This window comes from Streptomyces sp. NPDC003248, from assembly GCF_055563235.1.
Window position 1 is genome coordinate 111950 of sequence record NZ_JBVHDT010000008.1, and the last position, 56581, is coordinate 168530.

The 56581-nt window shown below is 72.2% G+C and carries 41 protein-coding genes and 2 pseudogenes (1 of these 43 only partly in view); 27 read left to right on the forward strand and 16 right to left on the reverse strand.

Going from position 1 to position 56581, the window contains the following annotated elements:
* From larB to uidA, 4 genes are all read right to left on the reverse strand, one after another.
* Positions 1–650: the 5' portion of a nickel pincer cofactor biosynthesis protein LarB gene (larB, locus tag ACZ3KJ_RS20495; protein WP_389516171.1), read on the reverse strand. 37 nt of this gene lie to the left of the window's left edge; the window shows 650 of its 687 coding nt (coding positions 1–650); its start codon is at positions 648–650; its stop codon lies off the left edge, out of view.
* Positions 643–1503, reverse strand: a complete 861-nt coding sequence (gene larE / locus ACZ3KJ_RS20500; RefSeq protein WP_467528785.1) for an ATP-dependent sacrificial sulfur transferase LarE — start codon at positions 1501–1503, stop codon at positions 643–645. The genes larB and larE overlap by 8 nt, the downstream gene beginning before the upstream one ends.
* A 228-nt stretch (positions 1504–1731) precedes the next feature.
* Positions 1732–3159: a glycoside-pentoside-hexuronide (GPH):cation symporter gene (locus ACZ3KJ_RS20505; RefSeq protein ID WP_467528786.1), complete on the reverse strand. Its 1428-nt coding sequence runs from the start codon at positions 3157–3159 to the stop codon at positions 1732–1734.
* A complete protein-coding gene (gene uidA / locus ACZ3KJ_RS20510; protein ID WP_467528787.1) occupies positions 3152–4936 on the reverse strand; it encodes a beta-glucuronidase in 1785 nt (594 codons plus the stop codon). The genes ACZ3KJ_RS20505 and uidA overlap by 8 nt, the downstream gene beginning before the upstream one ends.
* 264 nt (positions 4937–5200) lie before the next feature.
* Here uidA and ACZ3KJ_RS20515 point away from each other — a divergent pair, with 264 nt between their 5' ends.
* The 5 genes from ACZ3KJ_RS20515 (at position 5201) to ACZ3KJ_RS20535 (ending at position 11853) form a co-directional block, all read left to right on the forward strand.
* Entirely contained in the window at positions 5201–6382 is a 1182-nt protein-coding gene (locus ACZ3KJ_RS20515; protein ID WP_467528789.1) for a LacI family DNA-binding transcriptional regulator, read from the forward strand.
* A gap of 421 nt (positions 6383–6803) precedes the next feature.
* Positions 6804–8375: a S8 family serine peptidase gene (locus ACZ3KJ_RS20520; RefSeq protein ID WP_467528791.1), complete on the forward strand. Its 1572-nt coding sequence runs from the start codon at positions 6804–6806 to the stop codon at positions 8373–8375.
* Positions 8372–8692 carry a hypothetical protein gene (locus tag ACZ3KJ_RS20525; protein WP_467528793.1) on the forward strand — a complete coding sequence of 107 codons (321 nt, stop codon included), beginning with the start codon at positions 8372–8374 and terminating at the stop codon, positions 8690–8692. Before ACZ3KJ_RS20520 ends, ACZ3KJ_RS20525 begins: the two co-directional genes overlap by 4 nt.
* A gap of 2 nt (positions 8693–8694) precedes the next feature.
* Entirely contained in the window at positions 8695–9846 is a 1152-nt protein-coding gene (locus ACZ3KJ_RS20530) for a M14 family metallopeptidase (protein WP_467528795.1), read from the forward strand.
* A gap of 120 nt (positions 9847–9966) precedes the next feature.
* The gene (locus tag ACZ3KJ_RS20535) at positions 9967–11853 is read left to right on the forward strand and encodes a DNA/RNA non-specific endonuclease (protein ID WP_467528796.1); all 1887 of its coding nucleotides are present in this window, start codon (positions 9967–9969) and stop codon (positions 11851–11853) included.
* 74 nt (positions 11854–11927) lie between these two features.
* Here the strand turns inward: ACZ3KJ_RS20535 and ACZ3KJ_RS20540 are convergent, their stop codons facing one another.
* The 4 genes from ACZ3KJ_RS20540 to ACZ3KJ_RS20555 all read right to left on the reverse strand — a co-directional run bounded on the left by ACZ3KJ_RS20540 (position 11928) and on the right by ACZ3KJ_RS20555 (position 18197).
* Positions 11928–13877 (reverse strand): S41 family peptidase, encoded by a 1950-nt coding sequence (locus ACZ3KJ_RS20540; RefSeq protein WP_467528797.1) that lies wholly within the window; start codon positions 13875–13877, stop codon positions 11928–11930.
* Positions 13878–14031: 154 nt separating this feature from the next.
* Positions 14032–16293, reverse strand: a complete 2262-nt coding sequence (locus ACZ3KJ_RS20545; RefSeq protein ID WP_467528798.1) for a trypsin-like peptidase domain-containing protein — start codon at positions 16291–16293, stop codon at positions 14032–14034.
* Between the two features lie 113 nt (positions 16294–16406).
* Positions 16407–17066 carry a peptidoglycan-binding protein gene (locus ACZ3KJ_RS20550; RefSeq protein WP_467528799.1) on the reverse strand — a complete coding sequence of 220 codons (660 nt, stop codon included), beginning with the start codon at positions 17064–17066 and terminating at the stop codon, positions 16407–16409.
* Between the two features lie 261 nt (positions 17067–17327).
* Positions 17328–18197, reverse strand: a complete 870-nt coding sequence (locus ACZ3KJ_RS20555; protein WP_467528800.1) for a peptidoglycan-binding protein — start codon at positions 18195–18197, stop codon at positions 17328–17330.
* A gap of 614 nt (positions 18198–18811) precedes the next feature.
* Here ACZ3KJ_RS20555 and ACZ3KJ_RS20560 point away from each other — a divergent pair.
* From ACZ3KJ_RS20560 to ACZ3KJ_RS20605, 10 genes are all read left to right on the forward strand, one after another.
* Positions 18812–19858, forward strand: coding sequence for an aspartate-semialdehyde dehydrogenase (locus ACZ3KJ_RS20560; RefSeq protein ID WP_467528802.1), 1047 nt, complete (start codon positions 18812–18814; stop codon positions 19856–19858).
* A gap of 422 nt (positions 19859–20280) precedes the next feature.
* Positions 20281–21411 (forward strand): LuxR C-terminal-related transcriptional regulator, encoded by a 1131-nt coding sequence (locus ACZ3KJ_RS20565; protein ID WP_467528804.1) that lies wholly within the window; start codon positions 20281–20283, stop codon positions 21409–21411.
* A gap of 101 nt (positions 21412–21512) precedes the next feature.
* The gene (locus tag ACZ3KJ_RS20570) at positions 21513–22943 is read left to right on the forward strand and encodes an aspartate aminotransferase family protein (RefSeq protein ID WP_389516199.1); all 1431 of its coding nucleotides are present in this window, start codon (positions 21513–21515) and stop codon (positions 22941–22943) included.
* Positions 22944–23020: 77 nt separating this feature from the next.
* Positions 23021–24070, forward strand: a complete 1050-nt coding sequence (locus tag ACZ3KJ_RS20575; protein WP_467529081.1) for an NAD-dependent epimerase/dehydratase family protein — start codon at positions 23021–23023, stop codon at positions 24068–24070.
* Between the two features lies 1 nt (position 24071).
* Positions 24072–25268, forward strand: coding sequence for an endonuclease/exonuclease/phosphatase family protein (locus ACZ3KJ_RS20580; RefSeq protein ID WP_467528806.1), 1197 nt, complete (start codon positions 24072–24074; stop codon positions 25266–25268).
* A gap of 153 nt (positions 25269–25421) precedes the next feature.
* Complete coding sequence (locus ACZ3KJ_RS20585) at positions 25422–26558, forward strand: glycosyltransferase family 4 protein (protein ID WP_467528808.1); 1137 nt, start codon at positions 25422–25424, stop codon at positions 26556–26558.
* Between the two features lie 47 nt (positions 26559–26605).
* Positions 26606–27616, forward strand: a complete 1011-nt coding sequence (locus tag ACZ3KJ_RS20590) for a UbiA prenyltransferase family protein (RefSeq protein ID WP_467528810.1) — start codon at positions 26606–26608, stop codon at positions 27614–27616.
* Between the two features lie 9 nt (positions 27617–27625).
* Positions 27626–28681, forward strand: a complete 1056-nt coding sequence (locus tag ACZ3KJ_RS20595) for a glycosyltransferase family 2 protein (protein WP_467528812.1) — start codon at positions 27626–27628, stop codon at positions 28679–28681.
* Between the two features lie 169 nt (positions 28682–28850).
* Positions 28851–29801 carry a lysylphosphatidylglycerol synthase domain-containing protein gene (locus ACZ3KJ_RS20600; RefSeq protein WP_467528814.1) on the forward strand — a complete coding sequence of 317 codons (951 nt, stop codon included), beginning with the start codon at positions 28851–28853 and terminating at the stop codon, positions 29799–29801.
* A gap of 61 nt (positions 29802–29862) precedes the next feature.
* A complete protein-coding gene (locus tag ACZ3KJ_RS20605) occupies positions 29863–30867 on the forward strand; it encodes an aldo/keto reductase (RefSeq protein WP_467528816.1) in 1005 nt (334 codons plus the stop codon).
* Between the two features lie 43 nt (positions 30868–30910).
* On the opposite strand, the pseudogene ACZ3KJ_RS20610 reads toward ACZ3KJ_RS20605, so the two are convergent.
* Positions 30911–31586: pseudogene (locus ACZ3KJ_RS20610) on the reverse strand (LacI family DNA-binding transcriptional regulator); the annotation flags it as partial.
* Between the two features lie 7 nt (positions 31587–31593).
* Here ACZ3KJ_RS20610 and ACZ3KJ_RS20615 point away from each other — a divergent pair.
* The 4 genes from ACZ3KJ_RS20615 (at position 31594) to ACZ3KJ_RS20630 (ending at position 37038) form a co-directional block, all read left to right on the forward strand.
* Positions 31594–32076: a hypothetical protein gene (locus ACZ3KJ_RS20615; protein WP_467528818.1), complete on the forward strand. Its 483-nt coding sequence runs from the start codon at positions 31594–31596 to the stop codon at positions 32074–32076.
* 228 nt (positions 32077–32304) lie between these two features.
* The gene (locus tag ACZ3KJ_RS20620) at positions 32305–35076 is read left to right on the forward strand and encodes an ATP-binding protein (protein WP_467528820.1); all 2772 of its coding nucleotides are present in this window, start codon (positions 32305–32307) and stop codon (positions 35074–35076) included.
* Between the two features lie 132 nt (positions 35077–35208).
* On the forward strand, positions 35209–36033 hold the full coding sequence (locus tag ACZ3KJ_RS20625; RefSeq protein ID WP_467528822.1) for an alpha/beta hydrolase: 825 nt from the start codon (positions 35209–35211) through the stop codon (positions 36031–36033).
* A gap of 135 nt (positions 36034–36168) precedes the next feature.
* Complete coding sequence (locus ACZ3KJ_RS20630) at positions 36169–37038, forward strand: alpha/beta fold hydrolase (RefSeq protein WP_467528824.1); 870 nt, start codon at positions 36169–36171, stop codon at positions 37036–37038.
* A 194-nt stretch (positions 37039–37232) separates the two neighbouring features.
* Here ACZ3KJ_RS20630 and ACZ3KJ_RS20635 read toward each other — a convergent pair whose 3' ends face one another.
* The gene (locus tag ACZ3KJ_RS20635) at positions 37233–38048 is read right to left on the reverse strand and encodes a LacI family DNA-binding transcriptional regulator (protein ID WP_467529082.1); all 816 of its coding nucleotides are present in this window, start codon (positions 38046–38048) and stop codon (positions 37233–37235) included.
* Positions 38049–38171: 123 nt separating this feature from the next.
* Positions 38172–38333 (reverse strand): annotated as a pseudogene (locus ACZ3KJ_RS20640) (DeoR family transcriptional regulator); the annotation flags it as partial.
* A gap of 144 nt (positions 38334–38477) precedes the next feature.
* Between ACZ3KJ_RS20640 and ACZ3KJ_RS20645 the strand changes: the two are divergent.
* The 6 genes from ACZ3KJ_RS20645 to ACZ3KJ_RS20670 all read left to right on the forward strand — a co-directional run bounded on the left by ACZ3KJ_RS20645 (position 38478) and on the right by ACZ3KJ_RS20670 (position 46556).
* Entirely contained in the window at positions 38478–39782 is a 1305-nt protein-coding gene (locus tag ACZ3KJ_RS20645; RefSeq protein ID WP_467528826.1) for an ABC transporter substrate-binding protein, read from the forward strand.
* A gap of 73 nt (positions 39783–39855) precedes the next feature.
* Positions 39856–40749, forward strand: coding sequence for a carbohydrate ABC transporter permease (locus tag ACZ3KJ_RS20650; RefSeq protein WP_467528828.1), 894 nt, complete (start codon positions 39856–39858; stop codon positions 40747–40749).
* The gene (locus tag ACZ3KJ_RS20655) at positions 40746–41723 is read left to right on the forward strand and encodes a carbohydrate ABC transporter permease (protein WP_467528830.1); all 978 of its coding nucleotides are present in this window, start codon (positions 40746–40748) and stop codon (positions 41721–41723) included. The genes ACZ3KJ_RS20650 and ACZ3KJ_RS20655 overlap by 4 nt, the downstream gene beginning before the upstream one ends.
* A gap of 71 nt (positions 41724–41794) precedes the next feature.
* On the forward strand, positions 41795–42766 hold the full coding sequence (locus ACZ3KJ_RS20660) for a hydroxyacid dehydrogenase (protein WP_467529084.1): 972 nt from the start codon (positions 41795–41797) through the stop codon (positions 42764–42766).
* A 39-nt stretch (positions 42767–42805) separates the two neighbouring features.
* A complete protein-coding gene (locus ACZ3KJ_RS20665; protein WP_467528832.1) occupies positions 42806–43699 on the forward strand; it encodes a polysaccharide lyase in 894 nt (297 codons plus the stop codon).
* A 34-nt stretch (positions 43700–43733) separates the two neighbouring features.
* Positions 43734–46556: a heparinase II/III family protein gene (locus ACZ3KJ_RS20670; RefSeq protein WP_467528834.1), complete on the forward strand. Its 2823-nt coding sequence runs from the start codon at positions 43734–43736 to the stop codon at positions 46554–46556.
* A gap of 135 nt (positions 46557–46691) precedes the next feature.
* On the opposite strand, the gene ACZ3KJ_RS20675 is transcribed toward ACZ3KJ_RS20670, so the two are convergent.
* Positions 46692–47849: an FAD-dependent oxidoreductase gene (locus ACZ3KJ_RS20675; protein WP_467528836.1), complete on the reverse strand. Its 1158-nt coding sequence runs from the start codon at positions 47847–47849 to the stop codon at positions 46692–46694.
* Positions 47850–48153: 304 nt separating this feature from the next.
* Positions 48154–49128: a Clp protease N-terminal domain-containing protein gene (locus tag ACZ3KJ_RS20680; RefSeq protein ID WP_467528838.1), complete on the reverse strand. Its 975-nt coding sequence runs from the start codon at positions 49126–49128 to the stop codon at positions 48154–48156.
* Between the two features lie 70 nt (positions 49129–49198).
* Between ACZ3KJ_RS20680 and ACZ3KJ_RS20685 the strand changes: the two genes are divergently transcribed.
* Positions 49199–49558, forward strand: coding sequence for an excisionase (locus ACZ3KJ_RS20685; protein WP_467528840.1), 360 nt, complete (start codon positions 49199–49201; stop codon positions 49556–49558).
* Here the strand turns inward: ACZ3KJ_RS20685 and ACZ3KJ_RS20690 are convergent.
* The 3 genes from ACZ3KJ_RS20690 to ACZ3KJ_RS20700 form a co-directional block, all read right to left on the reverse strand.
* Positions 49494–52238: a family 78 glycoside hydrolase catalytic domain gene (locus tag ACZ3KJ_RS20690; protein ID WP_467528842.1), complete on the reverse strand. Its 2745-nt coding sequence runs from the start codon at positions 52236–52238 to the stop codon at positions 49494–49496. The genes ACZ3KJ_RS20685 and ACZ3KJ_RS20690 overlap by 65 nt on opposite strands.
* Before the next feature lie 94 nt (positions 52239–52332).
* The gene (locus ACZ3KJ_RS20695; RefSeq protein ID WP_467528844.1) at positions 52333–53433 is read right to left on the reverse strand and encodes an LLM class flavin-dependent oxidoreductase; all 1101 of its coding nucleotides are present in this window, start codon (positions 53431–53433) and stop codon (positions 52333–52335) included.
* Positions 53434–53509: 76 nt separating this feature from the next.
* Positions 53510–54676, reverse strand: a complete 1167-nt coding sequence (locus ACZ3KJ_RS20700) for a flavin reductase (protein ID WP_467528846.1) — start codon at positions 54674–54676, stop codon at positions 53510–53512.
* 270 nt (positions 54677–54946) lie between these two features.
* Here ACZ3KJ_RS20700 and ACZ3KJ_RS20705 point away from each other — a divergent pair, with 270 nt between their 5' ends.
* Positions 54947–56269, forward strand: a complete 1323-nt coding sequence (locus ACZ3KJ_RS20705) for an MFS transporter (RefSeq protein WP_467528848.1) — start codon at positions 54947–54949, stop codon at positions 56267–56269.
* Positions 56270–56581: the final 312 nt, after the last annotated feature.

The window sequence follows — 56581 nt, forward strand, 5'->3', positions numbered from 1 at the left end:
TGGCCCGCCCCGTAGCCGTTGTCGATGTTGACCACGGCCACTCCCGGAGAGCAGGAGTTGAGCATCGACAGCAGCGGCGCCAGTCCGCCCAGTGCCGCGCCGTACCCGACGGAGGTGGGCACCGCCACCACCGGGGCCGCGACCAGGCCCGCCACCACGCTGGGCAGCGCGCCGTCCATCCCGGCGGCCACGACCACGACCCGGGCGTCACGGAGCAGGTCGAGGTGGGCCAGGACGCGGTGCAGGCCGGCCACTCCCACGTCGACCACGAGCTCGCACGGCCTGCCCAGGTGGCGGGCGGTCAGCTCCGCCTCACGGGCCACCGGCAGATCGGAGGTACCGGCCGCCAGCACCACGACGCGTCCGCCGGACGGCGCCGGCGGCCGGGGAGGCCAGGCGAGCAGCCGCGCTTCCGGCTCGTGGTGGGCGTCCGGCAGCTCGGCCAGGACGGCGGCGGCGTGGTCCGCCTCCGCGCGGGTGAACAGGGTGGCCGCGCCGCGGGCCCGCACCGCCGCCGCGATGGCCCCCACCTGGTGGGGCGTCTTGCCCTCGCAGTACACCGCTTCCGGGTAGCCGCGCCGCAGGGCCCGGTCGTGGTCCAGCCGGGCGAAGGCCTCCAGCTCCGCCGGCGGCGTCCAGTCGTCAGCCATGGGACACCTCCACCAGCGGCAGGGTGAAGGCGCCGGACCGGATGCCCGCCAGGTCCACCGTCACCGTTCCGAAGCCCGCACCGCGCACCGCGGCGAGCAGTTCCTCGCGCAGCGGACCGGCGGTGGCCCGGGCGATCTCGTCGACCGGCAGCTCGATCCTGGCGGTCTCGCCGTGATGACGTACGCGGCAGTCGCTGAAGCCGAGCCGGCGCAGCGCGCGCTCGGCCCGCTCGATCTGGGCCAGCTTCCGCGGCGACACCTCCTGGTGGTGCGGGATGCGGGAGGCCAGGCAGGGCGCGGCGGGCTTGTCGGCGCACGGCAGCCGCAGGGCACGGGCGATCCGCCGGACGGCGGCCTTGTCCAGTCCCGCGTCGGCGAGCGGCCGCAGCACGTGGTGCAGGACGGCGGCGCGGCTGCCCGGCCGGTCGGGCCGGCGCACGTCGTCGGCGTTCTCGCCGTAGGCGACGGCGGTCAGCGCATGGGCCTCGGCGACCTCGTCGGAGATACGGGTGAACAGTTCGTTCTTGCAGTGGAAGCAGCGGTCGGGGCCGTTGGCCCGGTAGGCCGGCAGTTCTCCCTCGTGGGTGGCGACCTCCACCACGTCGGCGCCGATGTGGGCGGCGACCCGGTGGGCGGCGGAGCGCTCGTCGGCGGGCAGGCTGGGTGAGACGCCCAGCACGGCGACCACCCGGTCGGCGCCCAGCCTGCGCACCGCGAGCGCCAGCAGCACCGAGGAGTCCACTCCTCCGGAGAAGGCCACCCCCAGTCTGCCGTCGATCGGCAGCAGCGCGCCGACCCGGTCGGCGGCCCGGGCGTCGGCTCCCGTCAGGAGGGCGGTTTCCTCGACTGTCATGTGTGCTTCTTTCCTGTCCGTGGGGGGTTCGATATCCGTGGGGGATGTGCGGGACTGCCCGTGCCGGGGCGTCGTCCGCGGGCGGGACTGCCCGTGCCGGGACGTCGTCCGCGGGCGGGACCGCCCCGGCGGTGGCACCCCGGCACCGCGCACGGCGGTGGCGCCCCGGCACGGCGCACGGCAGTGGCGCCCCGGCGGGGCGCCACCGCTTTCGCGCCGTCGGCGGCGTCAGGCCGGTCCGGGCTCGTCCGTGCTCCGCGCGCGCCGTTCCTCGGCGGCCTTGCGCTCGGTCAGTTCCGCGACGATGTCGTGGAAACGGGCGTCGGTCAGCGGGTAGAACCGCATCGCCACGGCGGCCAGCAGCGCGCAGAGCGCGGGCAGCAGGCCGGCCGCCATGCGGATCGAGGTCACGGCTCCGTCGCTCTGCACCGTGGCCGACCCGACGTATCCGCCGAAGGCGAGGACGTACCCCAGGGCGGCACCGCCCAGCGCCTGGCCGATCTTCCGGGTGAAGGAGAAGACGGCGTACGTCGCGCCCTCCGTACGGATTCCGGTGCGCCACTGCCCGTACTCCACGGTGTCCGCCTCGAAGCCCATCGTGAGCGTGTTCAGTGTGTTCATGCCCAGGCTCATGACCACCCAGGCGAGCACGGGAACGGCCACCGGAGCCGCGGGGGCCAGCAGCACCCCGAGCCCGCCGCACACGGCCAGCCCGGCGCCCCAGCCGAACAGGAGCTTCTTGCCGAACCGGCGGACCAGCTTCGGTGCCAGGGGGACGATCAGGAAGAGCGTGGCCGCGCTGCTCAGGTTGAGCACCATGTAGAGGTCGGAGTCGCCGAGCACGTCGCGTGCGTAGTACGCCCCGATCCCCAGCGAGGCCACGTAGCCGGTCAGGAAGACCAGGGTGCCGGCCGACAGCAGCAGCAGCGGCCGGTTGGCCCGGAGCACGGTGAGGGTCTGCCGCAGTGTGACCCGCTCCAGGTCGCCCCGGACGGTCTCCCGGGCCGTGCAGAAGGTCAGCAGGTAGAACAGGATGCCGACGGGGACGAAGCTCCAGGTCAGCGTGGTGAACGTGGCCTGGAGGTCGCCCTTGTCCAGCTGCGGGGCGACGAGGGCGCCCAGGGCGATGATGATCGTCACCGCGCCCACTCCGCGGGCCGCCGACAGCCGGGTCCGCTGGTCGGGAAGCTGGGTCATCGCCGTGGCCAGCGCCCCGTAGGGAATGTTCACCAGGCTGTAGGCCAGGCCGATCAGCCCGTAGGAGACGTAGGCGTACAGCAGTTGCAGACCGGAGGAGACGTCGGGCACGTGGAACAGCGCCACGTTGAGCAGCAGCAGGGGGACGCAGCCGAACAGGATGAACGGGCGGAACTTGCCCCAGCGGGTGCGCACCCGGTCCACCAGGCGTCCGGCGATCAGGTCCGCGACCGCGTCCCAGGCCCGGATCACCAGGAACATCGTGCCCACCGCCGCCGGGCTCAGCCCGACCACGTCGGTGTAGTAGAGCAGCAGGAACATCGCGGAGAACTGGAAGGCGACGTTGTTGCCGGCGTCGCCGGCGCCGTACCCGAAGACCTGGAGCCGGCTGAGCCGGGCCGCCGGCGCCGTGGCCTTCGCGCCGGCCGGCGCTGTCGTACGGGCTGCCATCTCAGACATCGTTCCTCCAGCGGCGGCGGACGGAGAACGCGGCGCTCTTCGGGCGCCGGTCGCGGGTGAACAGGCCCTTCTTGTTGCCGTCGACCCGGCTGACGGCGGGGCGGGTGGCGAAGTCGGCGAAGTTCCAGATGTGTTCGCCGACCACGGCGTCGACCCGGTCGAACACCCGGTGGTACATGTCGAGGAACCGCTCCTGGTACTCCTCGGACCACGGCAGGTCGACCACGCTGTGCAGGCCGGACAGCGTGTCGACGCCGTACTCGGTGACGATGACCGGCTTGCCGTGCAGACGGTCCCAGTCCCTCAGCTCGGCCTCCAGGGCCGCCTCGGCGGCCTCCAGGTCGCCGGTGTGGACGTACCAGCCGTAGTACCGGTTGATCATGACGACGTCGGCCAGCTCCGAGAGGAGGCACTGGCTCGCGGTGTCGTGCATGACGTTGGCGAAGCCCACCGGACGGGTCGGGTCCAGCTTGCGCGCCTCCGCGAACAGGGGGGCGAAGTAGTCCCGGGCTGCGGGTACGGCCGACTCCGGCTCGTTGGCGATGCTCCACAGCACCACGCTCGGGTGGTTGCGGTCCCGTGTGATCAGTTCGCGGACGGCCTGGAGGTGGGTGCGCCGGGTGTCCTGCCCGATGGTCTCCTCCGTGTAGGTGGTTCCCGCCGGACCCGCGCCCGCCATGGCGGCCAGCTTGAGGTTCATGCCGACGGCCGCCGTCTCGTCGATGACCACGACGCCGTGCCGGTCGGCGTAGTCCAGGACCTCCTCGGCGTAGGGGTAGTGGGCGGTGCGGAAGGAGTTGGCGCCGATCCACTCCATCAGCTCGAAGTCGTGGACCATGAGCGCGTCGTCGTGGCCCTTGCCGCGCACCGGCGCGTCCTCGTGCTTGCCGAAGCCCTTGAAGTAGAACGGCTCACCGTTGATCAGGAACTCGGTGCCGCGTACCTCGACCGTCCGTACGCCGACCGGCAGGAGGTAGCTGTCGGCCACCCGCCCGTCGTCGTCGAGCAGCTGGGCTTCGCACTCGTAGAGGTACCCGTCGCCCGGCGCCCAGGGGTGGACGTCGGGCACCCGCAGCAGGCCCTCGGCGCCCTCCGCGGAGGCGACTTCGGCGCCGTCCGCGTCGCGGAGCACGACCCGCGCCCGGGCGGGCTCGTCGGCCCGGTACTCCACGGTGTAGCGCACCGTGCCCGTGGTGCCCTCCAGCCCGGTCTCGACCACGATGTCGCTGATCCGCGCCAGGGGTGTGGTGTAGAGCCAGACGGAACGGTGCAGGCCGGAGTAGTTGAAGAAGTCGTGGAAGTAGTGCTGGCGGCGTCCCCGCGGCGTCTGCTCCACCCGACCGGGCGGCACGGACGCCCAGGTGAGCTCGTTGTTGACGACCACGGTCACCCGCGCCTGGGCGCCGGCCACCACATGCTCGGTGATGTCCGCCTCGAACGGCGTGTAGCCGCCCTCGTGCTCGGCGACCGGCGAGTCGTTCACCCACACGGCGGCGCGGTGGGTGGCGGCGTCGAACCGCAGGACGATCCGCTGCCCCGACCAGCCGGCCGGGACGCGCACCGTCGTCTGGTACCAGGCGTCACCGACGTGGTCGCGCACGGTGAGGTCCGGCACGATGTCGTTGTAGCTGGCGGGCACCGGCATCTCACGGGCCTCGGACAGCCCGGAACGCCACCAGCCCGCGCCGCGCCCGACGCCTTCCGGATCGAGGCGGAAGGCCCACAGACCGTTGAGAGACCTGCGTTCTCGCGTGGAGGTGTCCCGGGGACGAAGCATGCGGGCTCCTTGGGTACGCGGCGACGATGCCGACGTTTCGAGGTGGATACCGGGACATTAAGCTGGTGCGAAATCTCCCTGGCAAGCGGTTGCCACCTGTTGTCGCCAGGCGGAGCATCGACCCAGCGGAGGCGGAGGGGCATGGCACGCACGGCACGGGACCCGGAGGAGTCAGGGACGCGAGAGCCTGGGGTGTCGGGTCCGCGAGAGCCTGGGGTGTCGGGGACAGGGGGCCCGGAGGAGCCAGGGACGCGAGACCCGGAGGTGTCGGCGAAGGACGACGCCAAGGTGTCCGTAAAAGGTGACGGCGAGGAGTCCGCGAAAGGTGACGGCAAGGAGTCCGCGAAAGGTGACGGCAAGGAGTCCGCGAAAGGTGACGGCAAGGAGTCCGCGAAAGGTGACGGCAAGGAGTCCGCGAAGGGTGACGGCGAGGGCCGGGCCTGGACGCGCCCGCCGACGATCTACGACGTCGCCCGGGCCGCGGGGGTCGCGGCCTCCACGGTCTCCCGGGCCTTCTCCCGCCCCGGCCGGGTCAACGCCGAGACGGCGGACCGGATCCGCGCCGTCGCGGCCGAGATGGGCTACCGCACCAACTATCTCGCCCGGGCGCTGCCCACCGGCCGCACCTCGATGCTGGCACTGGTGACCTCCGACGTCACCAACCCCTTCCACGCCGAGATCATCCGCGGCGCCGAAGTCGCGGCCGCCGAGGCGGACTACACGATCCTGCTCATCGACGCCCAGGAGGACGACCGGATCGAGCGCAAGAACATCGAGCGAGCCCTGCCCAGCGTCGAGGGCATCGTGCTGGCCAGCACCCGGATGTCGGACTCGGCGATCCGGATGATCGCCAAACAGCGGCCCACGGTCGTCCTCAACCGGGACATCACCGACGTGTCGAGCATCGTCACCGACAATCTGCACGGCGCGCGGCTGGCGGTGGACCACCTGGCCGGGCTCGGGCACCGGACGGTGGTGTACGCCGCGGGCCCGGAGTCCTCATGGGTGGACGGGATGCGCTGGCGCGGTCTGCGGGAGGCGGCGGGCGCAGGGCTGCGGATGCACCGCGTGGGGCCCGTTCCGCCGACGATCGCCGGGGGCGGGCAGGCGGCCGCGGACGTCGTCCGCAGTGCGGCCACCGCGGTCGTCGCCTACAACGACCAGGTCGCCATCGGCCTGATGCGACGGCTCCAGGCATCCGGTGTGCGCATCCCGGAGGACATCAGCGTCGTCGGCTTCGACGACATCTTCGTCGCGGATCTGGTGCAGCCGGGGCTGACCACGGTGGCGGCCCCGCTGCGCGCCGAGGGCCACATCGCGGTGCGTACGGTGCTCTCCCTGGCGAACGGTCCGGCCTGCCGCACCGATCAGCCCAGGACGCTGCCCGTCAAACTGGTCACCCGCGGCTCGACGGCCCAGCGCCGTGCGACACGGCGGAGCAATTGATGTCCGTGTGCGGCACCTGCCGAATGCGGCCGGGGAACGATGAATTCGAGAATTGTCACGGCTTGAGAAGTGGACCCCGTCATCACCCGCGCCTCTCAGCACCGGGCGACCGCCCTGTGGGACGGCGGCCGGCTCGCAGCCCGTGCGCACACGCGGCATTTCCGGAACGGCTCGGTATTTCTTTCACCGGACACCATGTCACCGGACACCGTTGAAAGCACAACCGAGCGGCCCCCATCGCGGAGGACTTGCCGGCCGGTGGGGGGCGCGCGGCTGACGTGTTGTCACCGGTGACCTGCGCGGGAGCGGGAACGGAGTTGCCGCGCGATGAGGACGCGAGGAAACTGGGAAAGGGAGGGAAATTTTCCCCAGGCGGCGGGCCCTGGGCCGTGACGGCACCGGCCATGGACTCCGCGCCGGCATGGAAGAGGCAAGTGCAATGTCGCGGCAGTACTACCAACGTGGCCGTCTCGTCGAAGCCGAAGAAATCGATGACGTGGTCGCGGTCAAGATGGGACCCGACACCTCCGCCGAATCCGCCTCCGCGTTGGAGTCGGAACTGGGCGGCAGCGCCCGTGGTGAGATACGCGAGGCCGGCGTCGACGACGAGACGACCGAGGCCTTCGCCCGCGCGAGCTGGGTGTTCGTCAGGCCGAACCAGCAGACCCTGGAGGCGTTCACCGCCGGCGGGGAGATTCCCGGGGCCGAGGCGACCGGCAAGGTCATCCGGCGGCCCAACGGCAGGATCGGCATCGCGACCGACGCGTTGACCGTCCGGCTCGACCCGGCCCTCTCGCAGGAGGACGCCGAGCGTGAACTGGCGGCGGCCGGCCTGGCCGTCGTCGACAAGCTCGGCTTCGCGACGAACCTGTACGAGGTGCGCGCCCCGGCGTCGCAGGACGCCCTCGCGGCCTCGGTCGAGCTGCACGGCAACGACCTGTTCCTCTTCGCCGAACCGTCGTTCGTCGAGCACGTCCCCGCCCGGTTCAGGCCCGCCGGCGCCCGGTACCCCCAGCAGTGGCAGTGGAGGAACACCGGTGCCGACGGCGGCACTCCGGACGCCGACGTCCACATCGAGCCGGCCTGGGACCGCACCTTCGGAACCGGTGTCCGGGTCGCCGTCATCGACAACGGCTTCGACGCGGACCACCCGGACCTGGCCGCCGGGGTGGATCCCCTGTCGGGCTTCTTCACCGGCGGTGCGGGCGGATCGGTCTTCGTCCAGGGCACCTCGGGGATGCCCGACAGCGATCACGGCACGTTCTGCGCCGGGATGATCGGCGCCCGGCACGGCAACGGGGCGGGCGGTACGGGGGCGGCCCCCGAGTGCAGCCTGATGCTGCTGGCCTGCCTGCCGGACCAGGTCGGTACGCAGACGACGCTCGCCCGCGCCGTGGCGTACGCGGCCGTCCCCTCGACCGAGGTGCCCGAGGCAGGCGCCGACGGCGGGGCGGACATCCTGGCGTGCAGCCTCGGACCGAACGGCGCCGACTGGGACCTGACCGGCGCGATGGACCTCGCTCTGGAGTTCGCCGCGACGAACGGACGGCAGGGCAAGGGGCTGGCGATCTTCTGGGCGGCGAGCAACGGCAGGAACGTCGACGTCGCCAAGGACGAAGTGGTCTCCCACCCGGATGTGATCGCCGTGGTGCGGTCGACCAACAAGGACCGGGAGGACAACGCGGCACGCGGCCCGGACGTCGAACTGATCGCCCCCGGCGTCAACGTCCTCAGCACCACGTCCGGGGGCGGCTACGGAACCAGCACCGGCACCAGCTTCGCCGCCCCCTGCGCGGCCGGGTGCGCGGCACTGGCCCTGTCCATGAGCCCCCACCTCACGCGCGACCGGCTGCGCGAGGTGATGCACGAGTCGGCCGACAAGATCGGGGGGCCGGAGGTCCAGTACGACGCGGCCGGCCACAACGACGACTACGGCTTCGGCCGGGTGAACGCCTCCCAGGCCGTCGCGCTCGCCGACGGGATGCGGCCATGAGCGAGGAACCCGCGGTCTTCCGCTGCCATGTCGTCGCCGAGAACGCAGAAGCGCTCAGGGAGTTCGTCCGCGAGACGCAGCCCGATGTCGGCTGCCGTGCCGTCGCGCGCGGCGGCCGGGCGGGCGTCGGACTGGACCTCTACTTCCGCCAGGACCAGCTCGACCGGGCCAGAGGGGCCCGATCGGCACCGCTGGTGGACATCACCGCGGTCGAGAACGTCACGGAGAACTGGCGTGCCCGGAAGGAAGAGATCGGCGACGGTGACCGCTTCGCCGACCGGGACGCCGTCCCGCACGGTCTCGGCCGGAAGGAGTGACCGTGTATCTCAACGTGGCCGAGATCGAATCGGCGATCACCAGTCTGGGAAGCGCGTACCCCGGTGCGGCGGAGGTCGTCACCGCACCCCACACCACGCACGAGGGACGGACGACGCGGCTGCTGCGGGTCGGGACGCGGCGAAGCGACGAGGCGCCCGGCATCCTGCTGCTGGGCGGGGTGCACGCCCGGGAATGGGTGCCGCCGGACGCGCTGGTCTCGCTGGCCGCGGACCTGCTGGAGGCACACGACTCGGGCACCGGACTCGGCTACGGGTCGTCGTCGTTCACGGCGGCCCAGGTCGCGCAAGTGGTGGAGAACCTCGATCTGTTCTTCTTCCCCTGTGTCAACCCCGACGGCCGGGCCTTCAGCCAGAGCACGTCCCCGATGTGGCGGAAGAACCGCCGGCCGGCGCCCGCCGGGTCCACGGGTCCGTCGTGCGTGGGGGTGGACCTCAACCGGAACTTCGACTTCCTCTGGGATCACACGGCGAAGTTCGCTCCCGACGCGGACGTCCACACCTCCGACAGCCCCTGCGATCCGCAGGTCTACCGGGGTCCCTCCGCCGCGTCGGAGCCGGAGACCCGGAACGTGGTCTGGGCGCTCGACCACCACCCGCGGATCCGGTGGATGGTCGACGTCCACAGCGCGGTCCCGGTGATCCTGCACAACTGGGGCTCCGACCAGAACCAGTCCACCACCCCGACCGACAACTTCCGCAACCCCGCTCTCGACGCGGTGCGAGGGCGCCCGGACGACGGCATCGGCGAGTTCATCCCCGAACGGGACCTGAGCATCGCGGTCGAGCTGGCCGGCCGGATGAACGACGCGGCACGAGCGGTACGCGACGTCGACTACGGCGTGGAGGCGGCGTACGGGCTGTACCCGACCTCGGGGACGAGCGACGACTACGCGTACTGCCGGCACCTCGTCGACTCGGCCGCCACGAAGGTGTTCGGCTACACGATCGAGTGCGGAGAAACGTTCCAGCCGGTGTTGAGCGAGGCCGAACAGGTCATCCGCGAAGTCTCGGCGGCGCTGCTGGCACTCGCGCTCGCCGCACCCGACGTCACGGACGGCCGGGTGGAGCGCTCGCAGGACGGCAGGACCGCTCCCGGGCGCATGGCAGGCACCGCTCTCGCACACGACATGTGAACGGCCCGGCCACCGAGCCGTCCCTGGGCGGCGGCTGTCGAGGCAGCCGCCGCCGGGCGCGGCCCGGACCCTCAGCGTGCCCCCCGTACGCCGCCTCCTGGGCGAAAGGACAACCCTGTCATGGCCACCGACTCCAAGAAGAAGACCACGCCGGCGAAGACCACCGCGCCGGCCCGGAACACGGCGCTCTCCGAGGACGACTTGATCGCCTCGCTGCGGCGCTACATCCGCACCCGTGGACCCGAACTGCTGGAGGATCCGAACATCACCTCCGTGGGCATCGGCCACAAGGTCACCGAAGGAAGGCGCGGCCGGCAGGTCGCGCTCCAGTTCACGGTGGGCAGCAAGGTCGAGCCGGAGGCGCTGGAGGGCCTGGACACCGCACCGATCCCCGAGACGGTCACGGTGGACGGTGTCGAGGTGCCCACCGACGTCATCGAGCGCAGCTACCGGCCGCAGTTCCGCACCGTCGCGGAGGTGGAGAGTCCGGCGCGCAAGACGCGCCTGGACCCGATCGCGCCCGGGGTGAGCGTCGGGGCGGTGACGGTCTCGGCGGGCACGATCGGCTGCATCGTGTTCGACCGGGCCGACGGCACCCCCTACGTGCTCAGCAACTGGCATGTGCTGCAAGGCCCCCGCGGCGAGCTGGGCGTGGAGGTCGTCCAGCCCGGCCGGCACGACGACAACCGCGTCCGCCGCAACCGCCTGGGCGTGCTGGTGAGGTCCCACCTGGGTGTGGCGGGCGACTGCGCGATCGCCGGCATCGAGGACCGCGCCTTCGTCCAGGAGATCCTGGAGCTGGGCGTGGCGCCCACCGAGCTCGGCGAGCCCGAGCTCGACGACAGGGTCGTCAAGAGTGCGCGGACCACCGGCGTCACCCACGGCATCGTCCGCCGCATCGACACCATCGCCAAGCTCGACTACGGCGGGCAGGTCGGCGTCAAGACCATCGGATGCTTCGAGATAGGCCCCGACCCCGACCGCCTGCCCGACGACGGGGAGATCAGCAGCGGCGGCGACTCCGGCGGGGTGTGGCTGTTCGAGGAGGACGGCAGCCCGGGCGCGGTCATGGCCGGGCTGCACTTCGGCGGTGAGGCCTCGGGCGAGGCGGACGAGCACGCACTGGCCTGCCTGCCGGCCTCGGTGTTCGAGAAACTCGAGATCAGCCTGACACCGCCGGCCCCGGAGGACGTCCGGACCCTCGCCGGGTACGACCCCGGCTTCCTCGGCGAGCCGATCGACGTGCCGGAGCTGGACCCGGACCTCGCCCGGGACGCGGTCCGCCTCGACGGTTCCGAGGTCATCCCCTACACGCACTTCTCGCTCGCCCTGAGCGAGAAGCGGCGGTTCCCCTTCTGGGTGGGCTGGAACATCGACGGTGGCACCCTGAAGAAGCTCAACCGCACCGGCATCCCGTTCGTCAAGGACGCGCGGCTGCCCGCCACGGCGCAGGTGGGCAACGAGCTGTACGAGAACAACCGGCTCGACCGCGGGCACGTCGCCCGCCGCGCCGATCTGCTGTGGGGCAGCCTGCCGGAGGCCGGTAAGGCCAACAAGGACTCCTTCTTCTACACCAACATCACCCCCCAGATGGACGACTTCAACCAGAGCGCCAAGAACGGGGTGTGGGGCCGGCTGGAGGACGCCGTCTTCGAGGACACGGACGTCGACGACCTGAAGGTCAGCGTGTTCGGCGGGCCGGTCTTCCAGGACGACGACCGGACCTTCCGCGGGGTACGGCTCCCCCGCGAGTTCTGGAAGGTCATCGTCTTCACCGAGCACGGCGAGCTGAAGGCCAGGGGTTTCCTCCTCACCCAGAACCTCGACCGGCTGGAGTCGCTCGAACTGGACGAGTTCCGCGTCTTCCAGGTCACCCTCGGCGAGCTCGAGAACCGCACCCGGCTCAGCTTCCCGGCCGTCCTGCACAAGGGCGACTCGTTGCACGTCCCGGAATCCGTCGCCGACCGGACCCCCTTGGAGAGCCTGGCCGACATCCGGTGGGACTGACCGGCCACTGGACGCGGGAGCACTCCTGCCCACCGGCCCGGGCCGGTGGGCAGGAGTGCTGTTCGGTCGTGTGGTCAGTGGAGCTGTTCGGTCGTGCTGGCGACCAACTGGCCGGCCTCGAAGCCGTCGACGCGGGCTGCCCGGGCGGCCGCCGCGCCGGGCACCGTCACGTCGGCCTGGCCGTCGCTGAGATCGACCGACGCGCCCGGCCGCTGGTCGACGTAGACGTCCACGCGGTCGACGTTCGTCGCCTTCACCTTGATCCTCAAGGAGCCGTCGACGGACACGGCGTCCGTGACGGACACGGCGTGCGGCTTGCGCTCCTGGAGCAGCCGGCCCGCCTGGTCGAAGAGATCGGCGTTGTCCTCCAGGAGGTCCCGGCGGGTCATCCGGTGCAGCTCGTCGGGAACGACGCCCAGGTCCTCCACCGGAGTTCCGGACAGGGCGCCGACCCGGAGGGTGCGGCGGACGGACACGCGCATGCCGGCTCCCTTCGGCAGCGGTACGTACGGTGTCGCCCGGTCCTCGGCGAGGAGGGCGGAGAGCAGCTCATGCGTCCAGACGTTGGCACCGCCGGCGCCGGTGTTCTCGTCGGTGCCGAGCACGGGGCCGATCCGGTGGTCCTGGAAACCGGCGGCGAAGATGTCGGTGGCCGAGTAGCAGCGGGCGTTGGTGATGAGGACCACCGGCCCGAAGTACTGCTGCCCGATGGCGTTGGCACCGTCCTCGGGGGTGATCGGGAAGGCGCTGGAGAAGGCGGCGCCGATCTCGACGGCCTGCTCCATGGAGGGGACCCAGGCGCCCAGGTCGATGCCGGAGGAGGCGTCCTGGTGCCGGCGGCAGATGCGCAGGTTGAGCGGGGTGTTGATGAACTGCACCGGCTCGGGGGCGATCCGGCGGGGGGTGAGGACCTGGAGGGCGAACTCGGCGGCGTGGATGTGGCCGCCGCCGTTGTCCCGGACATCCACGATGAGCCCGTTCTGCGGCAGCTGTCCGATGAGGCGGACGAACTCCCGGACGAAGGCGACCGGGTCGGTCACGTTGAAGGTGAAGACACGGATGTGGCCGAACCGCCCGGAGGACGTCTCCACGGTCCGGGCCGTGAACACCTTGGGCATCGACGTGGCGATCTCGCCCGGGCGCAGCCCGGGCGCCTGCTCGTCGGCCTGGACGGCCCGTTCCTGGGCGACGACCCGGGGGGCGAACAGCAGCACCTTCGCGCGGCCGGTTTCGTCCGCGTCGAGGTCCAGCCCCTGGGCCAGCGCGGCGGTGCTGATCGCGTCCGCGTCCACCATGGGGGGCAGGTTCTCCACGATCCGCCAGTTCTCGCGCAGCTCCCGCTGAGTGCCGCTCTCGTCGGTGTAGCTGACGGTCACCCATTCCTCGAAGGGAGGCAGGTGGATGCGCAGCGGCCGCACGGTCAGCGACTGGACGCCCCGGCTGCGCCGGGCGGGTGCGTTGCTGCCGGCGAACCGGGCCGCGTTCAGGTCGACGGCCGCGGAGACGGGGATGCCGCTCCAGTGCGTGATCTCGGCGCCGGGCCTGAAGCCGTCGGCCTCGAAGCCCTGGGCCACGTGGGTGACCATGAAGTGGGTGGTGCCCTGCGCGTCCGTGTACGGCTCGACGAGGAACGGCAGGAAGGCGATCTTGCCCGCGAAGGGGGCGGGGAGCAGGTAGTTGGTGTGCAGGTCCCTGACCGAGTGGAAGATCTCCGAGACCTCGGCGTGGAAGAGCCACTCCGCGGGCATGGTCTCCTGGGTCTGCCGCTCCAGGCGCCGGCGCAGCACGCGCAGGCGCTGGACCGGGTTCACGGCGTGCATCGCGGTCTTGAACGGCAGGTGGACGTAGTTCTGGTCCAGCAGGACGAGTGCCTGATCGACGATGAGACGGCGCTCCTCCAGCGTCAGGGTGCCCGCGTCGTCGAGGAAGCTGCGCAACGGTGTCGAGGTGGCCAGGTGGGCGCGGACCGGTTCCGCGGCCTGCTGGATGAACGCGGGGGTCGTGTCGTCAGCCGGGTCCGTCATGGTGTTCCTCGAAGGTGGGGGCCGGGGTCCCCACCTTCGGGCCGTCGGCGGCCCGGGCGAGGGCCGTACACGACGTTGTCGCCTGATCGGATGCCGGTGATTGCCCCGGTCGGGCGGGGGGTGCGGGCGTCGGCACGCTCGCACCCTGCGCCGTTCAGCCGGCGAGGCGGCTGCCGATCGAGCGGGCTACATCGGCGTGGGCGAGGTATTCCACGATGCTGTGGGCCCGGTCGCGGGCGTTGACCACGGCGAGGTCGGTCGGGCCGTCCGTCCAGTCGGGGGCGAGCGGGCATCCGATGGCCACCGGGTCGGTCGGGCACCACGCGTTGAGCCAGTCCGCCACGTTCTCCGGGGTTCTCGGCCCGCCGGCCAGCAGCCGGCGGTACACGCCGTCCATGCCGAGAGGGCTGCCCGCCGTGGTCAGGTGGACGACCGCCACGGCGGGAGAGAGCCGCGTGAGGAGGTCCATGCCGACGACCGTGCCCAGACTGTGGCTGACGAGGACCATCTCGCCCGCGTCCGGCACGGTCTCCAGCACACAGCTCAGGACCTCCTCGCGGATCTGCCGGTCGTCGAGGTACGCGGCCACGTCACGGAAGACGAGGGAGATGGCCCACGCGTCGAGATCGCTTCTGGCGGCCAGCCAGCCCAGCCGCCGCCACACGGCGCCGACCACGGGGTCCAGGCCCAGTGCTTCGGTGATCTCGGCGGTCTGCTGCGTCTCGAGCGGCACGTACCACTTGGCGGCCGCCTCGCCGAGGATCTCCTCGTACACCGCGCGGGTGGTGGGGGCCTCGGGTGCGACGGCCGTCGGCGCCTCGACGGCCGGGGGAACGGACTCGGTGGTCAGGGCAACGGACTCGTGCGGTGCGAGGGCCCGCACCAGCCGGTCGCCGTAGAACGGGAACCAGATGTCCGCCGGGTCGGCTGTCGGCAGTCCGGCACGGACGAGCCCCTGGTTGAGCCCGGCGGCCCATTCGCGGCGCAGGGTCTCGGGGTCCTTGCCCTGCTGGGCACGCCCGTGCAGGAAGACCAGATGCCGCCCGCCGCCGAACGCGCCGTCCCGAGCGCGAAGTCCCCTCGCGAGCGGGGCCACCGCCTCGACGGACGCCCGCCCGGGGGAAGCGGAAGGGCCGGCGGGACCGGCGGCGGCAGCGGGAGTGGCGGGGGCCGGCCCGACGGCCACACCCGGAGTGGCGGGAGCCGGACCGACAGCGGCACCCGGAGTGGCGGGAGCCAGCCCGACAGCGGCACCCGAAGTGGCGGGAGCCAGCCCGACAGCGGCACCCGAAGTGGCGGGAGCCAGCCCGACAGCGACACCCGAAGTGGACGGGGCCGGACCGGCGGCGGCAGCGGTGGTCCCGGCGGCCGCCAGGGGCCCGTCCAGCCCCGACTCCGGCCCCATGCCGGCCAGCAGCTCCCGCTGCCCGGCGGTGAGCGGCAGCGACGCGACGTGCTTCAGGATGGAGCTGATGCGCACCCCCTCGTTGGACACCCAGTCGGTGGCGTCGTCGCCGTCGCCGGGCTGCCGGACCCGGCCGTCGCGGCGCAGGATGCGGCCCTGTTCGTCGGTCCGGGGCACGCCGCTGTGGTGGAGGGCGATGACCTCCCACTGGTCGTTGAAGACCGGGGAGCCCGAGTTCCCGGGCTCGGTGTCCGTGCGGTAGTGCAGGAAGTCGTCCAGGCGCACTTGCAGGGCGTTGTCGCGTACGGCGATCTCCTTCAGGCGTCCCCTCGGGTGGCCGATGATGTTGACCGGCTCACCGATCACCAGCTTGCCCAGCTGGGCGCTGAGCCGGTGCCAGCCGAAGGTCTCGCCCGGCGGCCTCCGGCCGGGGCCGGGGGCGACCGGGACCAGGGCGAAGTCGAGGCGTTTGTCCGCCACGAAGAACCCGTTCGGGTCGAACTCCAGCCGTGTCGGGGGCTGCGGTGTGTTGTCGACGTCGACCTGGGCGTCGAACTCCGCGAAGCAGCGCCGGGCGGCGTCCGCGTCGGGGAGGACGTGATGGTTGGTCATCAGCAGGGTCGGCGACACCAGGAAGCCGGTGCCGATCGGCAGTTCGCGGCCGTTCTCCCGCGCCGAGATCCGGGCGACGCAGCGTGCGGCCCGGGCGCCGCGCGGCAGGAAGCTCCAGGCCTGGAGCTCCTTGGACACGCCGAGGATCCGCTCGAAGGCGGAGGACGCCGTCAGCGGTTCGGCGCGGACGGCCTCCATCACCATGGCGGTCGGCACGGCCTGCCGTTCGAGCAGGCGGGCCGCCCGCGCCGCCAGTGCCTCCGGTGAATCGGGGAAGCTGACCCCGGCGTCCTGCTGCCGCTCGACCTCGCGACGCTGCTCGCCGGCCTCGTCGTACCGGACCGCGGCCGCCGCCACCTGGTGTTCCCGCTCATCGCGGGTTCTGTCCACGACTTCCATGGCCTTCACCGTCTTCCATGCCCTTCACCGTCCTTCGAGGGCCCGGAAGGACACGGCGGAGCGCACCGGCCCGGGGCGAGGGGCGCCGTGCCCGTCCGGCAGGAAGGTCCCGGCTACCAGTTGGGGGGCACGTCGGATCCGAAGCCGCCCCCGGCCGGTCGCTTCTCGAAGTGGAGATGGGGTCCGGTGGACTTCCCGGTGGAGCCGACCTCTCCGATCTTCTGGCCGGCCCGGACCGAACCCCCGGTCACGGTCCGCTCGGAGAGGTGGCAGTACCAGAAGTCGAACGGGCCCGCGCGCAGCACGAGGAAGGTGCCGAAACTCGGGTCGTGCCCGGTGCGGGCTATGGAGCCGTTGAGCACCGCCACACAGGCCCTGCCCTGCGGAGCGGCGTAGTCCGCGCCGGTGTGATAGCCGAGGACCCAGTGACGCCCCTTCCTGCGGTGAGGGGTCGTGACCCCGTGTCCCGGCACGGGAGACGTGACGCGGGCCCCGGGAGTCGTCGGCGTCGTGGGCGTCGTGGGCGTCGGGACGCGGAGTCGGTCCCAGGAGGTCCTGCCCGGAATGCCGTTGGCCTCGGCTCCCTTGAACCCGAGCTTGCGCTGCCAGGCGGCGTACGACTCTTGATCGGCGTCGGTCCACGCGGGACCGGGACCCGTACGGTACTTCCCGCACTCCTCCGCGACCAGGCGTCTGCCCATCGCGGCGATCACGGGACTGTGTTGTCCCTCGTGGAAGAATGCCGCTCCTGGGAACGGTGCCAGCGCAGGCATGGCCCTGCCTCCTTTCAGGCACGGTGGTTCGCTGCCCCGCGATGCTCGCCACCGGATCGCTCGTCCGGCCGTCCGCGCATCGGTCACGCACGGTCCGGTCGGGAGTGGGCCTGCTGGTCGGCGCGGCAGCGCTGCTGTCCAGTGGCGCGCACCCGCCCCGCCCGTGCGTCGCTCACCTCACCATCGCCCTGCTTCCACCATGCGCCCGATGCAAGTCGGGCGCAAACCCGGCGGCTTCGGGATCCCCGCTCATGGCGAGGCTCAGACTTCGGGGACCTCCAGCCTGTCCCAGCTGAACCGGCCGGGAACGCCGTCGGCCGCGCTGCCCTCGAAGCCCAGCTTCTGCTGCCAGGCGGTGTAGGACCTGACATCGCCCGGTCCCCACACGTCGGTACCGGTGCCGGAGGTGTAGCGGTCGCAGTCCTCGGCGACGAGCCGGGTGTGCATGCCGGCGATGACGGGCGATGTGCGTCCCGGCCGGAAGAACGACGCACCGGGGAACGGTTCGAACCGGGGCGTCACCGGGGTCGGTCCGGGTGGTGGTGACACGAACACCGGCCAGGAACCGGGGTCGACGTGGTCGTTCTCCGGGACCTGGGCATGGGCGTACCACCCGCCCCGCGACGTCCACATGGCGGTCGGGCACGTATTGCTGGACAGGGACGCCGGACGGCCCATGGGCCAGACGTCCGGCACGCCCCAGGAGTTGATCCACGCGTTGAGGTCGCCCCAGCCCTCGCACGGAGTGTCGACCAGCCGTGGGAACACCTTGCCGCCGACGCGGCAGTGCGGGAAGAACAGGGCCTCGATCTGGATGACGACCGTGCCGGTCCGGTTGGTACGGACACCACCGGCCGCGTCGAACAAGGCCTTGCTCCGGGAAGTGGCGGGGAAGAACTGGGCGAACGCCCCGGTGAAAGGGTCCCAGAGGATGTGCGGAGCCCGGTCTCTGCCGCTGCCGGTGAAGAAGCTCTTGAGAGCGGCGAAGGGCACCAGATCGAGGGGCCGCTCGGCGGTGGCCGTCCTGTCCGCCGTGATGTGCGCGATCGCCCTGGCGGGGAACCGGGGGTCGCACGGTGCGTGGTCGCCGATGTCCGCCTCGATGGCTTGGGGCATCCATGGGTCGGGCATGGTGAACTCCTCCCTCCTCGCACCTCACATGACCGTGGGGTGCCGCGGGGACGGACACGGTGGGGCGAGCGCCGGGTGGACGGGAGGCCGCGCACATCGGGCCCTTCCCGCTTTCCACGATGCGCCGGAGGGGCACCTGCGGCAAACGGGAAAGACGCGGGAAGCGGTTCCCGCGCCGCGGCCCACCGGACCGGCGGCCCCCGCCCGGCCGACCGGAACCGGCCCGCGCGCCGCGCAGACGACGGACCTGCCCCGCCGCGCGCCGCGCACACGACGGTCCGGCCCCGCCGCGCGCCCCGCACACGACGGTCCGGCACGGCCCCGGAAACCCCGAGGTGCGCGTCTCCCGGCGCGCCGCCCGCGGGGGTGCGGGGCGCTCAGGTGTGCAGGGGTCGGCTCCGGTGTCCGCCTGTCGCCTGTCCGCTTACTGACATCACGGAGGGGATGTCAGCGGCCCGCGCCAGGGGCTTGGATGACAACTCCAGCCTCGGACCGGTCGATCCGGCCGGTGGGCCGCTGCGTGACGCCTCGGGCGGTCCCGGCGGACGAGGCCACTTCCGGGGTCCGGCAGAGCGGCCGGTCCGACCAGATCGGAGAACTCGATGGTGCACGTCATGGATTCCGCAGCTCCGCGCATCGTCCTGGTCGGTGCGACCGGCGTCCTCGGGACCGCCATCATCGAACTGATCGAGGAACTCGGGATACGCCACCGTGAGATCCGGCTCGTGGCCTCGGAGCGCTCCGCCGGTCGCGAGATCCCGGTCGACGGCCGGCTGGAGACGGTGCACAGCCTCGCCGACTTCGATTTCGCGGGCGCCGATCTCGTGCTGTTCTGCACCGCGGAGGCGGTCAGCCGCCGCTACGTCCCGGTCGCCAGGGAGCAGGGCGCGCTGGTCGTCGACAGCTCCGGCGCCTTCCGCACCGACCCCGACACCCTGTTGCTCGTCCCGCCGGTCAACGGCCATCTGCTCGACCGCCCCCCGTTCGGCGTCCTCGCCGGCCCGGGCGCCCTGACGGTGCCGCTCGTGCGGCTGCTGCACCGCGTCGAGCAGTACCGGGGCGTGCGTCAAGTGGTGATGAGCAGCTATCAGGCGGCCTCGGCGCGGGGCCGGCAGGGCATCGAGGAACTGCTCGAAGGCAGCGAACTCGCGCTCCGGGACCCCGACGCCGAGCTGCCCGCGGACCTGTTCCGCCCCGCACTCGCCTTCAACGTGGTGCCGGTCGCCGGGCGGATGCTGGAGAGCGGCGCCAGCGCCGAGGAGCACAGGATCGAGCAGGAGACGCGCCGCGTCCTCTCCCTGCCGCACCTGGACATCAGCGCGACCTGCGTCCAGGTGCCCGTGGTGAACGGCCACGCCGCCGCGGTGTTCGTGGAGGCGGCGCTCCCCGTGGAGCGCGCGGAGCTGGCCGCGCTGCTGGCCGGGCTGCCCCGGGTGGTGGTCCACGGAGACCGTCCGGGCGCCTTCCCCACGCCGTTGACGGCAGGCGACCCGGACCGCATCCACGTCGGGCGGATCAGGGTGGTCCCGCACAACCCGCGGGCCTTCTGGCTGTGGCTGATCGTGGACAACCTGCGTGCCGGAGCCGCGCTGAACCTTCTCCAGATCGCGGAGGCGGCGTCGGCGCGACGGCGGCCGGGTGCGGGTGCCCGTCTGCGCTGAGGCGGCGCGGGGCGGGGAGCGGGGGGAGCGGGTGGGCCTGGTGATCAGGCCCACCCGTCGCTTTCTCAGACCATGGTCACAGAACCGGGCCGCGCGAAAGACACTCCCCCACCAGATCCCATTTGTCGTCGGCGGCCGCGAAGTCGGCCTGCCCCGCGCCGCCGATGAGGGCGCCGGAGATCACCGAGTCCATGGAACCGGTAATTCCGGCGGAGCGGATGAGAGCTACGGAAAGGCGGGCCGGGACCCACCGGTTTTTCGCCATCATGACTCCGTCGATTCTGGATTCGACTCAATGTCACGCCCGTTTCCGGACCCGTCGAAGCTTGGTCGACAAATGGACTCGGGTCGAGACTCGATCACTGTCCTATGATGGCTTGGCCACAAGTGGATAGCGGCGGACGTCGACCGGAAGGTGTCCTGTGGAGAACCGACCCTTGTTAGACGAGCCGGCCCGGCCCCTGTTGAGCGAGCTGGCCGTCGACGCGTACCGGGCCGCGCTGCGCGTCGGCGTGTTCGACGACGAGGAGGTCGCCGCCGAGCTGGGGGTGTCTCCCGTGCGGGTCGTGGAGGCCCGCAAGGCCTTGCAGGATCTGCGCCTGCTCAGCCCGGACGATCACGACAGCCCCGTCGTGCCCCTCGACCCGGCGGTGGTGGAGGCCGAGCTGGTGACCCCGCTGGAGACGATGATCGCCAGCCAGCGGCGGCGGATAGCGGGAATACACCGGCAACTCCACTCGCTCGTCGGGCCTTATCGGACCGCTGAAAGATCACGCTCGGCGGATGTCCCGATCCGCGTTCTTGACAACGCCGACGACGTGCGCCGGGAGATTGATCTGGCGAGACGCCGGTGCACCACGGAACGGATGAGCCTCCAGCCGGGCGGCGGCCGCTCGGCGGACCTTCTCCAGCAAGATCTCGTCCAGACGACGGAATTGTTGAGGCGCGGTGTCCGGATCCGCACTCTCTATCAGCACACGGCCCGGTCGAGCCTCACCACGCGGACCTATGTCGGACATATCTCCGAAGAAGGTGCGGAAGTCCGCACCGCGGAGGAACTCTCCGAGCGCCTCATCATTTATGACCGGACAATTGCCTTTGTTCCCACGGAACGGAGGGGGGACGAACCGCCCGGCGCGGCCGTCGTCACCGACCCGACCCTGGTGGCCTATCTGTGCCGCTCCTTCGAGGCGGCCTGGCAGACCGGCAGCCCCTTCGGCAGCGGCACGGAGCCGACCGACGACCAGCAGGTGAACGCGGATCTGCGGGCCTCGATCCTGCGGCTGATGTCCCTGGGGCTGAAGGACGAGGTGATCGCGCGCCGCCTCGGCATGGCGACCCGGACCTGCCGCCGTCACATCTCGGCGCTCATGGACGAACTCGGCGCCATGAGCCGGTTCCAGGCCGGGGTGATCATCGGCCGCCGGCAGGCCGCGCCGGAAGCCCCGCCCCGAACCGGCCCGAGCACCGGAACGACCACCGGACCGGCCACCGGAACAGCCGCCGTACCGGCCGCCGCGGAGACGGCCCCGGAAAGCGCTGTCCAGAAGTAGCCGTGCCAGCACCTGCCACCGGGCATGCCTCGTGCCCGCCCTCTCTCCCGTGCGACCTTGGCGGACGGCTGACCGACATCGATGTCGCATGGGAGAGGGCAATGGCACATCTCATCAGCCTCGAAGAGGCCGAGAAGCTGGACGTCGAGGAAGTACACGAGCTCTACCGCACGTACATCAACAAGAGCCAGGTCCGGTTGATGACCTCCTTCGGCTTCGGCCAGGAGCTCGTCGACCACGCCGAGGGGGCCTACGTCCACACGCGGGACGGCCGCAGGATCCTGGACTTCACCGGCGGGATCGGCGTGCTCAACCACGGGCACAACCATCCACGGATCGTCGCGGCCCGCCAACGCTTCCAGGAGCAGCGGCGGATGGAGGTGCACAAGACCTACTTCTCGCCCTACCTGGCCGCCCTGGGCCACAACCTGGCGGCGGTGCTGCCCGGCGACCTGAACCGCTCGTTCCTCCCCAACTCCGGGGCCGAGGCGGTCGAGGGCGCGGTCAAGCTGGCGTACAAGTACCACGGCGGCCGGCGGCGGCAGATCCTGCGGGCGGACATCAGCTTCCACGGCAAGCTGCTCGGCTCCGGCGGACTCACCGGGGGCGCGCAGAACCACTTCGAGTTCCCGACGATCCCCGGAATCCGCACCTTCGCCTACGACGACCTCGACTCCGTCCGCCGGGTCCTCGCCGAGGCACGGGACGCGCGGGGGCACAGCGACGTGTACGCGCTGCTCATCGAACCGTTCAGCGCGTCCACGATGCGCTGGTGCTCCGAGGAGTTCCTGCGCGGCCTGCGCGAGCTGTGCACCGCCGAGGACATCGTGCTGATCTTCGACGAGATCTACACCGGCTGGGGCAAGACCGGCAGCATGTTCCACTTCACCCGGTACGAGGGGCTCGTGCCGGACGTGGTGACGACCTCGAAGTCCTTCGGCGGCGGCAAGTCGTCCGTCTCCGCGTACGTGGCGCGCGAACCGGTCTTCCGCAAGGCGTACGACAACATGACGGACGCGATGATGCAGAGCACGAGTACGACGTACTACGGCTTCGGCGAGGAGACCGCGACGGCCATCGAGGCGATCTCCGTCGCGGTCGAGGACGACTACCCGGCGCGGGCCCGGGCCATCGAGGCGGTGCTCAAGCCGGGGCTGGAGCGCATCCGCAAGACCTACCCGGACGTGATCGACGACGTGCGCGGCTCCGGCGCCCTCTTCGGGATCTTCCTCTCCGGCGGGCCCAAGATCCTGGACCTCATCGGCAAGCTGCCGGCGACCGGCCCGGCCAAGGACCCGCTGATCCGCACGAAGATCATCACCGCCGCGGTCATCGACACGCTGTACCGCAAGCACGACGTCTACACGTACAACACGCTCAACGGCCGCAGTCCGCTGGTGGTGAGTCCCCCGTTGGTGGCGGGTCCGGAAGAAGTCGAGCGGTTCCTCACCGCCCTGGACGCCACGCTCGCCGAGGGCATGAAGCGCCTGCTCGGCCGGTTCGTGCGGGAGCGGGTGAGCTCGCTGTGGTGACCGACGCCTCGCACACGCCGCGCGACGACAGCGCGCACGGGACCGAGCGGCTCACACGGCGGGAGGACCGGCCGCGGCTGCCCGCCCGGGTCGCCGTGACCGGTGCCGCCGGGGTGCTCGGCTCGCACCTGGTGGACCACCTGCTGCGGTCGGGCAGCCGGGTCAGCGCGTTCGATCTGCGCCCGGTGCCCGCGGCCCCCGGGCTGACGCCGTTCACCGGGGACATACGGGACCTGCGCGCCGTGACCGAGGCGCTCCAGGGCGCCGACGCCGTGGTGCACTGCGCGTCCGCGCTGCCCAGCTACCCCGTGGCCGACATCCGGTCGATCGTCGTCGAGGGCACGACGACCGTGCTGGAGGCGGCCCGTGCCACCGCCGTGCCCCGGGTGGTGCACATCTCCTCCACCGCCGTCTACGGGCTGCCCCGGCTGGTGCCGACGCCCGAGGAGCACCCGCACGTGCCGGTGGATCCGTACAGCTCGGCGAAGGCGGAGGCGGAGAAGGTCGCCGAGCGGTTCCGGGCGGCGGGGATGTGTCTGCCGGTGCTGCGGCCCAAGACGTTCCTCGGACCGCGCCGGATGGGGCTGTTCGACATGCTCTTCCAGTGGGCGGAGGAGGGCCGCCACTTCCCCGTGCTCGGCCGTGGAGACGTCCGCATCCAGATGCTGGCGCTGGAGGACCTCGTGGAGGCCGTGGCGACCGTGCTGCGCGCCCCGGACGAGGTGGCCTGCGACACGTACAACATCGGCGCCGCCGAGTTCGGCACCCTGCGGCAGGACTTCCAGGCGGTGCTGGACGCGGCCGGTCACGGCCGGCGCGTGGTCTCGGTGCCGGGGCGGCCCGCGGTGGCGGTGCTGCGCGCGCTGGAGCGGACCCGGCTGTCCCCCGTGTACGGCAGGCTGCTGTCCAAGCTGCTCGCCGACTCCTACGTCAGCGTCGACAAGGCGCGGGAACGGCTGGGCTTCCGCCCCCGGCTGTCCAACCAGGAGGCCATCCTCGGGACGTACGAGTGGTGGCGCGCGCAGCGTGCGACGGCGGCGCCCGTCACGGCGGGCAAGGGCGGCGGTCAGACCAGCCGGGACCCCTGGCGGCAGGGAGTCCTGGGGCTCGCGAAGGTCTTCTTCTGACATGCCCTCGACAGAAGAGACGGTGGACGGCGGCCCGTCGGCGGACGTACCCCCGGGCGGCGGGCCGTCCCGGCCGCCCGGCGCCGACGGGACGCCCCGGACGGACGCCCGGGACGAACGCGACGCCCCGGACGGGCAGGACACCGGGGCCGCCCGGCGCTGGTGCCTGGGCACCCGGCTGCTGGTGGCGGCCACGGCGGTGTGGGCCCTGCTCCTCGCCCTGCACCTGCTGCTCGCCGGCCGCTGGTGGCTGTGGGTCGTCGTCGAGGCCACCCCGCCGCTGACCCTGGTGGCGGTGCCGCTGCTGCTGCTCGCCCTCGTCCCACTGGCCCGGCCGGTACGCCGCTGGCTGTCCGCGGTCCAGGTGGTCCTCCTCCTGGCCGGGGCCCACCTGGCCGGCTACGGGCCCGGATGGGGCCGCACCACCGACGCCCCGCCGGGCACCGAGGTCAAGGTCTTCTCCTGGTCCACGGACTACTGGCAGATGACCGACGACAAGGACGCCTTCTACGCGTTCCTGCGCCGGCAGGACGCCGACGTGTACCTCCTCCAGGAGTACCTGTACTGGGAGGGGGACCAGCCGGTCCGCATCGACGACTCGGCGCGGCTGCGCGCCGAGTTCCCCGGCTACCACCTCTCCGTCGAGGGCGAACTGCTCACCCTGTCCCGGCTGCCCGTCGTCAGGGAGCACCACGACCCCGTGGCCGCCGGCGGTACGGACTGGTACTGGAAGGGAACCAAGGCCCAGCGCACGGACATCCGGGTCGGCGGGAGCGTCGTCTCCTTCTACAACGTGCACCTCGCGGTGCCGTTCCGGGTCGGCGACAACCCCCTGAGCGGTCGTTTCTGGGACTTCACGAAGGACCAGTCCGACTGGCGGAACAGCGAACTGCGCAAGCTGCGCGCGGACCTGACGGACAACCCCCACCCGGCCGTGGTGGCCGGCGACTTCAACTCCCCCTGGATGGAACTGACCCCGCTCGGAGCCGGCACCCGGCTGCACAGTCCGGACGCCTCCCTGCTGCCCGCCCGCTCCTGGCCGGTCTCGGACTACCCGCTGCCCCGGCTGTGGCGGCTGGACTGGCTGTTCACCGACGGCGGCCTGGCCGTGCCCGGCTACCGGTTCGGCGGCGGAGAGGACTTCTCCGACCACGCGGCGCAGGAGATCCGCGTGGTGGTCCCGGACGCCACGGACTGACCCGGCCCGCCCCGGAGCACACCCGGCCCGGCCCGCCCCGAGCCGGAGCACGCCGGGGACGCCGAGGACGACGTCCGGGACGCCCGGAACGCCCGCGTCACCCCCGTGGAGAAACGAAGCACACCCCCGAAGAGACGTGAGAAGGGACGCAACGTGCTGCAACCCGACAGGTTCGACGTGACGGTGATGCTCGACTACTACGCCCCGTACGTCAGCGGCCTCACCGAGGCCGCGCGACTGACCGCCGAGGGGCTGGCCGCCCGCGGCTGGCGCATCGCGGTGGTCTGCGCCCAGCACGACCCCGCACTGCCCCGCCACGAGGTCCTCAACGGTGTCCACGTCTTCCGGGCACCCGTGCTCGCCCGGATCAGCCGGGGCTTCGTCGCCCCGGCCCTGCCCCTGCTGGCGCGGCGCCTGGCGGCGCGCTCGGACATCGTCCACATGCACCTGCCCAACCCCGAGGCCGCGCTGATCGCCGCCCTCAAGGGACACGCCCGGCTGGTGGTGACGTACCACATCGACGTGTTCCTGCCCGACAGCCCGGTCAACCGCTTCGGGATGCGGGCCGTCGACGAGGTGTGCAAGGCGGCCGTACGCCGGGCCGACCTGGTCATCACCAACAGCGAGGACCAGGCGCGCGGCTCCCGCATCTGGCCCACGATCCGGCGCCGCCGGCTGGCGCCCATCCCCTCCCCGTGCGTCGACCGCAACGGGGGCGCGCCCCGGCTGCGCGACGGGGACGGGCTGCACATCGGCTTCATGGGCCGGATCACCGTGGACAAGGGCATCGAGTACCTCATACGGGCCTTCAGGTCCCTCGACGACCCGCGGGCCCGCCTGCTGATCGCCGGGGACTACACGACCGTGGCCGGCGGCAGCAACATCGACGAGCTGCGCCGGGAGGCCGCCGGTGATCCGCGGATCCGGTTCACCGGCCTGCTGCGCGGTGACGCCGTACGCGACTTCTACGCGTCCATCGACGTCTTCGCGCTGCCCTCGATCTCGGAGTCCTTCGGCATCGTCCAGGTCGAGGCCATGATGGCGGGCATCCCGCCGGTGTCCACGAACCTGTCCGGCTCCCGGTACCCCGTGGAGGCCACCGGCTTCGGGCGGCTGGTCCCGCCCCGGGACCCGGCCGCGCTGCGCGAGGCGCTGCTGGACCTGGCCGCGCTGCCCGAGGAGGACCGGCGGGCCGGCGCGGAGACGGCGACCAAGCTCTTCGGCGGCGAGGCCTTCCTCGACGCCCACGAAGAGGCGTTCCGGCGGGTCCTGACGGGTGCCCAGCCGTGAAACCGCTGGGCGGAGAAGAGATTCTGGACGACAGGGACCTCCCGGCCGTGACCGCGCTGTCCGGCCCCCAGGGCGCCACGCCCTCTCCGACGACCGCCACGCCCCCGCGCGAGCAGCCGCGCACCACCGGCGACGCGCACGGCCCGCTCCGGCAGGCCGTCACCCCCCGTCGGGTCCCCCGCCGTTCGCGGCTCCCGGCCTGGCTGGTGCTGCTGCGCCCCCGCCAGTGGGTGAAGAACGTCTTCGTCCTGCTCGTCCCGCTGGCCGTGGAACCGGCGGCCCTGCTGCACCACCTGGGACGGGCACTGCTCACCGTGGCCGCCTTCACGGCCGCCTCCGCGGCGGTCTACGTCCTCAACGACTGGCTGGACCGGGAGCGGGACCGGCTGCACCCGGTCAAACGGCACCGGCCGCTGGCGAGCGGCCGGATCGGTCCGCTCGGCGCCCTGGTGCTGGGCGCGGGCTGTCTGGCCGTGCCGGCGGCCGGGGCGGCACTGCTGCCCCCCGAGGTGACGGCCGCCGTCGCCGGATACCTGGTGCTGAACCTGGCGTACTGCCTGGCGCTGAAACACTACTCACTGGTCGACGTCAGCCTGGTGGCGGTCGGCTTCGTCCTCAGGGCGGTCGCCGGCTGCGCGGCGGTGGCGGCGCCCCTCAACCCCGCACTGATCATCTGCGTGTACTGCACCTGCCTGCTGCTGTCGCTCGGCAAGCGGCGGCACGAGCTGGAGGCCGCGAGCCTGCGCGGGGACGCGGCCGAACAACGGCCCGCCCTCGCCGGGTACTCGGTGGCGCTGCTCGACCAGCTCGTGGCCGTGCTGCTGGCCGCCACGCTGATCAGCTACGTGCTGTTCACCCTGTCGGCACCGCATCCGCACGCCGCCGCGCTGGCCGTCGTCACCACGCCCTTCGCCGTCTTCGCCTCGTGCCGCTACGTGCAGTTGGTGGCGATGCTGCGCAGCGGCGGGGAACCGGGGCGGGACGTGCTCACGGACACCCCCCTCGTGATCAACGCCGTTCTGTGGCTGGCCGCCCTGGCCGTCGGCCGACTTCTGTGAGGTGCACCGATGCGACCGCCCACCGTCTCCGTCATCATCCCCAACTACAACTACGCGCGGACACTGCGGCAGTGCCTGGAGTCCGTGGTGGCCCAGACGTATCCGCACGTCGAGATCGTCGTCGTCGACGACGGCAGCACCGACGAATCCCCGCGCATCGCCGAGGAGTACCCGGTCCGGCTGGTGCGCACCGCGAACGGCGGGGTGTCCGCCGCCCGCAACACCGGGGTCCGCAGCAGCACCGGCGAGATCCTGTTCTTCCTCGACTCCGACATCGCGCTGCGCCCGGACGCCGTCCGCATCGCGGTGGACGTCCTGCAATCCGATGCCCGGATCGGGTTCGTCTGCGGCATCTACGACTCCGTGCCGCTCATCGACGACGGTGCCGTCGAGCGCTACAAGGTGCTCCACGGGCACTACTGGCGCCGGCGCACCGCGGGGCCCATCAAGGCCGCGTACTTCTCGCTGGGCGCGATGCCCCGCACCGCCTACGAACGGGTGGGCCCGCTGGACGAGTCCCTGCGGGACACCGAGGACGTGGAGTACGGCGCGCGGCTCGCGGCCGTGTCGTCGGTGCTGCTCGACCCCCGGATCGTGGGGCGCCATGACGACGACGACCGCCTCCGGGTGCTGCTGAGCAAGCAGTACCGGCGCTCGGTGCCCCTGGTGTCGCTCTTCGCCGACCGCAGCCGGGGCCGGGGCCGTCCGCAGCTGTCGGACACCGCCTACCGGCCGACGGCCGTGGCCGGTGTGTCCCTGGTGCTGGCCGGGCTCGCCGCCGCCCCCCTGTGGCCGGTGGCCGGCACGGCGGCGGCCGTGGCCGGTCTGGGCGCGTTCGCCGCGGAGGAACGCGGGCTGCTGCGGTTCCTGCGCACCGCCGCGGGCACGCGCGCGCTGCCGTTGATGGCGGGACTGCACCTGCTGATGACGGCCACCACCGGCGTCGCCGCGGCGGTGGGAGCCGTCCGCTGGCTGGGCTCGGCGTCCTTCCGGCGCCGCTACGGCGGTGCGCCGGCCGTCGCCGGGGCGGGCGGCACCGCGGCGGGAGCATCCAGGCATGACTAGGCCTCCGGACGCTCCTCCCCCCGGCGGGCGGGGCGCCCGCCCGCCCGCCGGGGGCGGCCCGGAACGGGCCCCGGCCGGCCGGGCGCCGGGCCGGCCGGGTCCGCCCCCGCGGTGGTGGGCCGGCCCGCTGTCCTTCGCCCGGCGCCCCTGGGTACGGAGCACGCTCACCGTGACGGTGCTGGCGCTGTGCGCCGGTTTCCTGCTGCGGTCGCTCGCCCGGGACCGGGCGGCCACCGGCGAGGCCCTGGGGCAGTTGGGACCGCTGTTCCCGCCGGCTCTGGTCCTGGCGGTCGCCGGACTGTGGCTGACCGCGCTGTCCTGGCGCGAACCGCTCCAGGCCCTGTCGGTCCCGATGCGCGGCACGTTCGCGGTGCGGCTCTTCGCGGCCGGCGCGCTGGGCAAGTACGTCCCCGGGGTGATGTGGTCGATCGTGCTCCAGACCCGTCTCGCCGCGGGCTCCGGGATCACCGTGTTCCAGTTCACCGCCGCGTTCGGCCTCTACGCCGCCGTGTCCCTCGGCACCGGCGCCGCGCTCGGACTGCCCGCCCTCGCCGGGTACGCCCACGGCGCCGGGGCCGCGGTGGTGGCGGCGGCGCTGGTCCCGGCGGCGCTGGTCGTGCTGCCCCGGCTGCTGGTCACGGCGGTGCGGCTGCTCAGGACGGTCAGGGCGCTGGACCGCAGGCTCGCGCCGGTCCCGTCCTCGGTGCTGCGGCGCTCGGTGTGGCTCTGCGCGCTGTCCTGGGCGGTGACCGGCGGCCATCTGTGGCTGTTCGCCGTGGCGCTGGGCGCCGATCCGCTCGGCTCGCTGCTGCCCTGTGTCTGCGGGTTCGCGGTGGCCACCTCGCTGAGCAGCCTGGTGGTGGTCGTCCCGGACGGACTGGGGGTGCGCGAGGCGCTGCTCGCGGTGTCCCTGACGTCCGTGCTCCCCCCGGCCGAGGCGGCCGTCGTGGCGGCGGCCAGCCGGCTGGTGCTCGCCGCGGCGGACGTGCTCGCCTTCGGGTACGGCAGCCTGGCGGCGCGCCGGGCCGGTCCGCCGGCCGGGTCCGCGGACCCGGCCGGGGGCCGGGTCACGGCGCACGCTTCCGCCGCACCCGTCCCACCTGATATCCCATCGACCTGAACCCCTGTCATCTCCGTCCGACACGGCGTTCGGCCCGTTCCCTCCGCGAAAGGACCCGCACATGCTGACGACGGCATACGGAGAATCGGTCATGGACCGGCTCCGTACCACCGAAGTCGCCCTCGGCACCATGTACTTCGGCACCACCATCGACGAGCCGACCTCCCGGGCGCTCCTGGACCGGTTCGTCGAGCGCGGCGGCCGGCTGCTGGACACCGCCAACTGCTACTCCTTCTGGGCCCCCGGCGGCACCGGTGAGGAGTCGGAGCGGGTCATCGGGGGCTGGCTGGCCGCCACCGGTGCCCGCGACGAGACGCTGATCGCCACCAAGGTGGGCTGTCTGCCCGATCCGCTGGACGGCCCCTTCCCGGAGTCCGCGGAGGGGTTACGCCCTGAGGTCGTGCTCAAGCAGTTCGAGCGCAGCTCGGAGCGGCTGGGCTGCGCCTCGGTCGATCTGTACTTCACCCACGCCGACGACCCGGCGACCCCGCTCGCCGACACCCTGGGCGCCCTCTCCGAGCTGGTCGCCTCCCAGCGCGTCGCCGTCGTCGGCGCGAGCAACCCGGACGCGGCCCGGCTGCGGGAGGCGGCCCGCCTGGCGTCCTCGGACGACGCGACCGCGCTGCCCCGCGTCGTCCAGGTGCGCCACTCCTACCTGTGGCCGGACCCGGCGCACGACATCCGCCCCCAGCTGCCGCTGGACCACGCCCTGGCCGGGTACGCCGCCGAGCACGGCGCGCTGCTCCAGGGCTACTCGCCACTGCTCCAGGGCGCGTTGACCCGCGCCGACCGGGAGCTGGGCCCCGAGTACCGGTCCCCGGAGAACGAGCGGCGGGTGGCGCTGCTGCGGGAGCTGGCCGCCCGGCTGGGGGTCACCGCGAACCAGCTCGCGCTGGCGTGGATGACGGGCGGCCCGGTGCCGGTCATGCCGGTGCTGGGCGTGAGCAGCGTGGCCCAGCTGGACGAGGCGCTGGACGGGATCGCCCTGGAGCTGCCGGAGGAGATCCGGGCCGAACTCGACGCGCTGGCCCCGCTGGGACGCCTCGCGCCGGCCGCCGGCGGCTGACCGGACCCCGTCCGGCCGCCCCGGTCGGCCGGACGGCCCCTGGTCAGGCCGATCCGTGCACCACGAGGCGGGTCGGCCTGACCACCGGGGAGGCGGGGGCGTCGGCGGCGCCCGGTGAGCCGTTCCCGCCGTAAGGAGCGGGTGAGCAGCAGCCGGGCCATCAGCCGTCCCGTCCCCTCGACGTCCTGGTGCACCGTGGTCGGCGGCGGATCGGTGGTCGGTGCGATGGCGGGGAGGTCGTCGAAGCCGACGACGGCCACGTCCTCGGGCACCCGCCGTCCGCTCTCCCGCAGGACATGCAGCGCTCCGGCCGCCATGAGGTCGGAGGCGACGGACACGGCGTCCAGCCGGGGGCGCCCGTCCAGCAGCCGGCGCATCGCCCCGGCGCCTCCCGCCCGGGTGAAGTCGCCCTCGACGACCAGGTGCGGCGGGGCGTCCGGGAGCACGTCGCGGTAGCCGTCCAGCCGGTCCACCGCGGCGGCCTGGTGCAGCGGTCCGGTGACCGTCCCGACGCGCCGCCGGCCCAGCCCGACGGGATGGCGCACCGCCTGACGGGCGCCGCGCCGGTCGTCCGCGTCCACGTAGAGGCAGCCGCGGGACCGTTCGGCCGGTCCGGCCACCGGCCGGCCGCCGAAGACGGCGGGCAGCCCGAGCCGGTCCGTCATGGCCAGCAGGGGGTCGTCGGCGTGCAGCGAGCACAGCAGCGGCCCGTCGACGTGGGGGCGGATGCGCAGCACGCAGGTCGGCATCGGGCGGGTGAACTCGCCGCCCGCGGTTCTCCGGTCCGCTCGCGAGGAACGCACGGATCCGGCCCAGTGGGGCCGTTCGTTCCTGTTCCGGCACGACCAGCGTCCCCGCGCGTGTGGCGAGGGTCGCGACGAGAGCGTCGGCGGTGCGGCGGGGATCGGTCAGCATCGCCGGACCGGGCTCGACCGCGAGGACGTCGGCGCCCAGCGCGACCGGCGTGGCGGTCAGCTTGCCGGTTCCGGCACCGAGGTCGGGCACGCGCGGGCCGGGCGCGGGGTCGAGCGCCCAGCGCACCGCGGACCGCGCGTGGTCCGGACGGTGCTCGGCGCAGGCGGCCGCCGCCGCACCGAACGACGAGGCGTGGCACCGCCGTTCGTCCTGATCCACCCGGCTCCCGGTAGCGGTGCCGCCGGCGGTCAGCCATACCTCCTCACCGCCTCGGCGACGGGGCCGGCGCGGTGAACGCGCAGGCCCGGGACGGCGGTCGGGCGGTCGAGCGGTCGGGCCGTCGGGCCGTCGAGCGGTCGAGCCGTCGAGCGGTCGAGCGGTCGAGCCGTCGGGCGGTCGAGCCGTCGGGCGGTCGAGCCGTCGGGCGGTCGAGCCGTCGGGCGGTCGAGCCGTCGGGCGGTCGAGCGGAATCTCCCGGCCTGGCTTAAAGTGCGCTGTGGCTTCGGAGACGAGTGAGGACGCGTGAGCGACGAGCGGGACCCGATCATCGGACGCGACGAGGAGCGGGCGCGGATCGCGGCGTTCACCGAGGCCCGCGACGGGCGGGCGCTCGTCCTGCGCGGGGAAGCCGGGGTCGGCAAGAGCGCGCTCCTCGACGAGGTGGCGGAACGGGCGGCCGGGGCCGGGCACCGCGTGGTGCGGGCACTGGGTGTGGAGACCGAGTCGGGCCTGCCGTTCGCCGGTCTCCACCAGGTGCTGCACCCGCTGCTCCCCCGTGACGCCTCCCTGGACCACGACCAGCGGGCCGTACTGGACGTCGTCTTCGGCAGGACCGCCGAGGCCGCGCCCTCGGTCATGGCACTCGGCATCGCCGTCCTGGACGTCCTGGCGCTGGCGTCCTCGGAAGAACCGTTGCTGCTGGTGATCGACGACGGCCACTGGTTCGACGGGCCCAGCGCGGACGTGTGCGCGTTCGTGGCCAGACGGCTGTCCGGGTACCACGTCAAGATCCTCGTCGGGCTGCGCACGGACGCCGGGTCCGCGTTCGACGCCGCGGGCCTGCCCGAGGTACCGCTGGAGCCGCTGACGGAGGAGGCCGCGGGCCGGCTCCTGGACCAGCGGTACCCCGGGCTGGCCGACGAGGTCCGCAGGATCGTGCTGGACAACGCGGCCGGCAATCCGCTCGCCCTGGTGGAACTGCCGCGCAGCGTGACGCCCGGCGTGGCGCACACGATCGCCGACGACCTGTCAGGAGGCAGGCGGGGCGTCCCCCTGACCCGGCGTCTGGAGCGCATGTACGCCCGCCGGGTCCACGGCCTGGCACCGGCCGAGCGCGCCGAGCTGGTCCGCGGCGCGCTGGACGGCATCGAGGCGGGTTCGGTGCCCCGCCGGGTCACCGGTGCCCGCTACCGGATGCGTCAGGTGGACGGCGCCGTGGCCCGGGGCCTGCTGACCGTCGACCCGTCGACGGGGGACTTCACCTTCCGTCACCCGCTGGTCCGCTCCGCGCTCGTGCAGCTGGCCACGCCGAACGAGCGCCGCGCCGCCCATGCCGCCCTGGCCGAACTGCACCGGGGCGACCTCGAGCGGCGTGCCGTGCACCTCGCGGCCGCCACCGTCGACCCCGACGCGGAGGTGGCGGACGTCCTGGAGCGTGCCGCGCACTCGGCGACGCGCAGGGGCGGCGCGGCGACGGCCGTCGCATGGCTGACGCGTGCCGCGGAACTGAGCGTCACCGCGGCCGACCGGTCCCGGCGCCTGGGGGACGCGGCGTTCGTCGCGGGCCAGTCCGCCCTGCTCGACCAGGCGGAACGTCTGGTCGACGCGTCAGGTCAGGTGTCCGGGGAGCCGGCGAACACGGGAGCCGTGGTCACCTCGGCCTACGTCGCCCTGTACAAGGACGGTGACGTGCGCTCGACACACCGCCGCGTGGTGTCGGCCGTCGAGGAGGCGCGGCGCTCCGGGGCGGATGCCGAGACCGTGACGCGGCTGCTCAATCTGCTCCTGGCCATCAGCCAGTTCTCCGCCGATCCCGCCGTCTGGTCCCGCACCGACGCCGTCATCGACTCCGTCGGGGACGCCGCGGACCCGCTCACACTGGTCTACCGGGACTCCTGGGGTGACGTGGTCCGCCGGGGCGCCGGGGTGCGCGAGCGCCTGGACGACGCCTTCGCGCGGATGGCGGGCGGCGAGCCGTGGGACGTGATGCGCCTGGCGGTGTCGGCCTTCTACGTGGACGCGCTGGGCGACTTCCGGCCCTACCTCCAGCGCATGGTCGAGCGGGAGAAGGACGCGGGCGCGGTCACCAACGTCATGACCATGGTGCACCTGGTCATGCTCGACCAGATCTCCTCCGGCGCCTGGGACGACGCCGAGGCCGGCGGCCGTCGCGGGCTGGAGCTGACCACCTCGCACGGCTACGAGCTGTTCGCCCATCAGTTCCGGGCGTTCCTCGGCCTCGTGGCCGCCTGCCGCGGGCAGCTCGACCGGGCCCGTGAACTACAGTCGACGATCGACACCTGGGCCAGGCCGCGGGGCATCGGGTTCCTGACGCAGTACGCGGAGTCGATCGGCGCGCTGGCCGCCCTGAGCGCCGGTGACTACGAGGCGGCGTACGTCCACGCCTCCGGCATCACGGTGCCGGGCGAGTTCACCCCGTACTCCCAGCAGGCGGCCCGTACGCTGCTCGACCTGGTGGAGGCGGCGCTGCACACGGGACGGACCGAGCAGGCCCGGATCCACGCCCTCGCGGCCCGCGACGCGGGGCTGCCGGCGGTCTCGCCGCGGCTCGGTCTGCTCACCACCGCCGCCCTGGCCATGACCGGCGACGACGCCGACGCGGAGAAGCTGTTCGAGCAGGCCGTCGCCCACCCCGCCGGCCCGTCCTTCCCCTTCGACCTGGCGCGCGTCCGGTTGGCCCACGGCATGTGGCTGCGTCGCGCGCGCCGGCCGAAGGCGTCCCGCGAGGCCTTCACGCGCGCCGCCGACCTCTTCGAGCGGCTGGGCGCTGTGGCATGGGAACAACGCGCCAGGCTGGAACTGCGCGCCGCGGGTCTGCCCGTCCGCGAGCCCGGCGGCGGCGTCGCCGCTCTCACGGCGCAGGAACGGCGGATCGCCGAGCTGGCGGCCGGCGGCCTCAGCAACAAGGAGATCGGCGCCAAGCTGTTCCTCTCCCCCCGGACCGTGGGCGCCCACCTGTACAAGATCTTCCCCAAGCTCGGCATCGCCTCCAGGGCCTCGCTGCGCGACGCGCTCGCCCGGGAGGGCGAGGGGGAGGACGGGAGCGGCCGCTGACACGTCCGGCCCGACGCCCTATGCCGACGACTTGAGTCGTTCGACAGATTCGGCGGCCATGACTGTCGCAGCAGCCTTGGGACATCGCCGGGCACCGCCCACCGCGGAGCCCGAACCCTCAAGGAGGACATCATGGCCACGAACCGCACCCCCGTCGTCTTCATCCACGGCCTCTGGCTGCACGCGTCCTCGTGGCGCCCCTGGATGGAGCTGTTCGCCTCGCAGGGCTTCGAGCCGGTCGCCCCGGGCTGGCCGGGCGAGGCGCCCACGGTCGAGGAGGCCCGCCGGCAGCCCGAGGCGGTCGCCGGCCTCGGCATCGACGACGTCACCGACCACTACGCCGGGATCGTCCGCTCCTTCGACCGGGAGCCCGTGATCGTGGGCCACTCCTTCGGCGGCCTGATCACGCAGAAGCTCCTGGGCATGGGGCTGGGCCGCGCGGGCGTCGCCATCGACCCGGCGCAGATCAAGGGCGTCAAGCCGCTCCCCTTCGCGCAGCTGCGCTCCGGCTTCCCCGTCCTCGGCAACCCGGGCAACAAGAAGAAGGCCGTCTCCCTCACCGCGAAGCAGTTCCGCTACGGCTTCGGCAACGCGATCTCCCGGGACGAGTCCGACCAGCTGTTCGAGAAGTACACGATCCCGTCCCCGGGGCGCCCGCTCTTCGAGGCCGCCTTCGCGAACTTCGCCACGAACTCGCCGGCGGCCGTGGACACCGCCAACCCCAGCCGGGGCCCGCTGCTGCTGGTCTCCGGCCAGGAGGACCACACCGTCCCGGACGTGGTGACGCGGGCCGCGTACAAGCTGTACGGCGACTCGACGGCGGTCACCGACCTCAAGCAGTTCGCCGACCGCGGTCACTCCCTGACCGTCGACGGCGGCTGGCCCGCGGTCGCCGACCACACGCTGGGCTGGCTGGCCCGCCGGGGTGTCCAGGCCCGCACCGGGATCACCGGCTGACCCTCGTCACCCGACACCGTCCGCCGACGGTGTCCCGTCCCGGAAGGGACCGGCCGCGACGGCCCGCACCGGCTCGACCGGGCGGAACCGTCAGTGACACCCCACCCACCACCCCTCGAAACTGGGAGATCAGCCATGACTCCGGTCGTGCACCACCGCACCGTCGAGATCGACGGACTGAACGTCTTCTACCGGGAAGCCGGACCGAGCGAGGCGCCGGTCGTCCTGCTCCTGCACGGCTTCCCGACCAGCTCGCACATGTTCCGCCACCTCATCCCCGCCCTGGCCGACCGCTACCACGTGATCGCCCCCGACCACATCGGCTTCGGCCGGTCGTCGATGCCGCCACTCGGCGACTTCCCGTACACCTTCGACGCGCTGGCCGACGTCACGGAGTCCTTCCTGGAGCGCGTCGGCGTCGACAGGTTCGCGATGTACGTCCAGGACTACGGCGCCCCCATCGGCTGGCGCCTGGCCACCCGCAGGCCGAACCGGGTGACGGCGGTCATCACGCAGAACGGCAACGCCTACGAGGACGGCTTCGTGCGAGCGTTCTGGGACGGTCTCTTCGCCTACGCCGAGGCACCGGGCCCGGACACCGAACCGACCGTGCGGGGCGCCCTCACCCTGGACAGCACCCGCTGGCAGTACGAGAACGGCGTCGCCGACCCGACGCTGATCAGCCCCGACACCTGGAGTCACGACCAGGCGCTGCTCGACCGGCCGGGCAACGACGAGATCCAGCTCCAGCTCTTCCGGGACTACCCGGCCAACGTGGCGCTGTACCCGAAGGTGCACGAGTACTTCCGCACCAGCCAGGTGCCGCTGCTGGCCGTCTGGGGCCGGGGCGACGAGATCTTCGGCCCCGACGGCGCCCGCGCCTTCCGGCGGGACCTGCCCGAGGCCGAGATCCACCTGCTGGAGTCGGGCCACTTCGCCCTGGAGAGCCACCTCGACACCATCAGCGGATACATCCGCGGGTTCCTCGGCCGCGTCCTGAAGTGACCGGCGGGCACGAGCCCGTGGGGCCGGGTGCCGTCACCCGGCCCCACGGGCCGGCCGGCGTCGCCCAGGCGCGCGGCCGTGTCCCCGGCGAGGACGCGACCGGACCGTTCACCCCGCACGCCTGCACGACCGGCCCCGGCTCCACCGAGCCGGGGCCAGAACCGCGAGTGCGGCAGTCTCCCGGTCCCGGATGTTCAGTCCCGGACGTTGAGGAACGGGCGCAGCCTGAGGGAGTGAGCCGGACGGTCCGGGTCCTGGAGTCTTCTGACCAGCAGTCGGACGGCCTCCGCGCCCACCGCGTGCCGGGGCGGCGCCACGCCGGTCAGGGGCGGGGAGGCGAGAGCGGCGAGTTCGTCGTCGTAGGTGACGACCGCGAGGTCCGCGGGGATCTCGACGCCCGCCGCCTGGAGGCGGCTCACCAGGGGGAGGGCGATCGAGTCGTTGTGGACCAGGACGGCGTCGACCTGGCCCTCCTTCACGGCGCGCACCAGCCGCGCGCACTTCTCGTCCAGGTCCGCGAGATCGTTCTCCATGAGCAGGCCCGGGACCTCGGGAGAGCAGGGCCGCAGTTCCAGGGCGGCCGTCGCGTCCTGGTAGCCGACCTGGAGCATGGGCGCGGTGAGGGTGTCGATCTGGAGCAGCGCGATACGGCTGCGCCCTTGTCCGGCCAGATGGCGTACCGCGAGATAGGCGCCGTACTCGTGATCGGTGGCCACGTCCTCGACGAAGCCGGCGGCCGGCCCGATCCGGCGCTCGGCGAGGACGACGGGGACGGGGAGGTCCCGCAGCCAGGCCTCGGTGCCGGGCGAGGTGCGCGGGTCCTCCACCGTGGTCAGCACCAGACCGTCGATCCCCGACGGTGGTTGCAGCATCCGCGCGACCAGGGCCTGCTCCTCGGCGACGGCGTTGTGCGACACACCGAGGACCAGCTTCACCCCCAGGGCCTCCGCGGCGGCGCGCGCACCGTTGACCACTTCCGGGTAGTAGTACGACGAGTGCGGCACGACCATGCCCAGGTTGTATACCGGAGCCGCCTCGTACGGTGAGCGCTCGGGCACCGAGGGCTCCGCCGGATACGCGGCCGGCGAGGACGGCCTCGGAGGCTGCTCCTCCTGTGCGGGCCACATCACCCCTCCGTGCACGCGCCGCACGGTGCCCTGCCGCGCCAGTTCTCGCACATCGCCACGGATGGTGACGGCCGAGGCCCCGAGTTCCTCGGCGAGTTCACGGATCGTAATGGATCCCCGGGCTCTGGTCGTCTCGATGATCGCTCGGTGCCGGTCTTCCGCATGCACGCTTCTCTTCTTTCCCCTCGATCACTTGGACGTAAACGATATCACTTGCTCGCCCACTCCGGCGAAAACGACACCGCACCACCGCTTGACAGGCAGGGTTCGATATCAGACAGTCGGCTGACATCAAACGAAAGGTGCATGGAGATGCGCAGTCGGAGATCTGTGGTCGCCCTCGCGGCGGCCCTGCTGCTGTCGGTGACGGCGGCGTGTTCGTCCGGGGACAGCACACAGGGCGCGGAGAGCAAGGTGCAGGAAGTCACCTTCTGGTCCTTCCTCCGTGGTTCGGACACCGTGGCCGCCGCCTTCAACGCGTCACACCCGGACATCAAGGTCAAGTTCGTGACACAGCCTGCCAGCACCACGGACTACTACAACAAGCTGTCCAACGCCATCAAGTCCGGCGATGTGCCGGACGTGGCGGTGGCGGAGTACACCAGGCTTCCCGAGATCGTCAGCCTCGGCGGTGCCACCGACCTCAGCGACCAGGCGGGGTCGCTGGTGGACAAGACCTTCCCGGATCCCATCCAGGACCTGGTCCAGCTCGGTGGCAAGACCTGGGCCGTGCCGCGGGACGCGTCCCCGATGGTGTACTTCTACCGCAAGGACTTCTTCGACGCGCACCACCTGACCGCGCCCACCACCTGGGCGGAATACAAGGAGCTCGCGGCCAAGGTCAAGTCGGTCGACGGCGACAAGCGGGCCGGCGCCTATCTCACCAACAACTACAACCTGCTCACCGCACTGTCCTGGCAGGCCGGCGGCAAGTGGTTCGGCACCGAGGGCGACTCCTGGAAGATCGGCATCGATGACGCGGCGTCCCTGAAGGTCGCCTCGTACTGGCAGGACCTGGTGAGCGACGGCCTCGTCAGCACCCTGCCGGACTACACCGACCAGTTCTGGACGGACGTGCAGAAGGAGAAGCTCGTCGGCTACTTCTGCGCCTCCTGGTGCGCCGGCAACCTGAAGGCGACGGTCCCGGACCAGAGCGGCGACTGGGCCGTGGCCGAGCTTCCCAGCTGGGACGGCACCAGCAGCTCGGCGATGTGGGGCGGATCCTCCTTCGTCATCCCCAAGGGCGCCGAGAACTCCGCCGCCGCCCTGGAGTTCATCAAGTGGATCACCACGGACGCCAAGGGCGTCGAAGCCTGGTACGCCAATGACGCCACCAGCATGTACCCGGCGAAGAAGGCGCTGGTGACGACCGCCAAGAGCAAGTTCACCACCGACTACTACGGCGGCCAGGACATCTTCTCGGTGCTCACCGACTCCTACGACTCCGTCGTGCCGGACTGGCGGTGGGGCCCGACGATGGCCACCACGGAGTCGGCCTTCGCCGACCGGCTGGGCAAGGTGACCAGCGGTTCGGCCCGTCTCCCCGACGTCTACCGGCAGGTCCAGGACGCCACGGTGAAGGCGACGAAGGACCGCGGTCTGACCGTCGCCCAGTGATCCGGCCGCCGGCCGGACCGCGCGGGACCCGGCGTGTCCGGCCGGCCGGCAGACAATCCCAGGAGTAACCCCCATGGCGATCCCCATGAGACAACGGCAGCTGCGCGGCGCCGTCCTGTTCCTCTCACCGTTCCTGATCCTCTTCTCCCTCGTCACCCTGGCGCCGCTGTGCTACGCGGCCTGGCTGAGCCTGTTCAGCGAGCAGTCCTCCGGTCTCGGACTCGGCGGAGTGGAAAAGCAGTTCACCGGCATCGGCAACTACGCCAGGGTGCTCGGAGACGCCGAGTTCCTGCACGGTTTCCTCACCATCGCCGCCTACGTGGCCGTCTACGTCCCGGTGCTGACGCTCAGTGCCCTGGCCGTGGCGCTGCTGCTGGACTCCGGTCTGGCCGCGGCCAGGCGCGTCACCCAGGTGATCGTGTTCATTCCGCACGCGGTCCCCGGACTGGTGGCGGCCCTCATCTGGCTCTACCTCTACACACCGGGGCTCAGCCCGGTCACCGACTGGCTCGGGCAGTCGTCGGACGCCGCGAGCGTGGCCAGCACCCATCCCCTGCTGTCCGTCGTCAACGTCGCCATGTGGGAATGGCTGGGCTACAACGTCGTCATCTTCTACGCGGCCCTCCAGGCCGTTCCCCAGGAGGTGGTCGAGGCGGCCACCCTGGACGGCGTCAACCGGCTGCAACTCGCCGTGCGGATCAAGGCGCCGCTGATCCGCCCCGCCGTGGCCATGGCGGCCCTCTTCACCGTCATCGGCGGCATCCAGTTGTTCAACGAGCCGAAGATCCTCCTCCAGGCCTCCTCCTCGATCACCAGGACCTGGACGCCGAACCTCTACACCCAGGACGCGGCCTTCAACCGCAACGACTACGGGACCGCTGCCGCCGCCTCGCTGCTGATCGCGGGCTTCGCGGCCGTACTGTCCTTCGTCGTCACGCGGCTGGCCAACCGACGGAGCACCGCATGAACAAGACCCTCGGACCTCCCCGCACGGGCCCGGCCGCGAGCGACGACTCCGCCGCGCACCACCCGCCCACGGCGGCGCCGGGCGCCGGGCCCACGGCCGGGCCCGCCCGCCGGCGGCGCGGGGCGCGCACCCCCGGATCGCTCTCCCGCTTCGGGGTGAACGCGATCCTGCTGCTGGTCGTCGTCTACACCCTCGCGCCTCCCGTCTGGCTGCTGATGGCGTCGACCAAGAACCTGACCGACCTCTTCGGGACCAACGGGTTCGCTCCCGGCCGTCAGTTCCACCTCGTCGAGAACCTCCGCCACCTGTTCGCCGCGGACAACGGCATCTACGTCCGCTGGCTGTGGAACACCCTGCTCTACGCCGGCGGCGGGGCCGTGCTCGCCGCCCTGATCTGCGCGATGGCCGGCTACGCCTTCGACAAGTTCACCTTTCCCGGCCAAGGCGCCGCCTACGGGCTGGTGCTGCTGGGCGTGATGGTCCCCTCCGCCGCCCTGGTCCTGCCGACCTATCTGCTCGCCGCCGAAGTCGGCCTGGTCAACACCTTCTGGGGGGTGTTCCTGCCCGGCCTGGTCTTCCCCTTCGGGGTCTACCTGGCGCGGATCTTCAGCGCTTCCTACGTCCCCGACGAGGTCATCGAGGCGGCCCGCATGGACGGCGCCGGAGAACTGCGGGCGTTCTGGTCGGTCGCCCTGCCCATGATGCGCTCCGGCGTCGTCACCATCGGGCTCTTCCAGTTCACCGCGATCTGGAACAACTTCTTCCTGCCCCTGGTGATGCTGTCGAACCAGCAGCTGTACCCCGTCAACCTCGGCCTGTACGCCTGGAACGCGAGCGCGCTCAGCCAGGGACACCCGGACGACTACCTGCTCGCCATCACCGGCTCGCTCGTGGCCGTGATCCCGCTGATCGCCCTGTTCCTCGCCGTCCAGCGGTCCTGGCGCTCGGGTATGACGGCCGGAGCCGTCAAGTGAGCGCTCACCCGGAAGGAACCACCGCCACGACGGGGACCGCCCCCGGCCGCCGCCCCGTGGCCAGGCTCGCCATGCGCCGGTCCGTACGGGACTCCCTGTTCACCCCGGACCTGACGGCCCGTCTGGTCCAGCTCGCCGACATCGACCCCGCCGACGTGGTGGAGGACTTCGGCGAGGCGGCCGATCTCGGCGCCGTGGAGGTGCTCGTCACCAGCTGGGGCTGCCCGCCGCTGGAGCGGGACGTCCTGGACCGGGCACCGCGTCTGCGAGCGGTCATCCACATCGCCGGTTCGGTCAAGCACCACATCACCGAGGCCTGCTGGGAGCGCGGCCTCGCGGTCTCCTCGGGTGCCGAGGCCAACGCCGTACCGGTGGCCGAGTTCACCCTGGCGGCCATCCTCTTCGCCCACAAGCGCGTCTGGCAGATCGGCAACCTCTACCGCGAGCACCGCACGTTCCTGCCGTGGACCGACCACTTTCCGGCCGTCGGCAACTACCGCCGGACCGTGGGAATCGTCGGCGCCTCGCTCATCGGCCGCCGGGTGCTGGAGCTGCTGAGGCCGTTCGACTTCGACGTCCTGGTGACCGACCCCTACCTGGACGAGCCCGAGGCGCGGTCGCTCGGAGCCCGCCTGGTCGACCTCGACACCCTGGTCGCCGCGTCCGACACCGTCTCCCTGCACGCCCCCAGCCTGCCGGAGACCCATCACATGATGGACCGCGGGCGGCTGGCGCTGCTCCGCGACGGAGCCACGCTGATCAACACCGCGCGAGGGGCGCTCGTGGACACCGACGCCCTCACCCGCGAACTGGTCTCCGGGCGTATCCACGCCGTGCTCGACGTGGCGGACCCGGAGCCCCTGCCGGCCTCCTCCGCCCTGTACGAACTGCCCGGAGTGCTGCTGACCCCGCACATCGCCGGCTCGATCGGCGGGGAACTGGAGCGGCTCACCGAACACGCGCTCGCGGAACTGGCCCGCTTCGCCGCGGGACAGCCCTTCGCCCGCCCCGTCCACCGCGCCCAGCTCGCCCGCTCCGCCTGACCCGAGACGGGCGACACGTCCAGAAAGGCAGGAAAAGTAATGCCGGACAGTGGAAAGAAAGGTTCCTGTCGACCCCTACTGATCATCCTCCTCACCCTTCAGGCCCTGCTCGTCGGCTTCGCCACCTCCGCCTCCGCGGACGCGGTCATCCGCGCGACCTACGAGACCGGGGACACCTCCTCCGGGATCTCGGGCATCGGCCTGGCGGGCTGCTGCACGTACTCCCTGACCGTCGACAGCTCCCTGGCCCGCACCGGAGGCGGCTCCCTGCGCTCCGACCTGAAGTACGGGGACACCTCCGCCGGCGGGCCGCGGGCGGAGAGCGACGCCGAGAGCATCACGGCCACCCGCTTCCAGCCGGGCCAGACGTACTGGTACGGCTTCAGCGTCTACATCCCCTCCACCTGGCAGGCCGACACCGCCGAGGACATCGTCTTCCAGTGGCACCACACCAAGTCCTCGTGTGACGACCCGAACCGCTCCCCCTCCATGTTCCTGGAGGTGCTGCCGGCCACCTCGACGGCCGCCTCCCGGCTGCGGCTGCGGGTCAACTCCGATCCGGTGCTGTGCGACTACCAGGACAACGCGAGCGCCGCCCTCAGCAAGACCAGCTACGACCTGGCCACACTGACGACCGGCGTCTGGCACGACTTCGTCTTCCAGGTGAACTGGCAGTACACGCAGACCGGTTCGATCAAGGCCTGGTACCAGACCAGCAAGGCCACCGGCTGGACCCAGGTCCTGGACGCCGAGGACGTGGCCAACACCTACAACGACGCAGCCGGCACCTACGGCTACCTCAAGTGGGGCATCTACAAGCCCGCCTGGCGGGACGGGGCGACCGCCGTCACCGAACGCGTCGTCTGGCACGACGACGTCGCCGCCGCCGCCGACTCCGCCAGCGGCTTCGACGACGTCGATCCCACCACCTGAGCCCCACCCACCCCGCCCTTTCCAGGAGACCAGCATGTCCCTCACCCGCAGACACATCCTCCAGGCGATCCTGGCCGGCGTGGCGGCGACGCCCCTGCTCAGCGTCGTCGCGGCCACCGGCGCGGCAGCCGCGACCGTCACCACCGAGATCTCCGACGCCGCGTTCTTCGGTGCCTGGAACTCCACCACCGGCACCTGGAGCACCAGCCCGGTGTTCGACTACGACGGTCACCCCGGGATGACGTCCGTCGCCGACGCCGCACGCGCGGGCGACTACCAGACGGCCCGCACCGCCCTCCTCCAGTACATGAAGGGCCGCGACGAGCGCGTCCCGCCCGCCTGGGCGTACAACGGCGTGTACAGCACGGCGCTCGTCCCGCTGTTCCTCGACCACATATGGACCCTGGGCAAGGGGGAGATCTACCAGACCACCCTCACCGTCGGCACCGACTGGACGACGTCGGCCCCCGATGTCACCTCGGCGGTGCAGGGCGCGATCAGCGCCGGTGGGGTGGGGTTCATGCTCATGGCCCGCAACAAGGAGTCCGCCCGTGCCGAGTTCGCGAGTCGGCACGCGGCCGACGGCGCTCCGGAGCTGACGCTCACCTACGAGGACGGCACCGTCCTCACCCTCGCCGCGGACCAGAGCTGTCACATCGCGGCGGGCACCGCCGCGGACACCGTCTTCGGTTCCGCCGAGACGATCGAGGTGCACGACGAGGGCACGGGAGCTTTCAGCTCCACCAGCCGCAAGGGCTATCTGTGGTTCGACCTGTCCGGCGTGACCTCACCGCAGACCGCCGCCCTCGGCCTGACCGGCCGCACCAGCGGCACCGCGCAGGACGTCATGCTCTACCAGGTCCAGGTCGGTTTCGACGAGTCGACCCGTACCTGGAACAACACCGTCCAGAACACCTTCTCCTGGCAGGGGGACGCGAAGGGCTTCGACTGGAAGAAGATCACGGGCGCCAACGTCGACAGCGAGTTCTACTACCAGCTGCCCCGGTTCTACTTCGCCGGCCCGCTCGCCGACGCCTACGCCGCCGCGGGCGACGAGGAGATCGCCACCGGACTCATCGGTCTGATGACCGACTTCATCGCCGACACCAACACCAGCGCCTACGGATCGGCGGCCGGTGCCGCGAGCTACCCCCGGAACCTGGACGCGGCGTGGCGCGTCCAGAACTGGTGCTACGTGTACGAGATCCTGCGCTCCAGCCCGTCGCTGACGGCCGACACCAACACCACGCTGCTCAAGGCCCTCTACGCCGCCGGGCCCTTCTTCTCCACCACCACCTCCGCCACCGCCAACTGGATGATCACCATCAAGAGCGCGCTGGTCTACCTCGGCGTGTGCTTCCCCGAGTTCGCCTCGGCGGCCCAGTGGCGCAAGGACGCGCTGGCCTATCTGGTACAGCAGCTCGGCAGCTCGCTCTACGCCGACGGCGGCTACACCGAGGCGTCCTCCACCTACGCCATGGGCGTCGCGAACACGTTCGTCGGCACCTCGAACGTGCTGGTCGCCAACGCTTACGACGTCGGCACCATCGCCCCGCTGAGCGGCCTGTCCTGGTTCCTCGCCGACCAGACCTACCCCAACGGCTACGACCCCGCCTACGGCGACTCCAGCTACACAAACCAGCGCTCCTCCCTGGCCAAGCTCGCCGACCTGCTCGGCGACGACCAGCTGAAGTACGTGGCCACCGCGGGCGCCGAGGGCACCGAGCCCGACCACACCTCGGTCACCTACCCGGACACCCGGGTCGCCGTACAGCGCACCGGCTGGACCGACACGGACTGGTACCTGCGGATCGGCGCCGACCGCGGCAACCACGGCCACCCCGACGAACTCGCCGTCCAGGTCTACGCCCACGACCGGCCGCTGCTGCCCGCCATGGGCGCCTACGCCTACGTCACCGACCCCACGGCCGACTGGCTGCGCAAGACCACCCAGTCGCACAACACCGTCACCGTCGACGGGGCCGCGCAGGACCCGACCGCCGCCGGGTCGGTCGGCAACGTCGCCACGCCGTGGGCCGACCTCGCCGACGGCTACACCGACGCCACGGCCGGAGTGCGCCACGAACGCTCCGTCCTGTTCCTGCACGACCTGGGCTGGATCGTCTCCGACGCCCTGACCCCCGCCGACTCCGCGGAGCATTCCTACGAGCAGAACTGGCATCTGCTGCCCGACGCCGCCCCCACCCTCGACGGCGCGACGGCGCGGACCGCGTTCGGCAGCGGCACCCAGCTGCACATCATCCCCGCCGACCCGGACGCGGCCACTCCCGCGCTCAAGGACGGTTACTACTCCCCCGTCACCTACCAGGTGGCCCCCGCCGCCTACGTGTCCTACTCGCTGGCCTCGGCGGGCACGGTGAAGCTGGACACGCTGCTGCTGCCGGTACTCGAGCACACCCGTGCCAAGGCGAGCCTGAGCCTGGTGACAGGCTCGGACAGCGCGCGGGTGCTGGAACTGCGGGCCGACTCGCTCAAGGGGTACTACCTGCGGGCGGCGGACGACGGGACCTCACGCGGCTTCGGGCCGTACCGGTACGACGGCCCCCTGGCCTACGTCGACCAGGACCAGAGCGTGCTGCGCATCCTGCTCACCGGTGGCACCGCGCTCCAGCAGGGCAAGAACGACCTGCTCACCGCCGACCAGGCGCTGAACGGCACTCTGGCGGTGCGGCTGAACACGAGGGACAAGACCATCGAGGTGTCCGGCACCGCCGCCGCGGCCGGCGGCGCGGACCTCTACCTGGCGGCTCCCTGGGCGCGCAGCGCCACCGTCGCCGGGCAGGCCGTGCCCCTGACGCGGAAGCGGGACCTCGTCGTGGTGGCCGCACTGCGGTGACCCGGCGGCGGTGCCCAGGTGCTCGACGGCCCCGGACGGCTCCGGGGCCGTCGAGCACCTTCCGCGCCCGGGGCAGGTATGCCCGGAGACGGTGGCCGGCCCGGCCCCACCCCGTGCGTCAGGTGCTGGACCAGCTCATACGCGTCCGGCACCGCCGCCGGAATCCGGTGCGGTGGGAGCCGGGGGCTGGAAGAACGCGAGCATTCTCCGGCCGGCGTCCGGCGACGTCAGGATGTCCTGGACGTACGCGGACTGCCGGCCGGCAGCGCTGGTACGTTCGAACATCTCGCGTTCGTACTCTGCGACGGCGACGGGCACGTCGTCCGGGTGCGCGGCCAGCGCGAGGCCGAGCAGGGCACCGTCGAGCAGCGCCATGTTGGCGCCCTGCCCCACCGGCGGCATCAGGTGCGCGGCATCGCCGAGCAGTGTGACGTCCGGCGCCGACGGCCAGGTCAGGCCGACCGGGAGAGCGCTGATCGACCGCGGCAGGACGGTGTCGTCGCAGGCCGCGATCAGTGCGGTGAACCGTGGGTCCCAGCCGGTGAACAGGTCGATCAGCCGCACCCGGGCGGCGGCCGGGTCACCGAACGGGATCCCACTGGTCGCGAACCAGTCCTCGGCGGTGTCGTAGAAGCTGAGGTAGACGCGTACGCGGCCGTCGCCGTTGCGCTGCGCCGACAGGGACTGTCCGTCGCCGAGCACCCAGTAGTTGCCGCGCCCGACCATCGCCGCGAGGTCGGGGTGGGTGCGGTCGATGTCGGGGATGCCGAGCTCGACGGCGTTGTGGCCGGTGTGCGCCGGCCGGGCGTCGGTGAGCAGCGCGCGGACCCGGGAGTTCGCGCCGTCGGCGCCGACCAGCAGGTCGTACGTCGCACTGCTGCCGTCGGCGAAGTGCAGCAGGCCGTCGTCGGCGGATGCGAACGTGTGCCCCCAGCGCACCGTGTGCTCGGGGAGCGAGTCCAGCAGCAGGTCGCGCAGCTCGGCACGGTCGACCTCAGGTCGTTCGAGCGGGGCGTCGTCGGGTGTGTCCTCCTGTAACAGCAGGGTGCCGTCCGGTTCGAGAAGCCGGAGGTCCTGGCCTTCACGACGGGCGATCGCGTGGAACCGGTCGATCAGGCCGGCCTCGCGCAACGCGCGCTGCCCGGTCCCGGAGTGCAGGTCCAGCATGCCGCCCTGACCGCGCGCGCCGCGCGACGGCTCCCGTTCGTACACGACGGCGTCGATGCCGTGCACGTGCAGCACACGGGCAAGGGCCAGTCCGCCCAGCCCGGCTCCGACGATGGTGATGGTCATGGTCGCCTCCGATGCGCCGTACTGCCTGGTCGTGGGAGATCGCCCCGTGGTATGCGCGGGCCACCGACGGCGGGGCGCCGGACACGGTCCCGGACTCGCCGATCGCCTCGGCCGGACACCGCCCCCGCGTGCTGACCGGTGGTGACGGCCTGCCAGGCGCCGCGCTGCGCCTCGGCGGGCGCGGTGGACGCGCCGGTGCACCGCGTCCCGGTCGCCAGCGAGAACGGCGCCGGCACGTCGCGCTCGCCGCACCCGCGCCCCGCGCCTGTCCCACCTTCGGTTTCCGGCCCGCCGATCAGCCGGTTCACCGGCGGAGCCGGGGCGCGAGCACCGTGCGCACGACCTTGGCCACGTGGCTCGCGGCGGATCCGCCCTGTTCGTCGGGTTCCGGTTCCAGCATGTGCTGGAACCGGAGCAGCAGTTGGTTGGTCGACCGCCAGAGCGGGACGAACATGCCGGCGACCGGCCCGACGCCCTGGATCGGGCCGCCGGACAGCTCGGTGACCTTCTGGGCGGCGGTGACCGTCGCCGGGTCCCGCAGGATCAGGTGCACCTCGTCGTCGACCAGCCGGATCTCCATCCTGCGCGCGGCGGTCTCCTCGGGGTTCGCGTCCGTCGTCGTCTCCGGATCCAGTTCGTCGATCTTGGCGGCGACCGCGTCCGGGTCGACCCCGAGTTCGCGCAGCACCCTGGCCGCCATGCTGTTCTCCGCCCGCAGCATCGCCTCGAGCAGGTGATGGCTGCCGACCGGTGCCCCACCGGCCAGCGCGCCGGCGACGGACACGGTGTCCTCGGTGGCGGGTGTGCCGGCCGGCCACGGTCCGGCCGCGACGTCCCGCGCCCCGTCCAGCGATGCCAGCACCGCGGCACGGACCTTGCTGACCGGGTGGATCCGCTCGGCGAGCACCTGTGCGCCGAGGCCCTCGCCTTCCCCGGTGACCAGGGCGAGCAGGAGGTGTTCCGTGCCGATGGAGGTGTGGCGCAGTTGCCGCGCCTCGCGCAGGGCGAGGTCCAGCGTCTTCTTCGCGCCCGGCGCGAACGGGATGTGGCCGCTCAGCTCCTCCGTGCCGGGCCCGGCCGTCGCGGCGATGTCGGCCTGTGCCGTCGCCTTGTCGTACCCGAGCTGGTGCAGGACTTTCGCCGCCTTGCTGTCCGGCGCGTCGAGCAGCCCCAACAGGAGGTGCTCCGTGCCGATGTAGCTGTGCTTCAGCCGCCTCGCCTCCTCTTGAGCCGTGACGACCACCTTGCGGGCTTCCACCGTGAACCGTTCAAATGGCATGGTTCCATGCTCCCAACCCTGTCAACACACTGCCATTGACAGGGTCACCGTGCTGAAGAGAGGGTCTGCGATGGAGACGCCGTCGGACTGGGAGGGCCGGCTCGCGCGCTGGCAGAACGAGCTGGAGCTGTTCGAGCAGCTGGACGAGACACCCTGGGTCACGCTGGCCAAGGCGGAAGCCGAGACCGGCGTTTCCCGCTCGGCCCTGCGGTCCTGGTACCGCAACGGCGAGATCCGGTCCCGGCTGGTGGACGGCCCGAACGGGCCGCAGCGCCTGGTCCCGCTGGACGCGGTGATCGAGCGTGCCGCCGCGTCACCGCGCATCCAGCGCAGGGCGGAACGGGAGGTCAGCCTGGAAGCCCAGGTCACCCTGCTACAGCACCGGGTCGACCAACTGGAGCTGCGGCTGGCCGCGCTGGAGCGGAAGTGACCGGCGCGAGCGGCACCGCCGGCGCCGCCGCGTCCGGGTAGTCGAAGAGGGCGGTGCCGGGGCCGACGTCCGCGCACCGCCCGTCGGGCAGCACGACATGGGCCTCGGTGCCGGGGGGCACGGTCACCCTCAGCCGGGTGGTCCGGCCGTGCTTCCGCCAGGCCACTTCGATCCGGCCGTACGGACTGTCGTGGGTGACCTCCGCCCAGGTCAGTCCTCCCCCCGGGCAGGGCTCGACCCGGAAGCGCCGGTACCCGGGCCCCTCGTCGACGAGGCGCAGTCCCGCGGCGAACCGGTGCAGGAAGTCGATCACCGCGCCCTTGCTGTAGTGGTTGAGCGATTCGTGCGCCACGCCCTCGGCGTCCACGGCCTCCCACAGCTCCCACACGGTGGTGGCGCCCTGGTCGAGCATGTGCATCCACGACGGCGGCGCGTCCTGGAGGAGCACCTCGTAGGCGAGGTCCGCACGGCCCGTCCCGGCGAGGACGGGAAGGAGGTGGGGGGTGGCGAGGAAGCCGGTTCCCAGGCGGCTGCCCGCGGCCTGCACCAGCTCGGCCAGCCGGCCGGCCACCGTGGCGCGCAGTCCGGGCTCGACGAGGTCGAAGGCGAGCGCCCGCACCAGGGTCGCCTGGGTCTCGGGGCGCACCTGGCCGGTGTCGTCGACGAACTCGGTCTGCCAGGCGTGCCGGGCGTGTTCGCTGATCCGCCGGTAGCGCTCCGCCTCGGCGGTGCGGCCGAGTACGGCGGCGACGCGCGCCAGCAGGCGGGTGGAGTGGCGCAGGTAGGCGGTGGCGACCGCGGACTGGTCCTGGGCGCGCAGTTCCTCCCAGCCGGGCTGCTCCCCGGGTTCCAGCCACTCACCGAAGTGGAAGCCGGTGTCCCACAGGTACTCCTCGTGCGGTGCGGGCTCGGGTCGCCCGGCGGCGCGTCGCGGGTGCCGCCCGTCGCGCGCCATGCGGATCGCCCGCTCGACCCAGGCCACCATCGACGGCCACTGACGCTCCAGCAGGCCCTGATCGCCGTAGGCCCGGTAGATCTCCCACGGCACGATCACGGTGGCGTCCCCCCAGCCCGCCGACCCCAGGTTCTCCCCGAGGAGGGGGTGATCCCGCGTGGCGGCGCCGAGCTGGTCGGGCACCCAGTTGGGGACGACGCCGTCCTCGAACTGCTGGGTTGCCAGGTCGCGCAGCCACTTCTGGGAGAACCCCGCGACGTCGAAGAGGAAGGCGGCCGTCGGCACGAAGAGGGCCCAGTCCCCGGTCCAGCCGGATCGTTCGCGGGTCGGGCAGTCGGTGGGGATGTCGACGGCGTTGCCGAGGAAACTGCGTACGGCGACCTCGTGCAGCCGGTTCAGTCGCTCGTCGCTGCACCGGAAGGACCCGGTGGGGCGCAGGTCGGTGTGGACGACGACCCCGGTGATGTCGTCCGGAGTGAGGTCGCGCAGGCCCGCACCGTCCACGGCCACGTACCGGAATCCCTTGGTGGAGTGGCGGGGTTCGAACACGTCGCCCGGGCGTCCCGCGGAGACGACGACGTCCACCTGTCCGGGTGTCAGCTGTTCCTCCCACGCGGGCGGCATGTGGTCCGGGAGCAGATTGCGCCGGCTGACCTCCCCGTCCGGGGACAGCGCTTCCCCGTGGGTGAGGACCAGCCGGGTGCCCTCCGGGCCGAGTTCGGCGAGGCGCACCCAGCCGACGATGTTCTCCCCGAAGTCGGCGACCTGGGCGCCGGACGGGGCACGGTGGACGGTGAGCGGGCGGCGGTGCTCGGTGCGGCGCACCGCGGGCGCGGGGGAGGCCACCAGGCGGTCGAACCCGAGGTCCGCCACGGTCACCGGCGCCCAGCCGGCCCCGTCGAGCGCGTCGGCGGCCGCTCGTTCGGCCGGTTCCGCGCGCAGGTCCGCGGTGACACCGCCCAGGAGGTCCGCGCGGGTGACCGGACCCGTGGTGCTGCGCCAGGTCCCGTCGGTGCAGAAGACCTCTTCCGTGCCGTCCGGCAGCGTCAGATGCATCTGGAGGAGCAGGGCGGTGCGGTCGCCGAAGCAGTCGGAGTCCCGGAACATCCCGTTGACGCCGCGGAACCAGCCGTCGGAGAGGACCGCGCCGACGGTGTTGCCGCCGGGGCGCAGGAGAGCGCCGACATCGTAGGTCTGGACCTGCACCGTGCGGCGGTAGTCGGTGAAGCCGGGGGTGAGTTCGTCGTCGCCGACCCGGACGCCGTTGACGAAGAGTTCGTAGAGGCCCTCGGCGGTGACGTGGACACGCGCCGACGTCACCGCGTCCGGCAGGGTGAGCGTCCCGCGCAGGAGATGAGCGGGACGCTCCCCCGGCGCGGCGACGACGTCTTCCGCGGGGCGGATCCAGTCGGCCCGCCAGTCGTCCGGGTGCAGGAGACCCGCCTCCAGCCAGGACGGCGCCGACCAGTCGCTGAGCCCGGCGTCCGTCCACACCCGTACCTGCCAGGCGCGGTGTTCACGCGAGCTGAGCGGCGGTGCTCCGACGTCGACCAGCACGCTCTCCCCCGACTCCACACGCCCTGAGTCCCACTGCCCCATCCGCACCTGGTAGGCGCGTTGGATACGGCACCCGGCCGGCAGCTGCCAGGACAGCCTGGGCCGGGACTGTGTGATGCCGAGTGCGTGGTCCAGGTGTTCGACCCGAAGCCGGGTGGGAGCGCTCAACGTGGCATCCGTTCTGCGTGTGGCTGTGTGGAGGTGGCGGGTGGGCCACCGCCCCCGCCGCGGGGCCGGCAGTGGCGGGAGCCGTGGGGTGAGGTCAGTTCGTGCGGAAGGTGGGCATGACCTCGGTGGCGAACAGTTCGAGCGACTTCTTGCCGTACTCGGCGCGCTCGGGGGTGAGCGGGCCGCCGAGGAAGCCGCCGAGGACGTTGCCGATGCCGATCTCGGAGACCTCGTGCAGGTGCTCGGCGACGGTGGACGGGCTGCCCCAGACGCACCAGGTCTTCTGCCAGCCGGGGGTGAGGGCGTTCGGCGGCGGGTTGAGCGCGACGCCGGAGAGCTTCTCGGCCTCCAGGTTGGCCTCGTGCTCGCGCTCGACGGCGGCCTGGTACTGGGCCATGAGGAGCTGGAACTCCTCCTCGGCCTGCTCGTCGGTCTCGGCGACGTGGACGTGCTGGTAGGTGTGCGTGGTCCACTCCAGTGCCCGCGCCACCTTCTCCTGCGGGTGTCCGGCGGCTTCGAGGGCCGTGCGGTAGGCGGTGAAGTGGGTGCGCAGGTGCTTCAGCGGCTCGCCGTCGTCCAGGGCCGGCGGGGTGAAGGCCGGGATGAAGGCGGGCTGGGCCTCGGCGGCGGCGCGTTCGACGCTGGAGGGGCGCAGGGCGACGGACATGAGCTGCGGGCCGCCCCGGGTGTGGGCGGCGGGCACGATCCGGGAGACGACCGCGCCCTTGTAGTGGCCGTTGTCGAAGACGAACGGCGCGTCCTCGGCCTTCTTGTCCCACAGCTGTCGCACCAGGGCCAGGTGGGACTTGGACAGTTCCGGCGTGTCCTTGAAGTTGATGCCGAGGCCGATCATCTCCTCGGGCGTGGTGCCGCTGCCGGTGCCGACCAGGAGCTTGCCGTCGGTGAGCTGGTCGAGGAGGTTGAGGCGCTCGGCGAACCGCACGGGGTGGTGCAGGGCGATGGTCTGCACGGAGAACCCGTAGTGCAGCCGGGGCAGGCGGGCCGCCAGGAACGAGGCGAACATCATCGGGTCGCTGGCGGGCGGACAGTAGCCGGTGAAGTGGTGGTCGGGCAGGAAGACCGCGTCGAAGCCGAGGCGTTCGACGTCGACGGCGTGGTCGACGAGCGCCTGCGTGATGCGGCGGTCCTCGTCGGGGCCGGATGAACGGGTGGTGAGGAACGCGGAGAAACGCACGGTGGCCTCCAGGTCGGCCCGTTGGGGGGCGTGGATGGGAAACAGGAGGGACGGGTGACCGGTGAGGTCGCCCGGCTCAGGAGCTGATGAGTTCGCGGGCCCGTTCGGCGCCGGCGAGCAGACGGTCACGGCAGGCCGGCAGCCGGTCCGGGGTCTCGTCGCCCGTGAAGCCGATGAGGTGGAGGGAGAGCGCGACGGTCCCGTCGGCGGTACGGACGGGGACGGCGAGGGAGGTGACGTCGGTCAGTTCGTGCAGCGGTGTGCGCAGACCGGGTTCGGGCCCCCGGTCGGCGAGCCGGCGCAGAAGGTCCTTGGCGTCGCCGGTGTCGAGCGCTCCGTTCTCCACCAGCCGTTCGAAGCGGTCCGCGGTCGCGTGCCCGGTGGTCACCTGGTAGCCCAGGGCGCGCACCGCGGCGAGATCCTCACGTGCCGCCCGCGCGCCCTGCTCGCCCGTCAGGTGCCGGCTTCTGGTGATCCAGGCGTCCTGTTCGGCCGGTGAGGCCCAGGCGACGAACAGCGGCCCGAACGGGGCGGCCAGCGGGAAGGCGGCGCCGACGCGTGTGGGGCTCCCCTGGGGCGAGGCTCCGACACCGGCGGCCACCAGGGAGACGACATGGTCGTCCACGGCCGCGCTGACCAGGCATTCGAGGTCGAGTTCGCGGGCGATGGCCTCGGCCTCGGGGCGGACGGCGTCGGCGAGCCGCAGCCGAACGCCCGGTTCGGGCGACCGGGCCTGGAGCGACAGGGGCGCGGGCGCGCCGTACCCACCCCGCAGGAACAGCAGGGGCAGCACGGGCGACGCCGGTACCTCGATGTTCCGGACGCGGCCCAGGACGATGTCGTGGTCACCGGCTTCGACGACCGACTCGATGTCGCAGTCGACCCACAGGACGGCCTGGTCCACGCGGGGGCTCCCGGAGGGAGCGTCACTGCCGCAGTGGTGCTGGAACCGTCCGGCCTCCTTCGTGAAGAACGACCGGCACACCTGCTCCTGGCCGGCGCCGAGGACGCTCACGCAGAACCGGCCGGTCTTCCGGATACGCGGCCAGGAGGTGCTGGTGCGGTCGGGGAGGAAGCAGACGAGGGGCGGTTCGAGCGAGACGGAGGTGAAGGTGCCCACGACCATCCCGACGGGTGTGCCGTCCGCCTCGCGGGCGGCGACCAGGGCCACGCCCGTCGGGTAGTGCGCGAGCGCCCTGCGGAACTCGGCGGGTGCGATCGACCCGGTCGGGGGAGCTTCCATGGCGAGCCGGTACCTCATTCCAGAATCTGAACTCTGATTCTAGATTATGGCCGGAAGCCGACCAGGTCAACGCACCGGTCCGCTCGGTCGCACCGGCCGTATCAGAATCTTAATTCTGATATTTGCTCGCACCCCACCCCTAGCCAAGGAGCGGGACTCCATGCATCATCCGAACAGCCAGAATCAAAATTCTGATTGTCGTTTGGCTGGATTTCGACCTGCCACCATGTGGGGGACGCCAGCCTTCGCGCTCGACGAGGAGCCGCCTCGATGCCCCACTCGCCCTCCCCTGCCCTGGCCCGACGCCCTTGGTATCTGGCCACACTCGGCGGGCTCGCCTCCTACCTCGACAGCGGTGTGCTGTTCGCGACCGCGCTGTCCATCTCCCTCTGGCAGAGCCAGTTCGGCCTGAGTGCGTGGTCGGTCGGCGCGGTCAGCGCGGTCCTGGGCCTGTCCATCGGCGCCGGTTCGCTCTTCGGCGGGCGCATCGGAGACCGCTTCGGCCGCAAGCGGGTCTACTCCGCGGACCTGATCGTGTTCGCGTTCGGTCTCCTGTGGCTGATCTTCGCGGTCAACGAGCCCATGCTCTACGTCGGTGTCGTCCTGGCCGGGCTGGCGGCCGGCGCCGACATGCCCGCCTCCCTGGCCCTGATCGGGGAGATCGCCCCGGCGGACAAGAGGGGGCGGCTGATCTCCTACGCGCAGCTCATGTGGGGCATCGGCATCATCGTGGTCCAGATCGTCGCCAAGCTGACCGCGTTCAGCGGCACGCTCATGCCGCGCCTGCTGTTCGGTCAGCTCTTCCTGGTCACCGTGGTCACCTGGTTCCTGCGCCGGCGACTGCCCGAGTCCGAGGTCTGGGTCGCCGACCGGGAGCGGCGAGAGGCCCGGGACGGCCGCTCCTGGGTCCGGTTGCTGAGCCGTCCGATCGTCGGCGGCCTGTTGTTCACCACCGTGTTCTACCTGCTGAGCGCCTCGATGACGAACTTCTTCGCCAGTTTCGGCGCCTACGCGATGATCGGCCTGTTCCACTTCGACCTGCCCACGGTGACGTCCGTCATGACGATGATCGGCCCCGTCGGTCTGGTGTGCAGCATCGTCTTCATGCGTCTGGTCGACCGCCGCCCGGCGCGCTCCGCGATGTTCGCCGTCGGTGCCGTCGTCCAGGTGATCGCCCTGCTCCTCCTGGTGGTCCTGCCGCTCGACCCCACCGTCTTCGTCATCTGCTTCATGGCCATGATCGCGGGCGCCAGCTTCGCCGGCGAGGGCAACTACAAGGTCTGGTCCCAGGAGATCTTCCCCACCTCGCTGCGCGGCACGGCACAGGGCATCAGCTTCGGCGTCGCACGCATCGGAGCCGCCCTCTTCGCCCTGGTCACCCCGACGCTCCTGAACAACGACCCCAAGTTCGTCCTCACCCTGCTGCTGGTCGCCACCGCCGTGGCGATGGGACTCGGATTCGCGTTCCAGCCCCGCACCACCGGCTCCACGATCGATGAGATCGACGCCGCCTTCGCCACCGACGCACCCCCCAGCGGCGCGGCGGATGCCGTCGCGCGCAAGCACGCCTCCGCCGCGGAACCGTCCGGCTGACCGGACGCGTCCGCCCGAAACGCGGGAAACGCCCGTGCGGGGCCGGCCCTCTGAGGGCCGGCCCCGCACGGGCGTGTGCGCGACGCCACGGCAGCGAACTGAAGCGACCGTCGCAGCCGGCCGGAGCTTCGCGAGGCCGTCGACCGCGCCGGTGCGAGCCGCTGTCCTCGGCTCCCCGCGACCGGCAGGCCCGGGGGGGGCGCCCCCCCCCGGGGGGCGGCCCCCCCCCCCCCCCGGGGGGGGCGGGGGGGGGGCCCCCCCCCCCCCCCCCCCCCCCCCCCCCCCCGGGGGGCGCCCCCCCCCCCGCGGCCC

What these genes read in the sequence shown, in the direction of transcription:
- larE (WP_467528785.1), bottom strand. Translation starts at nt 1,503, where the DNA reads ATGACAGTCGAGGAAACCGCCCTCCTGACGGGAGCCGACGCCCGGGCC.
- ACZ3KJ_RS20505 (WP_467528786.1), bottom strand. Translation starts at nt 3,159, where the DNA reads ATGTCTGAGATGGCAGCCCGTACGACAGCGCCGGCCGGCGCGAAGGCC.
- uidA (WP_467528787.1), bottom strand. Translation starts at nt 4,936, where the DNA reads ATGCTTCGTCCCCGGGACACCTCCACGCGAGAACGCAGGTCTCTCAAC.
- ACZ3KJ_RS20520 (WP_467528791.1), top strand. Translation starts at nt 6,804, where the DNA reads ATGGAAGAGGCAAGTGCAATGTCGCGGCAGTACTACCAACGTGGCCGT.
- ACZ3KJ_RS20525 (WP_467528793.1), top strand. Translation starts at nt 8,372, where the DNA reads ATGAGCGAGGAACCCGCGGTCTTCCGCTGCCATGTCGTCGCCGAGAAC.
- ACZ3KJ_RS20535 (WP_467528796.1), top strand. Translation starts at nt 9,967, where the DNA reads ATGGCCACCGACTCCAAGAAGAAGACCACGCCGGCGAAGACCACCGCG.
- ACZ3KJ_RS20540 (WP_467528797.1), bottom strand. Translation starts at nt 13,877, where the DNA reads ATGACGGACCCGGCTGACGACACGACCCCCGCGTTCATCCAGCAGGCC.
- ACZ3KJ_RS20545 (WP_467528798.1), bottom strand. Translation starts at nt 16,293, where the DNA reads ATGGAAGTCGTGGACAGAACCCGCGATGAGCGGGAACACCAGGTGGCG.
- ACZ3KJ_RS20550 (WP_467528799.1), bottom strand. Translation starts at nt 17,066, where the DNA reads ATGCCTGCGCTGGCACCGTTCCCAGGAGCGGCATTCTTCCACGAGGGA.
- ACZ3KJ_RS20555 (WP_467528800.1), bottom strand. Translation starts at nt 18,197, where the DNA reads ATGCCCGACCCATGGATGCCCCAAGCCATCGAGGCGGACATCGGCGAC.
- ACZ3KJ_RS20560 (WP_467528802.1), top strand. Translation starts at nt 18,812, where the DNA reads ATGGATTCCGCAGCTCCGCGCATCGTCCTGGTCGGTGCGACCGGCGTC.
- ACZ3KJ_RS20570 (WP_389516199.1), top strand. Translation starts at nt 21,513, where the DNA reads ATGGCACATCTCATCAGCCTCGAAGAGGCCGAGAAGCTGGACGTCGAG.
- ACZ3KJ_RS20580 (WP_467528806.1), top strand. Translation starts at nt 24,072, where the DNA reads ATGCCCTCGACAGAAGAGACGGTGGACGGCGGCCCGTCGGCGGACGTA.
- ACZ3KJ_RS20595 (WP_467528812.1), top strand. Translation starts at nt 27,626, where the DNA reads ATGCGACCGCCCACCGTCTCCGTCATCATCCCCAACTACAACTACGCG.
- ACZ3KJ_RS20605 (WP_467528816.1), top strand. Translation starts at nt 29,863, where the DNA reads ATGCTGACGACGGCATACGGAGAATCGGTCATGGACCGGCTCCGTACC.
- ACZ3KJ_RS20615 (WP_467528818.1), top strand. Translation starts at nt 31,594, where the DNA reads ATGCGCAGCACGCAGGTCGGCATCGGGCGGGTGAACTCGCCGCCCGCG.
- ACZ3KJ_RS20625 (WP_467528822.1), top strand. Translation starts at nt 35,209, where the DNA reads ATGGCCACGAACCGCACCCCCGTCGTCTTCATCCACGGCCTCTGGCTG.
- ACZ3KJ_RS20630 (WP_467528824.1), top strand. Translation starts at nt 36,169, where the DNA reads ATGACTCCGGTCGTGCACCACCGCACCGTCGAGATCGACGGACTGAAC.
- ACZ3KJ_RS20635 (WP_467529082.1), bottom strand. Translation starts at nt 38,048, where the DNA reads ATGGTCGTGCCGCACTCGTCGTACTACTACCCGGAAGTGGTCAACGGT.
- ACZ3KJ_RS20645 (WP_467528826.1), top strand. Translation starts at nt 38,478, where the DNA reads ATGCGCAGTCGGAGATCTGTGGTCGCCCTCGCGGCGGCCCTGCTGCTG.
- ACZ3KJ_RS20650 (WP_467528828.1), top strand. Translation starts at nt 39,856, where the DNA reads ATGGCGATCCCCATGAGACAACGGCAGCTGCGCGGCGCCGTCCTGTTC.
- ACZ3KJ_RS20655 (WP_467528830.1), top strand. Translation starts at nt 40,746, where the DNA reads ATGAACAAGACCCTCGGACCTCCCCGCACGGGCCCGGCCGCGAGCGAC.
- ACZ3KJ_RS20660 (WP_467529084.1), top strand. Translation starts at nt 41,795, where the DNA reads ATGCGCCGGTCCGTACGGGACTCCCTGTTCACCCCGGACCTGACGGCC.
- ACZ3KJ_RS20665 (WP_467528832.1), top strand. Translation starts at nt 42,806, where the DNA reads ATGCCGGACAGTGGAAAGAAAGGTTCCTGTCGACCCCTACTGATCATC.
- ACZ3KJ_RS20670 (WP_467528834.1), top strand. Translation starts at nt 43,734, where the DNA reads ATGTCCCTCACCCGCAGACACATCCTCCAGGCGATCCTGGCCGGCGTG.
- ACZ3KJ_RS20675 (WP_467528836.1), bottom strand. Translation starts at nt 47,849, where the DNA reads ATGACCATCACCATCGTCGGAGCCGGGCTGGGCGGACTGGCCCTTGCC.
- ACZ3KJ_RS20680 (WP_467528838.1), bottom strand. Translation starts at nt 49,128, where the DNA reads ATGCCATTTGAACGGTTCACGGTGGAAGCCCGCAAGGTGGTCGTCACG.
- ACZ3KJ_RS20685 (WP_467528840.1), top strand. Translation starts at nt 49,199, where the DNA reads ATGGAGACGCCGTCGGACTGGGAGGGCCGGCTCGCGCGCTGGCAGAAC.
- ACZ3KJ_RS20700 (WP_467528846.1), bottom strand. Translation starts at nt 54,676, where the DNA reads ATGGAAGCTCCCCCGACCGGGTCGATCGCACCCGCCGAGTTCCGCAGG.
- ACZ3KJ_RS20705 (WP_467528848.1), top strand. Translation starts at nt 54,947, where the DNA reads ATGCCCCACTCGCCCTCCCCTGCCCTGGCCCGACGCCCTTGGTATCTG.